This is a genomic window from Enterobacter cloacae complex sp. 2024EL-00214 (assembly GCF_043945575.1).
Classification (GTDB): Bacteria; Pseudomonadota; Gammaproteobacteria; order Enterobacterales; family Enterobacteriaceae; genus Enterobacter; species Enterobacter cloacae_P.
In genome coordinates, this window is the sequence record NZ_JBIMRC010000026.1 from 1 (window position 1) to 57,671 (window position 57,671).

The following is a 57,671-nucleotide window of genomic DNA, read 5'->3' on the forward strand; positions in this document are numbered from 1 at the left end:
ATGGTGGAAAAAATAGCCTAAATAGGCTGATTCGATGTGTTTGCGGGAAAAAAATCGGCCCAGATCCGCGAAATTTTAATCAGCGAGTCAGCTTGGGAAGAAATGACCTGCTTATTCGCACCTTCCCTAACAGAGCCGCAAGCAAAATATTTGTGTCTTCTATTCTTTCGATTTGAAGCATTTGTAATCTTAAATCAAGTGCCTGCATTCTTGCCTGCTCATGCGCAGTTTCTTTTTCATCAGCACTACTGATTTTTACCTGCCAAGCGTCAGCACCTGTTGTATCCGCATAGCGTGAATAGATCTCATATCTTAACATTTCCCACTCTGAAGGATTATCCGGGAATGTTGTGCCGGGAAATAAGGTCGCATACTTGTTTTTTACGGAAGCATCTGACCAAGCAAGGTTTGCTCCCTGCGTAGAACCTAATGCGGATCCTATTTTGGCTCCTCTGGAGTTCACTGATACATTACTTGCTTTTTTCATTGCCAGTACGGAATCAATGGCGTTTGTTCCAGCAGTGCTTCTGGAGACAAAGCTCGAAAAGGCAGATAAATATTCTCGACCTTCATTTGTGTCTTCTAATCCTTTGTTCTTCAATGGTTCAACGGGCAAGTTCCCTATAAGATTTCTTTTTGCTGCTTCAGCAACCTCAATCTGCTCAACAGAATAGGACTGATTCGAAACCTTATTAGACAATGCTTCGGATTTAGATAATGGTGGTGTAATTAGGCTTGATGCCGACTTATCTTTATCAGGATACTGACCTATAGTATTGCACCCACCTCTGTTATATTTCACATCATCTTCAGAGCAAACATTTATTGATACTCTGCCCATGATGTTTTTCTTGGCCTCATTTATTCCGGTATTTGCTTGTGTAAACATCTTAACGCTGTTTTCAGATAAAGCCTCTTTCGCTGAGCTTGTATTCGATCCTGCTGCACCACGACCACCTGCGCTCGTGACTTCTTCACAGGCGTTAGCATCAGGTATTCTCTTTAAGATATTTTTCATACGCTGTTCTTGGATTGCCTGACTGGCATTACTGACAACAGCATTCTTCTGATTCTCATTTGCTGTTATGGTTGATTGTGCCAGCTTGTCGTTCATTGAAACTAATGTTTCAATTATTCCATTGCCCATAGATTGGGGTGAAGCCCCCATAAGATACGGTGTCAAAACCTCTTCTGTGACGGGCCAGACAGCAAAAGCTGTATTTGTATACAACACAGAAAAACACAAAGCTGAAACCACTGTTATTCTCTTTAGTTTAAATTTATTATTCCTCATCACAACACTCCTATCAACTTATTACCTTCTTTATTATTTAACCAATTAAATATAAGCTGTCAATTTTGAAAAAAATAATTTATTGGCATTGGTGCGGAAAAGTAGTATAACCAGAGTGTTATAAATTAAACGGAGTGAGTGTCATGGTTGAGGAAGTTATTTTCCCGCAAGAAAAACAACAGATTCTGGATGAAATAAACGGATGGCTTACCACTGTCTATCCTTATAAAAAATCACCCGCATATCTTTGTGACCCGATTGATAGAGCCAGCAATTTTTTCCGTATTGATACTCACAGGAAAAAGTTCAGTATTTATCTCAGATTTGGGAAGACATGGGCATCCTCTCAGAATAAATCTATCGTCATCGCAAAAATCCGCTTTGAAAAGGAACGTTCAGGTCATGGTTCAACGTTGCTAAATTTATTGGCAGTTATAGCACAAAAATATAATTATGAAACGATTGCCATTGAATCAGTTAATGATAATAGTAGGAATTTTGCTTTGAAATTTGGTTTTTCAGAATATCAAACCGATAATGATTATATCATTACAACTGACAAACTTGCCACTGTACTTAAAAAATCACATGAATCAACGCTTACCTTGGGGTAGAATTCATGAGTCATACAGTGTTATGGCTGTTTCAAATTAGGGTCCTATCCCCCACACGAAATATGATAACATTTCTTATACAATATATTTCCCTGAAAAATAAGGAGTTGCTGATGCTAAGAATTGAAGTAGAAACAGCAAAGTTGACTGTTGGAAACAGTGAATTTTTAATCGAAATACCAAAATCATTATATGAAGTAATTTCAAGTCAAAATAAAAAGGACCAATTAACAACGATAAAAAATAATGAAGCAGAAAAAATAGAGTATTTTTTAAGAGATAGATTATATTTTGACATAAGGCCACCAAGTAAAAGACAAATGGATTACATAATAGCAATAGCAGAAAAATTAAAAATAAAAATTAATAAAAAAGTATTCGAAAGCACATCCATAGCAAGTTCCTTTATCGATAAGTATAAAGATGCTTTTGATAAAAAAGTAGAAGAAGAACAACAAGCATGGGTTGAGTATCAAAAAAGTGATGAATATAAAATTCTTCAGCAAGTTGAAAAAGCAATAAAACGACATTTTATAAGATATAACACAACAAGAAAAAAATTAATTGCAAAGCAGCTGGTTGAATCTGGTTTATCTATTAATGACGTCGCGGAAAAAATAGGTGTCACAACAACCACCATTAATAAATATTTGTCTGAGGTGGCAGATATAACTGATAAAGCTATCACCAATGTTAGTTCATGGATAACATTCCATTATTTATTATCAGGAATGGTATTCTCTAACAAAGAAAAATTAACCCCTAGCGAATGGAGAGACACTTTCATAAATTTATCAATGAAAAATAGATGGTATGAAGAAGCTTGGTTTTTTACAGAAGAATAAAACCATATCAGAGTAATATCTTTATTAAAACAGGCTGTGGCGATATTTTATTTTCGATGCAGCCATTTCAACTTTGTTTATAAGGGAAAATATAAAGTGAGTTTCATTGCAGATAATAATCAGTTAGAAAGAGGACCGAAGCCCTCTTAATATCACATTCCATCATTACCTTCTTTTGATGATGAACTACCACCGGAAGATCCACTACCGCTCCCTTTCTCTGGAGCCTTAAAGCTTTCAATTGGTGAAGCTTGGGCCTGAAGATTTATAGGCAACAACGGTCTGTTATGCTCACCAAATGATACTGCCCTGTTAGCAGCCTTTTGAGCTACATTCATATAACCCGCTGCACCTGCTGTATCACCAACAGCATCTGCTGCCTCAGCCGCATTGTAAGCCGAGTTAGCACTTTCAAGAGACTGATATTCATCCTGCTGATCCAGTGGGCCAGCATTACTCATATGAGTTCTGAATGCAGATCCCGTATCATTGGCTTTATTAGCTGCCTGTACTTTCCCCTGTTTAGCCTGTTGCTGTTGTTGAAGCTCACGTTGCTGTTCACGGTCTTTGTTGATTTGCGCATTCCTGAGCTGATTACCCATCGCATTTGAGGTATGAGAAACCTGATCCAACACGGTTTTGGTAAACATAGCACCTTCGACACCTTTTGATGCCGACTGTGCGTAACCCGACATGCTCTGACCACCATGAACACCAAGCCACTTCATAATTTCATCAGGGATGATGTGAATCAGTGAAAGTGATTTCTTCACTACCGTGAACATCATCGCAATATAAACAGCAATGAGAGCCAGTGACTCGATGATACCTATCCCTGCATTGGCTGACATCATGCCAAACGCGCCGGAGAATGTTTCATTGACGATCCCACCAAGGATAGGGAGCATCGTATAGGCTGCTATCAATCCTGTTATCATTAGCGCTGGTCGCATGGTTAACGATAAAACCAGACCATAACCAGCGCCACCACGACCCACTACGCCATCACCGTCTGGATGTAAATGTGTTATTACCCATAATGGTGCTGCGACCATTGCTTCAAGGCACAGGATCATCCAGCCGACGCAAACACCAAACCACATGACGTAAGGCAACATAGGAATAACGACGGCTAAAGTATCGCCAGCTATCCATAATGGGATAACCAGTGGCATAACAATCCCCATAGCGCCAAATGCACCTGATACCCAGCTTGCAGTCGCTGATGTCCATGCGCCAAGGCCTGCGCCAACAACCGCAGAACTTCCTAATAACGTCCAGCCAGCGGCACTGATTGTATCCCCAAGCCCTTTAACGGCTAATAACGGGTTTATCGCCTGTAAATTGGCAGCGGTTGTGTCGGTTGAAAATGAAACAATTTTCCCTTGCTTTCTTCCATTAATAACGCTGGAACTGAGAAAACCCGCCATTGCACCAGAAATACTCTTATTGGCTTCACTTTGAAGAGAAGAAACTATTTTTCCAGCATCATCTGTTTTAGGGCCAGCGCCACTTTTACCACTGGTATTGGCTTCCGTTCGGTTTTGCGCATCAATACCATTCGCATATCTTGAAGCTGTCGTTGATTTCGCCATATCCTGAGCCACTTTTGCCATAATCGCGTTCAGGCTGTTATCGAATATATCTCCGTATTCCATTGTCGCTTGCCCACCTACAGGAAGATTATGAGCTGCTCCATTAATCGCATCCTGCACACGGATCAGTTTCATACTCCATGCGCCAGCCATAAACCATCCGTCTTTCTGGACATTCTCTTTGAAATCATCCCACTGGTCGCCAGTGGAGAAAACTGTTCGTACTGCAGTATCAATAATGGATACATATGAGGCCGTTGCGCTGTTTATTCCGGTCTGAATATCAATATTATTATCGGCCACATACTTTTCAGCCAGCGTTTTCATACTATTATCAAGACCGATGAATGCGGCATTGTGTGCCTCAATAACATCTGAAATATTCGTCTTTATATCCTGTGGCATATAAGCCATATACATGCCGCCAGCAGCAATGGTAGCCTGAGCTTTAGCCTGTTCGTCATAAGAAGCTTTGGCCTTCGGGTCTGTAAGCGTGATGCTTCCACATGCAGCCTTGGATACCAGTAAATTCTTATTCATATCATTACCGGCATTGCTGGCTCCATAGCTGTATGTGTATAAATAGGCACCTTTCTCCGGTGTCATTTCAAACGCAGGCGTGACGTGTGGGAAGGGATCGGCTGCTGCTGATTTCTTCCATAATTCTCCCGCCTTTAACATACAGACGTTATTGATAAACGCAGTTTTCGCTATACGGTCAAGTTCCTGATAAGACGCTGATGTCGTGATAACTGCTCCATCTGAGGGGTTGGAGGCATACGTATTCCAGACGCTATCCGCCAGACCGACTCCCTGATTAATCATCCACAGCACCATAACCTGAGCGGCACAGAAACCACCTGCTGCCGGAAGTATCATTGCCGTGCCTAATGCAGTTCTTACGGGCAACCACATGGAAGACCATTTCTTACCCAACATTTCTCCATCATGTGCCGTTGACATGGTTCCGGCAATCAGCGTGTAGGCAGCTAAAATACCACCAACCAGCAAAACGGCGCTGTTAAGGATTGTCATAGTGCTGGCTAAGGGACTTTCCGCTAAATTGTCGGGGAATAAGATATCCAGAAACCACAGCTTTGATTTGTCTGTATCCGGGACAGTAAATAAATCGGCGGCATAAGCTGACTGAGTTAATAACAGGCAAAATAATATTGCTACTAATATCGACATTTCTTTTTTCTTTATATTTATCATCATTACATTCCTTTGCCTCTTACTTCATTGAATTACTGATGCTGCTCCAGACATCGTTTCCGCTTACTGTTACTCCCGATCCTGACGAAGAGCCTGTTCCTGTAGAAACACTTCCACTTGCGATATTCCCAATCACGGGCATATCAATAGAAATACTTTCGGATATACTTCCGGTCAGTTGACTGACTTTTTCTCTCGCAATCGAACAGGCTTTACTTATTGCTGCTTCCTTTGTTTTTTTAATTATTGAATCCACAGATGGCAGGCTGATGCCAAGGTTTCCCACAGGCCAAGCGTCCGTACAACCAATCGTCTCAAGCGACTGATTGATGTTATCCATGAAATTCTTCGCTACCGGCTCTAACTGAGCCGCATCCTGCTTCATGGCGTTATATTGCACTTGTTTTAATGATGAGCTGACATCCGGGCTACAGACTGCTGCGTTAGCCGTGGTTGCTGAAATTAATATTGTTGCAGGAAGGATTATTTTGAAAATGTGGACACAGACATTTGTTCGCCATTTCTTTTTATTAAGTTTATACATTTGATACTCCTTTGATTTATTACATTTTATTCACCATGTTTTCTTCTTGTGATTAAATAAAAATACAATGCCTTATTAATATATATTAAATAAAATGGAATTAATCAAGAGAATGATAATTTAATTTGACAATGACTTTATTTTTGATTACTGTTTAAAAGTAAATGAATGATTACTCCAAAAAATTTATTACAATACTCTGAAGAGGCCAGTTTATCTGGCTTCTTTTAATTTAATAATGATTTCACCTTCCACATCCCAATGTTTAAAATATGAATATATGTGTATAAAAAGTTCAGAGAAGTCGCGTTAATGGATCACTAAATATTATCCCAATCTAACGGTTCTTCTGGTGGCACAAGACTTGTGTTCTCTACAGAAGGGATTTCATTTATACTTTCACTCTTCACTAACCCTTGAGACTTTTTAGCCTGCAATCTTGCGATTAACAAATCTATGTCATCTTGGTTATTAACTTCTTGTATAACTGCTTCAATTGACCTGTTTTTATCTTTAAGTGTGCTATTGCCGCCGCCATTGACGACTATGCTTTCGGGTTGTTCTTCCATTGCTTCTTTCTTTTTTATAATCTCTGATACAAAGCGAGCACGATCACCATTGAAGACAATAGCAGGGTTTATGAAATACCAGTTTTTCTCATTGGTTTTAGCAATAATACGTTTTTCGATGAGTTCTTTGATCCCTCTGTAAAAGATAGATTCAGACAAGATAAAGTGATCTATCTTTTCCGCAAGAGACATTGCCTTTTTACAGCTCAGGTAGAAATGATCTTTGCCTATCGCATCCTGATATATTCGTAAAAATATGAAAAACACTTTGTATGCTGTTTTCGTGAGATCAAAGTATGCTTTTATCTGAGAGGTATAGAGTTTAATGAACTCTTCTTTATCGACCTCTTGTGTATGCACGATATTGGCAAAGTAGCTTTTACCTGTATCTTTCTTTTCGATAAGTTCTGTGCCTCTTGAAACGGTCAGATTTTTCTTTCGTGTTTCAATCTTTAGCTCTGTCTCAAAGCAAAAAGGATTTAATCCTAAATCTAAGTCAACGTCTATTTCATTCATTTCATTATTACCTCTTGTTATTTTATTTATAATAAATTAAATACCATGCACAAAAAAGATATCAAGTTTTTTGCATATTTTTTTGCGAAAATATTTTCAAAATCGCAACTATTCCAGTGACGATACTTTAAAGCACTGTCGTTTTTAAGCTAAAAATGACATAGAAACTGACTGCAAAGTCAGGAAAGCTCACCGTGCAGTCAGGAATACTGACTATAGAGTCAGGAACACTGACTGTACGGTCAGTCGTATATTTCCATTTTAAGCCTTATGCCGTAAGGTCTACAGACCGGTTTTTTCTTAATTTAATTTTGCAAGAAGTAAGAGATAATACTTAATAGGATTAAAAGAAACCGGGCGATTTTTATAATCGCCATACAGGGTTTCAACATTTTAAATGATTAGTTTTTTTGAGTGCAATATTTATTTTTATTGCGAAGCATTTCTTTCTATTTCACTAACATCTTTTTTTTGAAAATCACCACCATCTATGAGCTGAAGCTCATGTGCTGACGCACGGCTACGCCCTCACTCTGACATTGATATATTTTTTTTGATAAGGTCGTTTCAATATTTTCTAGTAACGATGAAAAGATCGGTTTAGATCGCTTTATCATCCAGTTATAAAATTGATCTTATGTTTTAACATAGCATTACCGCGATAAAATATAGCATTTGCTCTTAAATATAGAGAAAAACCATATTCAAAGAGGCAGCACTTAGTGATTGTTCAAGACAATCACATTGCTGGAACAGGGTTCATCCCTGTTTAAGATATGGATTCATCCATAAAAAATTGCGGCGTAGCCGCTAATCGCGTTAAAGAAAAAAATTATAGATTTACTAGTAAGTTGGCAGCGCTTCGTGATTGTTTAAAACAATCACGAAGCTGAAATATAAAATACAGAAAAATGAAAGCAACTTATAAAACAGGTTCATTGTAGAAAAGAAACCAATGCAATAAAAAGTAAAACTGTACCCCTAAAATACCTCTGCATAGTTATTCTAAGCTTCGCTAATTGAATAATTAAGAAGAAAAATGCTCACAGGCCAGTTATAGCTTTAAACCAAGTACCGACATCCGGGAGTTAAAGTCCCGATTCCCGGTACTTAAGTTGATAACTATTCTTAAATAAAAATGTTATAGTGTTATTTATATATATGCTGTCGCACTACAGTTTCATAAATAAAAACATTAAGTGTTAGTTATTTTAAAAAATATAAACTTTAAGTATTGACTTGCATGCAAAATATAGTATTTACTTAAATGTATAACTAAAAAAATAAAGGGGTAAATACCATGATAGAAAATAATATACAAACTGAAGTAAAAAAATCAAGAAGAGGTCTCCCTCGTCATACTAAGAACCCATTTCTTAATGATACAAGTCTACATACAAAAAACTGGCGTCAGACATATTACTACAGGAAAAGATCGATTAGCATTAGTTAATGAAAATACTGGAGAGCAAGTTGGTAATGGCGGTTTCTATCAGGCTATGGAGGTTGATAAGACACAGTTCGTGAAACTTTATGTTGATGGAGTATCTGCTATTGAAGGACTGTCTTCATCTGGTAAAAAAGTTTTCAAGACCCTTTATCTTGCTATCAGAGATAATAAGGATACTGATACTATTTTGATGTCATACGATATTGTTGATCAAGATGTCGTAAAAATATCAAGAACAACATATTTCAAAGGCATGAAGGAACTTGCTGACAAAAAGTTTATTGCAGAGACTATGATACAGAACTATTATTTTATTAACCCGGACTATATGTTTAATGGTGACCGTTTGACCTTTATGAAAACCTATTATTTAAAGGATGAAAAATCGAGAAAAGGATAATTACAGCCCATCAAAGACATGATAAATATAATAATTTATTGCAGCATATATACATTAATAAATACTCGATTTATTGATTATATAAAATATAATATTGATGATATGGATGTTCTTTAACCAAAAAGAAACAATGAGAAAATAAAACATACTTCATTTAGATAATTATAAGGACAGCGACCAAGGCTATGATTTAATTTAGACAACTGATTATTGATATCATATAAGATTGATGGTATTTTCTGGAAGATTTTTAAGTTTCTATTGAAAATATCTTTGAACAGCTTTCGGCTATCATATTATGTGTCATTAAATAAAACGAAACACATGTGTTTTTAAATTCACAAAGCAGATTTGTAAGGATATCACCTATTACGTTAAAACTCAAAGTTCAATCCTTTCTGAAAGGTCGCCCTAACTCATCTATGTTCCAAAATCATCTGATTGCACACTTTCCCTCATATGTTCTTGACCGAATAAACCTAATAGTAGACTATGTGTATAGTTAACTATTTAGGATCATATAGACTCTGCCTCCTCTTTAGTTGAATGAGGATTAGTCTGCTATAATAGATATTTAATAGCTAAATATCTACGTTTTCTTTAAAAACTATAGCGATAGTATCTGTTGAAATCCACAGCTATGCCCTAGGAGAGAAAGTGAAAACATTCAAAGATGTATTTATAAAAATTGATGATAAATCAATAAAAGATTTTATTTCAAAGGTTACTGATGCCACAAAAAACCACTGGAGTCGAGCATATGAAAGTGAGGAAAACTCAAAATATTTAGGCGAAATTGCTTTTAGCTTTAAACGGTCAGGTGATAACATTTTACCTGATGCTGGTCTAAGCATTTTCCAGAAAGAAAATAATATTTGGTATATTCCTAATGTTGTACCTTTAGAAAAAGGACAGCTAAACTACGAGGAATATAATACAATACTTACGGATTTCTATAACTCGTGCTTGAAACCAGTTGCACTAGAGTTAAAAATTGATGTTGAAATAACCTCGGATTCCTTAACTGCAGAAGATGTTGTAGGAGATGAAGCAGGAAAGCTATTAAAACAATTTTCATCTTTAGCGAATAAATCAACAGGAAGTTCACATCCTAGTGATCAAGAAAGATGGTTTGCATTTATTGTAGAAACATGTAAAAAAGATAAACATGTGAATACTTCTGATCTTGTACGTGTATTATGTGAACAAGGTTGGAGCGAAGATTCAGCACATAAGCTAGTTATAGAGTATGAGTTTGCTCGAGATCTAATCACGTACATGGAGCGATGATTCATGTATTTATCAATAAGCAAAGTCAAAGATGAATTGTTGAAAAATGAACAACCAGTGTTTTTCTTTGACACATGTTCAATATTAGATATATTAAATTCTATCCATTTATATGGATTGTCAGAATCTTATGCAAGCAACATGCTTGAACTCATCAAAATAAATGGAAAGTCTTGTTGGTTAGTATCCTGCCAAAACGTTAACGAGGAGTGGGTTGATAATATTGATGCTGTTCTTTCCACTATGGAAAAAGAAATAAAAAAGCTAGATCGTAGTATAAGTTCGACAATTAACGTGACTAACTTAGTTTTAAATACCAATTACTCTATGCTACCGAAATTTTCAGGTCTCAGTATATCTAGTAAAATAAAGTCCTTATCAGAATCATTTCTAAATTCTTGTCGGTGTATTGAAAGAACTAATGATCATACGCTAAAAGCAATGCAGAGAGTTCGCAAACTTGAAGCACCAGCTAGAAAAGGAAAACTTGAGCCAAAAGATTGTGAAATTGTTGAATGCTTTTTAGAGTTATGTCAAGAACTACGGGGGGCTGGTTTTAATGAGAAAATCATATTCGTTACTGCAAATAAAGATGATTTTGGGTCATACAATGATCTAAAACCACCACTTGATACTCAATTTTCGTCTAATCAGGCACTATTGATAAATAGTGTGGATCATATACTAGCAATAGCAAGAGGGCAAGCATAAAAAGATTTAAAGATTAAATTTACTTATCCTAATCTGGCAGAAACGTTAAAATTATTATTCTATACAGTTTCTGCCAAGAGGTGAGTTGCTTTGATTAAGTACAGATTGTCGCTACTGCTTACTTCCCTAATATTGTGAATATTAACTTTTACCCATTAGATATCCAGAAACAGCCTTTTCTCCCTCTCCAAACATTTTTCGCCTAAAAACCACACGCCCACCTTTTGATTTAGGCCAGAATTTCTGCATACGCTCATCTACACAAACTTCATTTCTTCCTGAAGACATTTTCGTCGCCCTAAATACACACTCACCAAATGCTTTAGGTTGCTTACTTGAGGGCAATCCAACTAACGAGACAATAGCTTTGCTCATTGCAAGTCCTACACCAATATCCAGCGCAGGTAATGAATATCGCTCTGAAAGAGCTATATTAATAATGTTACGCGTATCCTCTATTGAATCAATTGCTGCTCGTCTAGCACGATACATAGCATCGGCTCTGTTATCTTCGCTCACTTTAAAAAATGCAAGAATACCATCACCTAAATACTCTGTTACTTGCCCCTGTTCAAATTCTACTGTCTTTGCTAAAGCAGGTAAAAGCGCCGAGGTTTCATAAAATACCCGTTGCAGTTGCGATACTTTAGCTGTCTTTGCAGATATTGCGTTTAATAAGTGTTTTGTTGAGTCGCGCATATCGGCAACGAAAGCAACAAACTCACTAATGATTGTCTCATCTTCAGAGACCCAAGGGTGTCCGGGCAACATTGATGGAACAGCTGCATCTATCGCATATCCTTCCAATCCTAAATTAGCTTTTGCAAGGCTTTCATGAACGACTATTGTTTTCCCACCATTTTCCCAATGCAATTCAGCCCGGTCCAGAGCGGTATTAACAATATCTTTTATCTGATCTTTTTTTGCATTATCCATAATGTTTACTTGATAGTTAAGGAGTAAAGATACAATCCAATACTTAAGGATAGCCAGACATAAATAAACTTCGTGCAAATAGCGTATCGGCAGAACTTCATTTCCCTGATATAAGTTAACTTCATTTTTTCATAAATTAACTCATGCATTATCTGCGTTTCATCGGGTAACATATCAAAAACATCTTTTACCGTGTAGTTTGCCTTTGCTTTTATAAAAGATCCAATGAATGAATACTCAATTTTAAAAACTCCATCACCGTAAAATATTCCTTTCGGTTTCTGCCCATATATCCCAGAAGTAGGATTTGATATTGAAGTTAATGCTAAAAATAAATACAACACGGACACAATCCAAGAACATATCATTATAATGATGAGCAACTTACAGATATCATATTGTTTCCACAACAACAAAACAGCGTCAGATATATCTTTCACTAACGTTATTGGCATGAAAGCAACGACAAACAGAAAACCAATTTTAACATCAATCGCCCTAATTGTACTCTGAACATCACTGATAGATTGATAGAGAAATTCTATTTTTTTGTCCATTTTGATCACTATAAAAAATAATATACACTCGAATGTACTTGCACTATTTGCAAACAATCATTATACACTAACCTATCAAAAACAAAAGGGCGAAATAATTAAATCACTAGCGTAAGATGTCTGTTTTTTTATTCCGCCTATTTAGATATAGCATTTAAATACAACCGTTAATTTGCCTTATGTTATAACAATCAACTATTTTATGATGGGGAATATTATTTTATCTTAGAAATTAACCAGTGCCATAAAGATGTATTTTCAGTGGTAGATGATGTGTTCGCCCATGACGGATTCATCAGATCGCTTGGTAGTAAATATTTATGGTCATCCTCATCAACAACTACAGCATTTAACTTATCAGCTATCTGCAACATTTTACAATAAAGCGCCTCGTCTGGATGCTTAGTCGAAATCCTTCCATCATTCCAATCAAGCCAAGGTTCATCGTGTTCACTTTGACCACTCCATATAGCAAAAAACTCCCCATTCTTGCGATCTATTGATAGTTCGTTATCATCATCAACAAGCTGGAGCCATTCCTCACTACTGATTGGATTGCTTGCGCTATCGAACCAATTATCTGTTCTTATTATATGAAGTTCCCAGCCCATAGACACCTCCGTTGCTTGATGAAGATACAATATTATGACTGGCTATTGCCAGTCAATGAGATCCACCGGTGATACACGATCACGCCCCATTTTCTCAAGCAACTTTTGCAATCTCTTAGCCCTCAAATTCTGAGCCTTTTTCTCACCAATCTCCCGATAGTATTCTTCCCGGCGCTCCGCAACAACTTTACGGAACTTCTTCAAAAGCTGTTCCAGTGTTTTGATGTCGGCAGTAGCCGCTTCAGCTTGGATTTTTCTATACATATACATAACGTAGAATTCATCAATCATATTAAACCTCTTAGTTTTATCATTCATGTTATTTCCCTCTTTCGAGGGAATACTCATTACATCTAAATATCAAACAACTGTCATTTTTAGCTTCCAGTAAATCGGATCTTCATTTTCATCCTGATTTATATTTTTTGAAACAAGTTCAATGATGTGTTCTTGATGCCAATACAATATTGTGGCTTTTAAATCTCTTCTATTAATATCAGATACATCATTTTTGATAGAGTATTTCTTCATCTCACGAGTTATCAAAACATCATATATGATGCTTGAAAGGAACCCATCATTCAAAATATCGATTGCTGTTTCAGGATGTTTTTCATAAATGGCATATATTTCATCACAGTATCCTTGTAAGATGTTGGCAATAAGTTCGTTTTTTGTTTCCTCATTACTGTTCAATATAATCTCTTTCATCTTTAATCCTTTCATTATGTTAATAGTTAGTAAAAACAATTAGTTGTTGTAAACGATATTGATGATGACGGAACCATATTCCAGATCTAACTCATCAACTAAATCGTTATTGATATGTCGATTTAAAGCACCAATCAAGTTCTTATCCCCTATCATTTCTTCTACTGAATACCCACTAAGGGCAACAAACACATCAAAGCTTTCTTGAATAGTATTTATTACTTTCGGGGTTCCTTCGCACAACATACTTACGACTACAGATATTTTATTTGTCATAGAACTTTGTTCGTTGTTGTTTACCATTTATATTTACCTCTTATATTTTTGGTTAGCCCCTTGCGGGGCAAGATTAGTTCTTATTTCCTAAAGCTGTCTGAATACTCGACTAACATGGCAGCAACCTGTTCAAAGTTAACTTGATTGATATCACCGCTATTACCCTCTTGGGCAGTGAATCTTTCAAATTTGTTCTGGATATGGTCAATCACATGGATAATAAATGGACTCATAAAATCCGGATCATTCAAATAATCATTAGCATCCCCATCGCCATTAACTTCCATGAACATACTCCAGCTTGCGGAAAACGATCTACATGCAAGGTCATAGAATAGTTCGGTTGATTTATTAACACCTATCTTCTCTTTAGACATATTTATACCCTCATAGTTAAATGCTTATTTAATTCATTGTCTTTTTTATTAGCCCCTTTCGGGGCCGAATACGCTGTTGTTAACTCATACTAAAAAGTAATGCTTGAGTATGAACATATCTCATTTCACACATGACTTTATCCATATCAACATAGATAAGCCTTTCTCTTTTACCCGCTTCTTCCATATGTTCATCAAAGCGTTTTGCCAGATAATCTTTAACATGCGAAAGATATAACTCCGTTCTGTCGCTATCCAACATAATGGCTGCTAACACCTCAAGTTCTTCTTGTTCTTTATATATACGTATTCCTGTGATATAAAAATTCTTTGCCATAGCAGTAAAAATATTGGTAGATGACTCTTTGATACTTTTCATTTCATTACTATTCATTTTATTTCCTCTTGTTGTTATTAAAATATTTGTTATTCAGATACAGGACGTGAATCAGAAATGATTTTTTCAATCCATACATCAATCTCACTTTCTATAAAGGCAATAGACCTTAAACCCGTTTTAACCTGCGATGGAAAGCGACCAGCTTTAATAAGCGTATAAATCCATGTCTTTCCAAATCCTGTTCTTCTAATCACTTCTGGTAAACGGATAAGGCGTTGCTTTTTGTTTGCTACGATTTGAACCATATTTATCTCCTGTGTTAGTTGATGGAAATAATTGTATGGAGATCGCTTGTGAGAAAATAGGTTGGTTCACCAGCCCTGAACAGCCGGGAAGTTCAGGACCAGTGAATTTAGGGGATGTTTATGGGAGGTAAATACAGGGGACGTTCAGGCTTAGCGACTGTCCCTTGTTTTCTTTTTGTCTTCCGGTTTGTCATTCATGCCGATGACTTCAAGAATATCTGAGTTCTTCACATGCATGTTTTTGATGAAAAAATCGTTTAATGACTTGAAATAATTATCATTATTCAAGAACTCATAAGATAGAGGGTAATCAGTGTCTTTGATTTGCTCACTGCCTCTGGCATAACGTATATCAGGGTGTAGAAGGCCAGCCAATACAGGATACGGGATTTTCTGATTATTGAGTTGTTCCCATCCGATAAGATCCATCAACGGGATGATCTTGTAATCGAGTATCTTTTGGAATGTTTTATGACCAAAGCGGAAATCTTTTTCCGGTGGCTTGGATGCTTTCAGGTGCTTCTGCCACTGACTGATAAGCACTTTTAGGTGTTCAGCCAGATCGTCGCTGCTGGCTTCATCTAAATCAATCTCAATCAGTATCTTGTTAGCGGGGTTTAACCCGCCTTGTTTCAGGTATTCAGAGATGTATTCCGAACTCACTGAAACATCATCTTTAGGCACGTTGTTTTCTAGACGATACATCGCCCTTCCATAGTTAAACAGCGAAGTTCTTGTCATTGGCCTGACAGCATAACTGTGTGCCAGCATATGGCTGTCAGAGATCCATTTATCCTCGTGTAAGACCTTACCAGAACGGATCAGGGCATCATGGTAGATCGCCAGCATTTGGTTCTCTTCGCCTGCTGTTTCCCATTGCTGTCTGGTTTTATAGGCAAAGATCCGTCTTTCCAACTCAGCATAAATTTGTTCTAGCGTTAAGTCTTTCAGCACATCGTAACGGCTTACATCAAACCACTCGCTTAGTGCTTCAACTATCTCCGCTTTGGACATCTTTTTTGTCATTGTTTTCTCTATGAGTGTTTGTTTTGAGTTGTGATAAAGCTATCTCATTCAACAGCATGGAGAAAGTGAAAAAAATGTCAGTCAGCCTAAGATAGGGCATTGAAGAATTGAATGTGACTTGGCATCCACTTTGCTTATTATTTGACCAATGTTCGCAAATCACCGGATCATTTATACCTTCAAGGAATTTAGCCGTGACCTAAACTGTTCTTCTGCTAAGTGTTAGCAGCAGGCATACCTCGGACTTTCCTTACTGGATGGTAAAACGGCTCTATTCATACGAGCTGTAATGGCGTTAATTTTCTTTATTTTGGGTTGAAAATGAAAATTTCCCCCCCATGTCTACTTCCCCCATCCACAAGAAAATTGCACACTTAGAGGTTCGAGCAATGTCAGAACAGTTTGAAATGAAAAGAACACAGCACGTCTCTTTCAACCGTGAACAGTCAAAAACCATCGATGATGGCAGAAAAATCGCTGGTCGGTTCTCTGCAAAACCGATTTCTGTCAACCGCTTTGTTAAAGTTAATGCCATTGCGCGTGCAAAAGAAATCCTTGAGGCAGCAAAAAATGACTAAGAAGCTGGAAAAAACCATCCCTGATCATGAATACCGTGTCACTTTTGGGGTCAAGCAAGCGGAAATCATCAACAAGGCAGCCAACATTGTCAATGAAACTCCCCGTGATTTTCTGAGTAACAGCGCACTAGATGCAGCCAAGGCGCTGGTAGACGGTGACAACACCTCTAACAGCTAATAATCTATACATATCCTGACTGGGCAGAATTATTCCTCTGTCCAGTTTCTCGCTCGGCGCTTATTTATTTTCTTCATACCTTTCTGGATAAAAGATGTAAATGAACACTGACTTCTGCGGTGCTGACTAGCGTCGGTTTATACAGTGCCTACTCCTCACTCAAAGCAGCCATCACATGCATGTAGGTGTCTAAGCTTCAGCATCTATCAACTTCAATCAATGGCAATGTTAAAAATTAAGTTGTCAGTCAATAATCATCTGTTTCTAAAATAAAAAAACACAATAATGCTAACAACATAATGTTGATCATCAAACCTTTCCAGTGCATCAATAGACAACACGATATGACAACAACTAATTGTTTTTAATTGACATTTTATGGTTATGGATTAAGTATTGATGGTAAAAATGCTGGTAAAAAATCATAGTGCTTCAACAAAACCACTAAAAACAGGAGATATAGATGAAGTTCGAGTCCAGTCAGAGGAGCCAAATTTAAGAAGCCTGCTTAAGGAAACTTAAGCAGGCTTTTTGCTTTTCTGCGCAAGGTAAATGCAAAACGGAAATCTGGTTGCCGTGTTTCGTATTTACCCCCTCTCCCGCTTTTCCCTCTTATGCATTCCACTACTAAATATAATCACCAATACCAATAACACATAACTATCATTCAGCAACAATCGATCGACAAAAACTATTAATTGTATTCCGTGTGACATTCATCACAAAACAGAGTTACTCAACGTTTATTATTTACCGCATAGCAAAAGAATATTGTTCTGTCAGGAAAAACAACCTCATCATGAAGTAAATTTTTTTACTTATACGCCCTATGGAGGTAATTATTTTGCCATGGAAAGACCCATCATCAAATGCATTTTTTAGCTGGATTTACATAATATTATTCGGCGCATGGGGAGGACTTGTTAGATATCTACTTGACGTTAAGTCTGGCCAGTCTGGAAGAAATTTATTTTCGGCAATAACACAAATTATTGTGTCCGGATTTACCAGCGTGCTTTCTGGATTAATGTCACAAAGCATTGGGGCAGTATTTCATACCTCGCTTGCAGTCAGCAAGTATATCAGGTGCAATGGGCGTTGTTACCCTTAATTATTACTGAAAAAAAACTCTGGAGAAAGTAATGATAAATCATGAATTCAGTAAAACTGCTGAAAAAAATTCAAGGTGTACATAAAGACCGTTGTGAGGTAATGAGAAAAGCATTGAAATTAGCACCTGTTGATTTCGGTATCTCAGAAGAGTTAAGAAACCAAAAACAGCAGCTTGAGCTATTGGCATCAGGGAAATCACTAACCTCAAAAAGCAGGCATTTAACGGGACACGCCGTCGATATATTCGCAGTGATAAATGATACACCATCATGGGAGTTTAAACATCACCAGACAATTGCAAGTTGCTGTGTTTCAGGCTGCCAAGGAGCTATCTGTTGATGTTGAGTGGGGCGGCAACTGGATAGAAATAAATGATGGCGTCCATTTTCAGCCCTCACGAAATATGTACCCTTAAAAATATCTAAAAATGGTTATACGTTTAATTGTTTACATAGCCAGTATTGAAAAAGGAGAATTATAAAACAGGATCATATTTTATTTTTCGTAGAGAATAGAAGATAACCTATCTATCTGTACGATAAGGTTATTACCCACTGTAAAACAGTAACAACTCTTTAGGTATTAATATCTATCTATATTAATGGAGATTTACATATGTTGAACGAAACTACAAACGTGAACGATATTACGCTGACTGTAACTTTTTTCGCTGATGCAAAAGGGACTGGAGATACATATACAACCTCACAGGACAATCCTGATTTATCCACATTAGGGCTTGCTGGCACATTTTCATCTGTTACATTGCCACCTCAAACAAAAGTCGTTATGTATAGTGGCGCTAATTACACTGGCAAAACCTTAACTGTTGGGAATGGTTCTCTTGAAATTTTAAATGTTGATTTCAGTGGGACTATCGGTTGGATCGATCATGATACCCGGACGAATTTTGGTTGGGATGGAATTAATATGAATGACCAGTGTTGTTCATTTAAGCTTTATGGTGAAATCCAGGAAACCTGTCTGAGTTCATTTTTTGAATTCGATCTCGACTATACTGGCCAGGGCAATGAACCCTGCTATATCTTTGACTACCTCTACGGTGCTCAATACCTAACGTACTATAATGAAGATGACTCAAGCTTCGGTCCTGAACACAATGACAAAGCGGCTTCAGCATTAGTTTTCAGTGACCGATATGTTGATTTTTATGAGGACAAAGCCTGGGGTGGTCGGGTAACTGGATTTAATGGCTCCGGTGTGTCAGGTCGTGCCAGAATCTATAATTTTGATGGAAATATATCCTGGCTGAACAACATCGCCAGCTCAATAAAAATGGGCAATTTATCCTAAATCAGGATATTTCTCTACCTAATGGTGCGCCTCAGTTCCCTACAGAGGCCTACCGTGCAAGATTATTTAACGAAACAGAGCTATCTGCGCTAATCACTACAGCATCAGTTACTGTAAATTTGTAAAAGACGTCATTATAAAAAGCAGAAGCAATTGAACATCATGTTTTAATAACTTACTGTTCTGACTGTATATGTTAAAAGGGTTCATGTATCTGCATGAACCCTTGATGTTGGTCATGGCTTCACCACCGAAAAGGACTTGAACAGGCTTTTTGCTTTTATGACATCACTCACTACCCATCGCCTGCGCCTCGGCCTCACCTAAATCTGGTAATCAATTGCGGCTTCTTCTGGCTCCATGACCTGGCGTTTAATCTCATCCACCGACAACCCGGCATTGCACAACTCAATAAACCGCCACACGTAGTTGCGCTGCAACTGGCCCCGCTTGAGGCCCAGCCATACGGTATTAGCATCAAACAGGTGGCGGGTATCAAGACGCACCAGGTCCCCCACGTCATGCTCGCCACCGGACTGTTCCGCTACCAGGCCAATCCCCAGCCCTAACCCAACATATGTTTTGATAACGTCCGAATCCTGGGCGCTCAGCACCACATCCGGCGTTATCCCTTTGCGGTTGAAGGCCTCGTCAATGCGCGAACGTCCGGTAATACCCTGCCGGTAGGTAATCAGCGGCCATTTGCCGATCTCTTCCAGCGTCAGCGGTGAAACCTGATGAAGTGGATGATCTACGGGAAGTAATAAACTGTGGTGCCAGCGGAACCACGGGAATGCCACCAGCAGCGGATCGTTGCTCAGCCGCTCGCTGGCGATCCCGATATCTGCCCCACCGTTTTGCAACAGCACGTCAATTTCCTGCGGGGTGCCCTGAATCAACTCCAGACGCACATCCGGGAAGAGCTCACGAAACGCTTTAATCACTGGCGGCAGGCTGTAACGTGCCTGCGTGTGGGTCGTGGCGATGGTCAGTACGCCTGAAGCATCATTGGTAAAGAGATCCGCCAGGCGGCGCACATTACTGGCCTCGTTGAGGATCCTCTCCGCGATGGTCAGCAATGCCTTGCCAGGCTCCGTCATGCCAAGCAGGCGCTTACCACGGCGGATAAAAATCTCAATACCAAGCTCTTCTTCCAGCTCGCGGATATGGCGACTGACGCCCGACTGGGAGGTATAAAGCATATTGGCGACTTCAGTCAGGTTGTAATCCCGTCTGGCCGCCTCACGGATAATTTTAAGCTGCTGGAAATTCACGATTCACTCCGGCACATCTGACATAACACTATTGTTAAAGTCAGTTGAGCTGCAGAACAAATAATAAAAACCAGCATCTTATGCTTTTATGGAATATCAGCTCACGAGCTGCAGTTCACGATTTTCCAGCGATGGCTTGCTCACCAGAGACATCAAAATTTCTTTTACCGCCTGCGCCTGCGGTGACAACGAACCGCGGGCTGACATGTTCAGCGACAGCGGTAAGCTCATGGATGGTGTCGTGATCCGCGCCATCCAGCCATTTGCCGCACTGCACAGTGCACGCGCGGCAGATTCCGGCAGAACCGTGACGCCCATCCCGCTGGCAATAGCCGCGGTCAGCGTTGAGATAGAGTCAATTTCGCCAATGATTTTTGCCGTCAGACGTCGCAGCGAGAACGCTTCATCCACGCGCACACGCACGGCGCTGTAATCACGCGGCAGGAAGAGATTCATCTCTGCAACGGCAGTTAAATCAACGCTCTGCCCCGGGCAGTCACGCGTCCCTACCAGGTAAAGATCTTCTTTCAGCAGCGGCTGGCTGGTGATCCCGGCAACCGGAGAACGGTCGTAAAGCACGGCCATATCCAGCTGACCATTAAGCAGCTTGTCATTCAGTACAGACCCGCTGTTCTCGTGCAGATAAACCAGCACATCCGGCAGTTCGGCACGCACGGCCTGCAACAACGGCATGGTAATAGAGGAGGCCGCCGTTCCCGGAGCCAGCCCGATGGAAACATGTCCGCTCAGCGTATGACCCACACTGTTCACCGCCAGCTGAGCCTGTTCGCACTGGCGCAGAATGGTACGAGCATGGGTATAGAGAATTTTGCCTGCTTCTGTTGGGGTCACGCCGCGTTTTGTGCGGATAAGCAATTGCTGATCCATCTCACCTTCCAGAGTCGCCACTTGCTGGCTCAGCGCAGGCTGCGCGATATGCAGCACTTCCGCCGCTTGCGTCAGGCTGCCAATATCGACGATTTTTACGAAGTATTTCAGTCGTCTTAAGTTCATTTTGCCCCCTGTTCGAAATGCTGTGCCGGTACTGGCTGTCGTTGTTGAACAGGTTTTGCAATATGAATGCCAGTTTTTCAAAGAGGTCTGATTTGTTGCTAACCGCCTGAAAATAAGGAAACCTAATCATTGATGTTGGTTTTATTACTGAAACAGCAGTTTATGATCTGCCCCATAAGGGGTATACCCGCACCATAACGGTGCATTTCGTTGTCAAAAACGTCACTTTGCTGATTTTGTCAGCAAACGATCAAAAGGCATTGATCCACCCTTTGACAAGCACCGCTGACGTCGATAATATGCGCCCCGTTCACACGATTCCTCTGTAGTTCAGTCGGTAGAACGGCGGACTGTTAATCCGTATGTCACTGGTTCGAGTCCAGTCAGAGGAGCCAAATTTGAAAAGCCTGCTTTTAAAGCAGGCTTTTTGCTTTTCTGCGTTTCATCTCCATCGCATCTGACATAGCAATCTGCCTGCACGCGTATTGAGACCAACGTGTCAGCAGCCGAACGACATTGACCAGCTGTTGACATAAAGCACAGATCCCCTCAATCACTTACCGGTGCAGACGTAACGTACTGGCAAGAGACGATATAGCCGATATAGCACAGGCCACGCCAAACACATAGACGGCAAACTGCGCGCCCGCGTGCCCTGTTAATCCATTCAACAATGCAATTATCATCGCAACCAACGCTGCACCAATAGATTGCCCTGCAGTTCTGGCGGTTGACAGTACTCCCGAGGCCGTTACCGTTCGGTTTGCCGCGACATTTGAAAACATTTCCTTGTTGTTTGGCGGAAGGAAGAAACCATAACCAATGCCGCAAACCGCCACGCGCCACAGAAAATCCCCCACCGTCGCGGCTTCCGGCAACAAGGCCAGTGAGCCTAAACCAAGGCAAAAGACCATTACACCGACAGTAGATATCTGGGTCGGATTGAAACGGTTTGATAGCCTGCCCGCAAGCGGGGCGCAGAACGCCACGGCAACCGGCCACGGGGTAAAGATGTATGCAGATTCGAGCACGGAGTAGTGATAAGTATGCTGCAACACAAAGGGCAAGCCGACCAGTGCCATCCCCTGCGCGACAAACATGGAAACAGAAGAGAGCACCGCAAAGCTGTATTGCCTGGAACGAAATATATCAAGCGGCAATAATGGGTTCCTGGAACTCCTCTGGGCTTTTAAAAAGATGGCAAACAGCACGACAGACGCAACAGCGCAAAATATCAGCGTGCTATTCTCCCAGCGTCCAATTTGATCAACAGCAATAACCATCAAGCCTAATGCTGCCGCTGAGCTAATCGCCCCTCCCCAATCGAAACCCTTCTCTTTTTCGGTATCTTCCCCCAGGGAGATAAGCGAGAACACAACAGCAAGTCCTCCCAACGGGATATTGATATAGAACAGCCAGGGCCAGGACAGGTAAGAGATGATCAAACCACCCAACGCAGGACCAATGGCCGTGCCTACCGCGAATACCAGTGCATTCAGTCCAAATATCGTTCCCAGCGCATTGGGTGGAAAGATCACCCGATACAGACCTAATCCAACGCTTATCATCACCGCATAACTCACCCCCTGGAGTACGCGCATGGCAACCAGTACGCCAAAGGTCGGCGAAAGGCTACAGCCCAGCGAAGACAGAGTGAACAACACCATCCCGGCCGTGTAGAAACGTCGCTCCCCTATCCTTGTTCCCAGCGATGCGCAAATCAGCATCGTCGCAGCGCTGGCAACCTGATAGCCGTTGGTAATCCAGATACTGGAGGCCGAATCTACCTGTAATGCACTGGCAATAGAGGGCAAAGCAATATTGACAATGGAACTGTCCAACGACGCCATCAGAACGCCTATCAAAATAGCCGCAGCAGCCAAATAGCGTCCTGGAGTCCTATTATCAAAGGCTGGTTTTTCACAGGTATGAGCAACTTGCTCGATCATTATTTTTTCAAATTCCGCATGAGCCATGCTTTTTCCCATGTGCGAGAATAAATTTTCATAAACATAATTATGATGTTCTGTTGATCTAAAAATGCAAATAGATAATAAGACTTCACCGATAAAAATTGTGATTTGCATGACAATAAAAAGCCAGCGAATAAAATCGAGGTACTCATCGAAAAGATTGATGTCCCAGCAATATGCAGGTGAGAATAGTTGAGCAACAAGAGTGTACGATTGGCAACCTGGCAACAATCCACGCTCAATCGACAGTTCGTGGTCAAAACGTAGTTCTTACGCTGTAAGGTTCATTAACATTTGATAAAGCCATCATTTTTACTGGTTTTTTAGATAACTGAGGATGATTGCGCTCAAATTTCATACGCCCTCCCCCTGTTTTTATCATTCAATGCCAGAGATTCTAAACATAGTGACAAACTCATCGACATAAATTATAAATATTAGTGCAGTAATGAGTTAACTTTTAGCATGAGGTCCAAATGAAGATAAGTGAACTTCTTGCCTTCGTGACAGTCGTGGAGACAGGGAATATAACCCAGGCAGCAGAGCGCCTGAACCGAGTGCAATCCAGCATTTCTCACCGAATACGAAGTCTGGAGAATAACCTTGATGTCACACTTTTAGACAGAAAAACTGATGGATGCTCACCCACAGTGCAAGGTAAGATACTTTATGAGTATGCGCTTAAAATTCTGAACCTCGCAGACGATTGCAAAAAAAATATTTTCTACTCTAAAAAAAGCAAGCTGACCATAAGGGTTGGGATAATTGAATGCTTACCGCCCTATATTATTAGTTCATTGATCGATTTAGGTCAGGATCTAGGCTGGGATATCGATATTTCTATAGGAAACACCATTAGCTTACTCAGCGCCTTTGATAAAAATGAGTTCGATGCAGTAATCGTCGGTGCCGGTTTTTCCAATGCACAACATGCGCGAACCCTATTGCTCTCCAGCGAACTGGTGATTATTACTGAGAAAAATCATCCCCGCATCACTGATATATCCAGTCTGGATGGTGAAGTCTTTTTACTTAGTAGCAAAAAATGTGCGACTTCAACGCGTAATTTCAATGTACTCTTCGATGAAGGAAATATCACACCGAAACGTGTGGTTGAGTGTGGATCCTATCCTGTACTGTTTTCAGGTATTGCCTCAGGTAAAGGAGTGTCGCTCGTATTGCGTTGCTCGATCAGTCGTGAAGTACAGAACAAGATAAAAATTCATCCGTTATCCGGCCAGTTCAATGAGTTCAAAATAGAGCTTTTATCCCGTACAGACTGTGCCTACCTGGATAGCACCAGATTTACAGATATGGTAACTGCCGCCTTTCAGGATCCACGACTGTGCGATATCGGCTACTAACACGCTTATAGGGTTTCATGGTAAAACCTGTTCAAATACTATCGGTAAAGTCGCTAAACAGGGGTTGTACTGGTAATTATCCTGTAGCCATTGATTTTTCGGTTATTTCAAAATTCATTTGATAACTGATGTTCGCCCCACCTTTTATTATTCAACATCAACAATCCCGTACCCTGACTTACGTTTTTCTATATAACCGAATCCTTGTTCCCCAAAATGCATCCCACCAACAAGAATGCTGTCTGAACTGACCATATCAAGGAGCCGTACACGTGTCTCCGATGCCAATTGCGGGTCAAAATCAAAGGAGATCGATACATCCGGTTTTAACAATTGGATATGAGGAAAATGGACAATATCCCCCCAAATCAACAAACTTTCATTGCTACCCTCAACTCGGTATCCCGTATGGCCTGGAGTATGTCCTTTTAACGGAACCGAAAAAATGCCGGGAAAAAGTTCACCATCACCAATCAATCTAAGTTTATCCCGATACTTTTTGAATATACTCCGGGCTAAAATGAAATTACCTTTCACACGTTCGCTGGCAGTCTCAAAGTTTTTATCATCTTCTATATAATTAAATTCATCAGGGCTTATCAACAGTTCCGCACAAGGAAACATGGCCTCACCCTGAAAATTTATCAACCCACCGATATGGTCAGGGTGGGTATGTGTAATCATAATTGCATCAATATCATCTGGTCTGATCCCAATGTCGGCAAGATTGTTAACCAACCCGCCACCCCAGCCCTTAATACCACCAGCACCGCTATCGATTAGAATATTCCGCCCCTTTCCTTGTACCAGAAAGGTATTAATATGAACTGCATTATGCTCACGTATACAGGCATTGTCCTGAATTTTTCTACACTCAACCTCATCTACATTTGCAAGCAGTCCAAAATCAACCTGGAGGTAGCCATCGCTTACCGCAGTAACTGAAACATTACCAAGATCCCTCAATGGAAATTTTGCACTCATGATTTTCCCTTTCCTTAATTGATATATGAACCTGATGCAGAAATTCATCCAGCACTGCCCCACTACGAAAGACTTCTGACATGAATGGATATAACGTCCTCCACATTCTTGTTAGTATTATTAGAGCAATTGTCATCCCTGCTCTAATGGATAATTTCGATATCTCTATCGAAATTGTTGATGCGTGAAAGGGTCTAATGAGCAGAGGCCGCACCCGCGCACGGCCCTATACAGGGGGATTTTTCGGTATAAACAACGCGTGGAATTTGCCAGTCTTTTACGTTAGCTACACTCTGGCGGAAAAACCGGCAATATCTTCAGAGCCCAATCTTCACCGGCATACCTGACCGACGTTCCAGCACGGCACCAGCGCCTTCGGCGGTGAGTTGCGCCCGTAATGCAGGCGAGATCGGCAGTGGCACTTTATTCGTCGATTCAAATTCAGCGCGGTTACGTGACAGCGGCTCATGCACTTCTACCCAATGGCTACCATCCGGTTCAGTGGTCGTTTTGACGGGACGATCGATAAACTGCACACGCGTGCCTACCGGCACGTTATCGAACAGGTATTTAATATCATTGTTGCGCAGGCGGATGCAGCCCTGGCTGACGCGCAAGCCAATACCAAAGTTGGCATTAGTGCCATGAATAGCGTACAGCTTACCAATGTAGATCGCATACAACCCCATAGGGTTATCCTCACCCGGTGGCACGTAGGCCGGTAATGTTTTCCCCTCTTTCGCATACTCACGTCGGGTGTTCGGCGTTGGCGTCCAGCCTGGCGCTTCCTGCTTGCGCTCTACTCTCGTCACCCAGTTACGTGGCGTTTCGCGTCCTGCCTGACCAACACCAATTGGCAAAACATCCACGGTATTGCTCCCCTCCGGGTAGTAGTAGAGCCGCATTTCAGCCACGTTAATCACGATGCCCTGACGTGCGGTGTCCGGCAAAATCAGCTGCTGGGGAATGGTTAGCGAAGTACCGGCTTTCGGCAAAAAGGGATCCGCGCCAGGATTGGCTTCCAGCATGTTGCTCAGCCCTTGCCCGTACTGCGCAGCATAATACTCCAGCGGTTGGGTATTTCCTTTCGGAACGACCACCGTTAACGGGGCACCGACAAGACGGCTACCCTCAGGTGGAAGCGGATACGTAACGGCCAGAGCACAAGGGGCGACGGCGGCAAGCACCAGAGCAAGCGTGGATAAACGGATCATAATTTCCCTGTTATAAAACATGGTAGTGATAGGCTAACTATAACCTCTGGTTGAAGATTTTGTGAGGAAAGCCATACGAACAGACCATCTCTTCGCTGGCACATCATGCAGAAAAACCCGCATCCAGTAATCTATTCATGTTAAAAACCAGCACAATATGCTAAAGAAATCGTGCCAGAATAGAGAGGTTTGAACAGGTCAGGAGGACACGATGCTGGAAAATATGAAAGCATTCAGAATGGTGGTGGAGTGCCAGGGGTTCCGCGCTGCGGCGATCGCCATGAAACTCTCACCCGCCATGATAAGCCGCAGAATTGAAAAGCTGGAATGTGAAGTTAATGCGCAGCTTATCAAACGCAATTCTCGGCGCATTTCCCTGACGTCGGCAGGAGAACAGTTTTATCAGCGCTGTCAGCTGATTATCGATGAATATGAATCCTGCCTCAGGGATGTGAAAAGTCTCAGTAACGAGATCAGCGGTAGCCTCAAGGTGGGTATTCCCCACTCGATTAATAACCAGCACATCATCCCGCATCTGAAATCATTTTTTGAGCGTTATCCGAATATAAAGCTGGATATTGTGACCGGAAATCACTGCATGGAGTTGTTCAGCCACGGCTTTGATCTGGCGCTTCAGTGTGGACCGTTACCCGACAGCAACCTTTACTACACGTTGATTGGCTACTGGCGAAAACACACTTGTCTTTCGCGAGGCTATGCGCTGCAGCATGGCATTCCGCAGCATCCTGACGAACTGCACAAGCACACCTGTCTTCTGCACTTTGATAATCACCGCCGCAGCTGGAAGTTTGTTATTGAGGACGAACCCGTTGAGATCCGTCCTCATTACGTCTCCAGAGTCAGTAACAGCCTCGATCTCTGCAGTATGGTGCATCACGGGTTGGGAATATGTTACCTCCCGGACTTCACGCTGAAAGCGGGGATTGAGTCAGGCGACATCATCACCGCGCTTGATGCCTTTATGCCTGCACCGCTGCCGATGTATGTGGTGCACATCAATCCTCACCCGTCCCCCAAAGAACAGGCGTTTATTGATTTTATCCGAACCCTCAACCTTGCGACCGCCCCGGCTCCAGCATCCTGAGCGGGTTCAGGCGGGTGACAGCATCTCTTCGCTCTGCGTCAATCCCGGCGGCCTGAAACCAGCGGTGACTGTCTTCCAGCCAGTCACCGATGTCAGGCTGTCCTGGCTGACCCAAATCGGAGCTATAGACCACGTTATTCACTCCTGTCAGCACCTCATACAGATCGTCAAGTGGCTGATAGCCGAGGTAGACAGTCAACGCACATTGCTCAACATAAAGCCAGTCGTGTTCTCCCAGCGCCCGTAGCTCGCTGGCAGAGAACCCCGTCATGGGGTTCGCAGGCTGATTCAGCATAAGACGACAACCCCCTACCCGCTCGACGGCCTCAATAAGACGCAAGGTTTGATCTTTCGTGGCGTGCCCGGACGAGATCACAATGTCATGATGCCTGGCGAAATAGATTAATGCCTCTACCTCAGGGCGCAATTTACCGTCCTCATCCGCGATCGTGAGCGGTAGCCCGGCAAAATGTCGGGCATATTCGTTGCTGAAGGTTCGGGACAACGCACTCTTGTGCGCTGTGGGAATCACCGTTGGCAGATGCACCAGCAACCGGGGAGCACCGTCGAACTGATACTGACTCAACGCCTGGCGGACAACGTTGAGGTTGATCCCCCCGGCGGCTGCGTTCAGCACCACCGATCCAAACACCGGCAGTGCCATCTCCTGCATCGCGGCGGCCAGAGCGCTGACACTCCCCAGATGATTCTTTAACACCACGCCCCCCTGGTGCCGGGCGTACCGTTCTCCGGCCTCCGCTGCGGAATAACGCCGGTGATAGCTGTCCGGACGAGCATGATAGTGGACGTCAAGGAAACGCAACCGGGGGGCCCAGTAGTCAAAAAACTGACGGGTCATGCTTTCGCTTCCCAGGGAACATGGTAGCCAAGCTGTTGGCGGGCAACGTCAAGCGACGTGCCGCCATTAATGGCACCGATGATTTTCCGCTCCGTGTTCTCAACATTTTCAGCCCGGCGGATCACCTCTTCCAGATGTTCGCCAGGGATCACCAGAACACCGTTGTCATCCCCGAACACCCAGTCACCCGGGCAAACCGTCACGCCACCGATATCCAGCGCACACTGTACCGCACTGACCCGTGCCCGGTTTTTCCCGGAAACCATATAGATATTGCTGGAAAACAAGGAGTACCCCATCTGGCGGATATCCGCGATATCCCTGGCTGAGCCATAAATAACCGACCCGGCGATACCTTTTTGCAGCGCTTTGGTGGTCAGAATGTTGCCCCAGCTCGTGCAGTCTGTACGTCCGCCATTGTCCACGACAATGACCGCCCCAGCCGGTACCTCATCAATGTAATTTCCTGCATTCATAAACTGATTTTTCTCAGGCGTACAGGCTTCATACTTGACGGTAAAAGCTGGCCCCGCAATTTTTTTACCACCCGCCTGCGGCTTAATACCGGCCAGCCCACCCGCAATATACAAACTGTCCAGCGCATCCGAGATGGCAGCCGTATCCAGCGCCAGCAGGCGCGTCTGAAGGGTATGTTGAGTTGTCATGGTTGTTTTATCCATTTTGCGTTGTCAGCGTTTTCAATACGCACCAGGCGGCGTATTCCGGGAGGTTCTGCGCCAGAAGTGCTCTGTTCATCGGGAAAGTCATCTGATGCGTTTTGCCATCCTGATGGCGAACCGACATCGTCATCTGCCCCAGGCGTTCACCGCTACTCAGAAGATCGGTCAGCGAGGGGGCGACCGTAACGTCAATTTGCACCGGAGATTCACCCCGCCGGGAGCGGCACTCTGCAGGCAAGTATGTAGAGAGTTCGGCATCTGACGTTTGCCAGCGTACGCTGCACGCGTCCTGCAAAATTTCGCCTGCCGTTTTATTACGTTTGCTGACCAGATAAGGGCGCAAGGCGAGATCCAGGCTTTGCCTTACCGGCAACGGTAAAGGGCTATGCTCAGGCGTCTCAATCTGCACAATCACATAAGGGCTTTTCCATAAAAAATGCACATCCCAGGCGGAAGACGTGACTAAGGCATTGACGATGGAACCCACTTCGCTTTCACTGATCCCAATAAGCGTCCAGCTGTGTTTTTTCCTTTCAGGCTCACGTGTCCCTTTGTCTGATAACGCATCATCCAGCATCGGCAAGGCCTGAGAAGGCGGCCCCGGCAGAACAACCAGCCGGCTTCCCGCGACGTGGGCGCAAAATCCAGGTGCTGTCCCGGAGGCGTTATCCAGTACGGTCGTCCCTTCAGGGAAACGCGCCTGACGGCAGTTTGAAGGATCGTTTTTCACCCCAAACGCCCTGAGCTGTGTCTGAATGGTCTCCCACACCCCCTCGTCGTGAACAAGCGGTTTGCCGATGGCGTGTGCCACCGCTTCTCGGGTTTTATCGTCGGAAGTGGGACCAAGCCCACCACAAATAACAATCAGATCGTCCTGACCGATGCGTGAGGTAACGAGTGAGCTAATCTGCGAAAGATTATCTGCACAGGCCGCCTGAAATCTCACCTGATACCGTGATTTTTCAAGACGCTGGCTAATATGCTGCTGATTGCTGTTAACGTATTGCCCTGACAGGAGTTCATCGCCAATGGTGATAACGCTGGCGGTTTTACTAATGACTGGCTGGGTCAGTTCACGGAGGATCGCCTGCGCCATCTCGTCGGTCGTCGCCGTACCGCCTAAATCGTAGGTGGCAACCTTCCCGTCCCGAATAACGCGATCGACAACCTGCTGCAGTTTTTCCGCCTGCGGCCCAAAGCCCAGGTATTCCAGCATCAGAGCGATGGTGTAAAACATGGCGCACGGGTTGGCTTTCCCCTTCCCGGCCATCCCCGGCGCACTACCGTGTACGGGTTCAAAGTAAGCCACCTGACTACCGATATTGGCGCTGGGTGCCAGGCCAAGCCCTCCCATCACGCCTGCCGCCAGATCGGACAAAATATCACCGAACATATTTTCAGCGACAATCACACCAAACTCATGGGGCTTACGTACCAGCCAGAGGGCAATCGCATCCACATTGTGGATGTCCGCCGTGATATCCGGAAAACGGGCGGCTACCTGATGGAAAATCGTTGCCGCAAAATGGCCACTCTCACGCATCACATTCGGTTTATCCGCAAAAGTGACGCGGGTAAAATGGTGTTTGCGCGCATAGTCAAAGGCTGTCTGAAACAGGCGCTCCAGCCCATAGCGGGTTTGCAACCGCACGGACCAGGCCGCTTCTTCCGGGCCATACTTTTCAAGATTCGGGTGTTTAAGCCAGCCAGCAACCTCTGGCCCCACGCCTTTAAAATCCATCCCCGCGTACAACCCTTCGGTGTTTTCGCGGATCACGCAGCAGCGGAAGGGACGGCGATCGCCGGACACATATTTCACCGGGCGGATATTGGCATACAGCCCCAGCTTCTGACGCAGTTGAATCACCGGGGAAACATACTCAATCGCTTGCTGTTGCAGCGACAAAGGCAATGCCTGTTGAGCCTGTACTTTTCCCTTACTGGTGATTGCCCCCAGAAGCACCGCGTCCGCATGGGCAATCTGTTCCCAGGTTCGGGCAGGCACAGGGTTGCCTTCCCGCTCCCAGCACGTCCAGCCTATCTCGCCAAACGTCAGAGTAATGGGGAGCCCCATCGCGCTAATGACGGGTAACGCCGCTTCGCAGACTTCCTGACCAATGCCATCCCCCGGTAAAACCAGCACATTTTTTTTCATAAGGTTGCAATCCATTCGTTTAGCAGGCTGTTCATCGCGATGGGGTTATCATTCCACGGACGCATACCGGCCCCCGGAATACGTTTGTAAGTGTGCAGAGGACGGTGGCTATGGGTTTGGTTTTCCCATGAAGCCAGCTGGGATTTTTCACCCACAATCGCAAGGTATTTCCCGTCATAACGGGCGATGTCGGCACGGGCATCCATCTTCAGCAACAGTGAGAATCCCGTTAACATTCGCTGGATCGCGGACATTTTCCCGGCATCCGGCAGCGTAAATGTGGCCTCCGGGGCTGGCTGGCCTTCCGGTAAAACATAGTGATGCAGGACATCCACCGCGGGCCCAAGCTCACCTTTTTCGAGCATTGAAACCAGGCGCACCAGGCGTGTGGTTAATTTTTCGTCCGCAAAGCCTGGCGCACTGACGGTGACGACCCCGCTCACCCCACGCAAATGGGGTGCCAGCATCTGCGCTAATGTGCCCGCCATTGCAAACCCCACCAGCAGCCAGGGGCGTTGAGAGCGGGAGTTCAGCGTCTGACAAAGACTCTCTATTGCGCTCTGTGGATCATCACGTTCAATCAGGCTCAATGTGTCGATGACCGTAACCGAATATCCCTTTTGTTCCAGCAACGTCACCAGCGGGGCACAAAACGCACCACCGTCCCAGACGGGCATCACCGGTGCCAGAATGACTGCGTCCTGCGTTTTCATGCCGCCGTCTCCGTGATGACGCTATCGATGGCGCTGAATGTGTTCTCTCTGGCTTCCGACAGTTTCTCTTCAATCATTTTCCGGTGATCCACGCTCAGGTTTTTCACCCCCAGGATCATGTCGACCACGCTACGGTGCGAGGCGTTATAGCAGGCCTCAGACTCAAGCTGATGAACCTGGTTGAAGATCCATTCCGTTTGATAACGCTCTTGACCTTCATCGAAATTGCACAGCGACAGCCAGGTTTCCAGGGCCAGATTCCCCGCCCCTTTTCCCATACCGGTGAGTGAACTGTCGATAAAGGTCGCCCCGGCTTTAACAGCTTCAATGGAATTTGCCATTGCCAGACCCAGGTTATCGTGCGCGTGGAAACCCACCTCCAGACGGGTGGTACATTTAAGGATGTTCACCAGACGAGCCGTCTGTTCAGGCCGCAGGCTACCGTTAGAATCCGCAATATAGATAATATCGGCCCCGGCCTTCTCGCATTGCACCGCAACCTCGACAAGCGTTTTCGCGTTAATTTGACTGGCACGGGTAAAGTTCATGCTGACGCTCAGGCCATTTTTTTTCGCGAACTCACATAACGCCAGCGCGGGTTGGGGATTATCGGTTTTAATACAAATACGAAGCATCGCCACACCCAGCATTTTCATGCTGATGATATCTTCCTGGTCAATATTGTGTGGGTGCGCAATAACCACTAATTTGGCTTCAGGTACCGCATTGTGGATCTGCTGGATATAACTATCGCAAGACATTCCTGTCATCCCAATATCGGGAATAGGTTTAAATGAACCGTTCCGGTAACCAATTTCAATCCATTCCACACCGCTGTCTACCAGAGCCCGGACATGCTTAATGGCGTAATCTGTCGGGAAATGAAAGTTGTTCTGATAACCGCCATCCCGCAATGTGACATCTATATTATTAATCATTGATATTACTCTCTTTGTTGGAGACAAATTCCATAAATCCAGATTGACCAAAAACATAAACGAGGAAACCGAGCACGCAGACGCAGGCAATAATGAATGCCGTCATGCCAGGCGCATGAGCTGAAAGTTTCCCAATCAGGAAGGTTGCGATGGCTGCACTACCGAGCTGTAATGCGCCCATTACGCCAGAGGCGGTACCGGATGCCTGTGGGTGTGCAGCAATGGCCGAAGCCGTGCCCAATGGAAGCAGAAAACCGTTACCGAAGGTCAGAATTGAGATGGTGATAATACTGGTCAGCAGCGGTACAGGGCTCAGGTACATCTGCAGGGCAAAAATGATGCCGCCCACAACAAAAATGCGATATCCCTGGCGAATCGTTTCTTCAATACCCACGCTGCGGGAGCGTTTTTTGGCAGTAAGATTTCCGGCCACATAGCTCACGGAAAGTAAAATATAGGTGTAACCCACATAAACCGGCGAAAGCCCCAGTCTGCCAAGCATAAACGGTGACTCGACGATATAAGCAAAGTAGGCCGCATAGGCAAAACAAGGAATGGCTGCGTAAAAAAGAAATTGTTTATTTCGTAGCACGTTAACGGTACTTACGGCTGCCGCCAGTACGCTCAGCTTTTGCCTTTTTTCGACGGGTAATGTCTCGCGCAGTGCAGAGAAACACAGCACCAGAGTCATGATGATAAATAAGGTTAAAAAGATAAAACAGGCCCGCCAGCCGAAGTGTTGAGTCAAAATACCACCTATCATCGGGGCAATCGCCGGTGACATCCCCACGAACGGGAAGATCACCAGATACAGCTGTGCCGACGATTTTTTATCCATCATGTCATTGATGATGGCGCGGCTGATGGTAATACCGGCGCAGGAGCCAATCCCCTGGAAAAGACGCAAAATAAGCAATTCGTTGATATGCGTTGAGTAAATAACGCCAACCGTAGAAACCAGCCAGATCAATAGCCCTGCGATGAGCGTTTTCTTTCTGCCAAGACAGTCGCTTAGCGGGCCATAAACCAGTTGCGAAAATGCCACACCAAATAAAAACAGGGCGATGGCATCCTGTATTTGTGCCTCCGTAACTTTATAGAATAATTGCATTTCGCCAAGAGCGGGCAAAAATATATCAGTAGAAATTAACCCGCCAACAGAAAGGCACGCGATTAATACCACCAGGGGCATGGGCAAAGTTTTATTCATCATCGTTTTAACCATAAATCTGGGTTTCATAAATCTAGCGAAATAACATCACGATGAGAACAATGAATAGCTAAACAGACTGTTGCATATTAGTAAACGCACAACGCAAAGCCTTGCCACACCTGACAAATTTGCGAACACCCGGTCATAAAGCAGACTGATTATTGAATACGGGATATTTACCTCTTCGTTTTAAGAGAGTAATGTTTCTGCGTCGACATGAGAGGTAATGTGTCGACAAGTGCTATTTTCATCATTATTTGATTACTCATATTGAATAATCAATTTATTAACTCCGGCATGGCTGGTTTTATTTTTTGATGAATCAGGAGGGGGATCTACGTCATTTTCCTGAATGCTCCAGTAAAATGACCGATGTTCTGTATTAACCGGATTTACCGTGAACGGTTTGCCCGGTGAGCGTCAAAAACTCTATGTGGGTTGTCATTGACCGCCAGTTTTCAGGGTAATCAGGCAAACCACAGGAGTGTGTAAGCTCTGACATGTTTGCCTCTGCCCGACGCAGAGGCTTTTTTTTTATCTGCCATCAACACTATCTCTTCTTATTCAGGTGTTTTCTAACACCATTGGGAAATAAAATCATTTTCCTCTCACCGTCTGCCGCGGTAGTCTCATTGTTCCCGTCAAATTTGACGGGAGTAAGGTGAGCAACCTTTCCCAATACCAATAATTAAAAATCAGTACAGACAGGACAACTATGGAATCCACTCTCATCTCCGCACGATCCAACGAGGAGACACCTTCGCTCAATCGCGCCCGCCGCGCAGCACTCGGCAGTTTCGCGGGAGCCGTCGTCGACTGGTATGATTTTCTGCTCTACGGCATCACCGCCGCACTGGTGTTTAACCGTGAATTCTTCCCCCAGATCGGCCCCGCAATGGGTACCCTTGCCGCGTTCGCAACGTTTGGTGTAGGTTTCCTTTTTCGTCCGCTGGGTGGCGTGATATTCGGCCACTTTGGTGACCGCCTTGGCCGCAAACGCATGCTGATGCTGACCGTCTGGATGATGGGTATTGCTACCGCACTCATCGGCGTTTTGCCCTCGTTTGCCTCCATTGGCTGGTGGGCACCGGTACTACTGGTAACGCTGCGCGCTATTCAGGGCTTCGCCGTGGGCGGGGAATGGGGTGGCGCGGCACTGTTATCTGTCGAAAGCGCGCCGAAAAACAAGAAAGCATTTTATAGCAGCGGCGTGCAGGTGGGTTACGGTGTTGGCCTGCTGCTCTCCACCGGCCTGGTGTCACTCATCAGTCAACTCACCACCGACGAACAGTTCCTGAGCTGGGGCTGGCGTATTCCGTTTATCTTCAGCGTTGTGCTGGTCATCGCCGCGCTGTGGATCCGCAACGGAATGGAAGAGTCCACAGAATTTGAACAGCAGCGGGAAAAGCCGGTCGTCAAAAAACGGCTTCCGGTGATGGACGCGCTGGTTCAACACCCTGGTGCGTTCCTGAAAATCATTGCCCTGCGCCTGTGTGAACTGCTGACGATGTATATCGTGACCGCCTTTGCCCTGAACTATTCAACGCAAAATCTCGGTCTGCCGCGTGAGTTATTTCTGAATATTGGGCTCCTGGTTGGCGGGATTAGCTGCCTGACCATCCCCTGCTTCGCCTGGCTTGCGGACAGATATGGACGTCGCCGTATTTACATCACCGGGGCCCTGATTGGCACGCTCAGCGCCTGGCCGTTCTTTATGGCGCTGGAGGCGCAATCGGTCTTCTGGATTGTCTTCTTTGCGATCATGCTGGCAAACATCGCGCACGATATGGTGGTGTGTGTGCAGCAACCGATGTTTACCGAACTGTTCGGCGCACGTTATCGCTACAGTGGGGCGGGCGTGGGATATCAGGTGGCAAGCGTGGTCGGCGGTGGGTTTACGCCGTTTATTGCCGCCGCGCTGGTCACGTTCTCGGGCGGCAACTGGCACAGCGTGGCGCTGTATCTGCTCGCAGGCTGCCTGCTGTCTGCCGCCACCGCGCTCTGGATGAAAGAGACAACTCACTCCTGATCTCCTCACTTTTGTTTCACAGGCGTGTGACATACTATCGGGTATAGCCGCACACCTGTGGAACAAGGAGACAGACATGAATAATAAGGGCTCCAGCCTGACCCCTGCTCAGGCACTGGAAAAACTTAATGCGCTGTATGAACAGTCCGTCAACGCATTACGCTGTGCTATCAGCGAGTATATCGAAACCGGAAAACTCCCCGACGATAAGGCCAGAAACCGTGGCCTTTTTGTTTACCCTTCACTCTCTGTGACCTGGGACGGCAGCGCCAGCAACACCCCGAAAACCCGTGCCTATGCGCGCTTTACCCACTCCGGCTGCTACAGCACTACGGTGACCCGCCCTGCACTGTTTCGTCCTTATCTCGAAGAACAGCTCACGCTGCTGTACCAGGATTACGGCGCGCACATTTCCGTTGAACCGTCACAGCATGAGATCCCGTATCCGTACGTGATTGACGGTTCAGCACTGACGCTCGACCGCTCCATGAGCGCGGGACTGACGCGCCACTTCCCGACCACCGAGCTTTCGCAGATTGGTGATGAGACGGCTGACGGGGTTTATCACCCGGCAGAATTCTCCCCGTTGTCGCATTTTGATGCCCGCCGTGTGGATTTCTCCCTGGCACGTTTACGTCACTACACAGGCACGCCAGCCGAACATTTCCAGCCATTCGTGCTGTTCACCAACTACACCCGCTATGTTGACGAATTTGTCAGCTGGGGCTGTAGCCAAATCCTTGATCCGGACAGTCCTTATATTGCCCTCTCCTGCGCAGGCGGGATCTGGATCACTGCGGAAACGGAAGCCCCCGAGCAGGCCATTTCCGACCTCGCGTGGAAGAAACACCAGATGCCCGCCTGGCATCTGCTCACTGCCGATGGCCAGGGGATCACGCTGATTAACATCGGCGTTGGCCCGTCAAACGCCAAAACCATCTGCGACCATCTGGCGGTACTGCGCCCGGACGTCTGGCTGATGATTGGTCACTGTGGCGGCCTGCGTGAAAGCCAGCTGATTGGCGATTACGTGCTGGCCCACGCCTATCTGCGCGACGACCACGTACTGGATGCGGTACTTCCGCCAGATATCCCAATCCCGAGCATTGCGGAAGTGCAGCGTGCGCTGTACGACGCCACTAAAGAGGTAAGCGGCATGCAGGGTGTAGAGGTCAAACAGCGTCTGCGTACCGGAACCGTCGTCACCACCGATGACCGTAACTGGGAACTGCGCTACTCCGCCTCTGCGCTGCGTTTCAACCTGAGCCGCGCGGTCGCCATCGATATGGAAAGCGCCACTATCGCCGCGCAGGGTTATCGCTTCCGCGTGCCTTACGGTACGTTGCTGTGCGTTTCGGATAAACCGCTGCATGGCGAAATTAAGCTACCGGGTCAGGCCAATCGTTTCTACGAAGGCGCTATCTCCGAGCATCTGCAAATTGGTATTCGTGCCATTGATTTACTCCGGGCGGAGGGAGATAAGCTGCACTCCCGTAAGTTGCGTACCTTCAACGAGCCGCCATTCCGCTAATAATAAAAGGAAAAATAATGCACACCACATCACCGTTGTCCGCCCTGCGTCAGTGGCTGGAATCAAACCATCTTGACGGGATGATCGTCCCGCGCGCAGATGCCTGGCAGAGCGAGTACTGTGCACCGTACGACGAAAAACTGGCCTGGCTGACGGGCTTTGACGGTTCCGCCGGCCTGGCGCTGGTGTTGAAAGACAAAACCCTGCTTTTTGTCGATGGCCGCTACCAGGTTCAGGCGCGCGCTCAGGTCAATCTGGATGAGGTGGAGATCCACCATCTGCATAACGAACCGCTGGCCGGGTGGTTGCAAAACAACGTTGCAGCCGGTACGCGTATCGGTTTCGAAGCACTCCTGATGACCAATGCAGACTATACGCTGTTGACCGCAACGCCGTGCGAGTTGGTTCCTCTGAACCTGTCGCCGTTTGATCCATTATGGACTGACCGCCCTGCTGCACCCGCAGGGCTTATCCGCGAGATGCCGGTCGATATCAGCGGCGAAAGCAGTGCCGACAAGCGTCAGCGCGTCGCCGCCGTGCTGGCTGAGTACGACGCTGATTACCTGGCTGTCACCCTGCCGGACAACATCGCCTGGCTGTTGAACGTACGCGGTTCTGACATCCCCTGTAGCCCGGTTCCGCTCTCCTTTGCTCTTCTCAGCCGTGACGGTAACGTGGAGTGGTTTGTTAACGACAACAAGCTCGGTACGTTACCCGATACCATGCGAAACGCGTTGAAACTTGCGCCACAGGATATGTTTATCGAACGCTGCCAGCAGCTTGCGCGAGGCAAACGCGTGCTGGTCGACGCCGATTCTGCCCCGGTAGCCCTGCGCTTTGCCATTGAGCCGCAAGGGGAAATTATCTGGCAAACCGACCCCATCACGCTGATGAAAGCCAGCAAAAACCCGGTAGAGCTGGCGGGATACCGTGAATGCCATCACCAGGACGGTGCGGCATGGGTCAATTTCCTTGCCTGGCTGAGCCGTGAAGTACCGCAGCGTGTGGCTGCAGGACAACCGTTGACGGAGCTGGAGGTTCAGGCGCAGCAACTCAGATTCCGCGAGCAGCAACCCGGTTTTATTGAGCAGAGCTTTGCGACCATTTCAGCATCATCAAGCAATGCTGCGATGTGCCACTACCACTCAAGCGAAGCAAGCAATAAAACCCTTGGTCATGACCATTTTTATCTCAATGATTCCGGTGGCCAGTACCATAACGGTACCACCGACGCCACGCGTACGCTGGCATGGGGTAAGGTCGATCCGCAGCAGCGTTTGCACTATACCGCCGTGCTGAGAGGCTTTTTGTCACTGATGACCCTGCAGTTCCCGTCCGGCAGTCAGGGGCATCAGCTGGATGCCTTTGCGCGTCGTCCGCTGTGGGAAATGGGGCTGGATTACGATCACGGTACGGGGCACGGTGTGGGGCATCAGTTGTTGATCCACGAGAACCCACATCGGTTTGCCAAAAAGGTCAATCCGTGGCCTCTGGTGGCAGGCAATATCATGACCATCGAGCCGGGATACTACCAGGCGGAGAGTCATGGGATCCGTATTGAAAACCAGGTGGAAATTGTCGAATGCCGTCCGGGGTTCTGTAAGTTTGCGTCACTGACGCTGATCCCAATCGATTTGAGCCAGGTCGAGCTATCTCTTTTGAACGAGCAGGAAAAACAGTGGCTGGATGAGTATCACCTGCGGGTACGTGAAACATTGTCACCCCTGGTGGAGAGCGATGCCCGTCCGTGGCTGTTTGAGGCTACGGCACCGATTCATGTAAACCGGTAGGGATTGTGCTATCGGGTGGTGCCCTTTCCCACGGGAAAGAGTTATGGCCACCCTGCGGTGATGCCTGTCAGTTAAGCAGGGTATCCACCGCAATACCCCATTCACCATCTGTGAACGCGATAAGAGGGCCACTGCGCCCTCTTATCAATCCCCCGCAGTTCCACTGAAAGTTAAGCATGTCAGGCCAAATATTGGCGAATATCGGAAGGTGCATAGTTTTGTTCCCACAGTGCCCTCATCATCAACATATAGGGTTCAACATAAGTGAAAAAAGCTTGATAGCTTTCACAAAAATAATTGAGCTCCGGGACACCGCGTCGGGAAAGCACTATGCGATCTTTTGGGCAACCGCCGTGGCAGGCAAATTTCACTTTGCAACTTGCGCATTCTGCTACCAGTGGCAGCTTACTCTGCATAATCATTTGATTCGACACGCTTTCATGCAGCGTGGTTGTGATAGATTGATACTTATTACTTAGCGAAGATTGCGGATTAACAAAGCGATCGCACTGGCATAAATCATCATTTATTTTCGGCGAGAACACGCTACCAGCGAATGATGCAAAGGCACAGTTCGATGCCGGTAACCCACACCACGCAGCGAAAGCGTGCTCAAAAATGGGAATTTTAATCGTTCCAATATCCAGGCGAATCCAGGTATAAAAAATCGTTTTCAAAAAAGTCCCCAATGCGGCGGGCGCAAGGCTTCGCGCATTCACACCACCCTGTGCAAGCGGTTCAAGTAAGGGGATAAACTGCATATGGTTGCTGCCAAGACTTTTCAGATAATGGTAGATCTGCAGTGGCTGCTGGCTACTTCTGGCGCTAATGACCGTTAGAGTATGAAATTCCACATCATGTTTTTGCAATAATCTCACAGCCTTCTCGACTGGGTGATTCATCGATTTCCCAGAAATCGTTTTGCGGAAATTATTGTACAGCGAAACATCGCCATCCACTGAAATACCAATCAGAAACTGATTTTTCCTGAAGAATTCACACCAGTCATCATCCAACAGAATGCCATTGGTAAGCAATGTGTTGAAAATATTTTTACCTTGTGCAAATTGCTGTTGTAGCGCAATAACTCGTTTAAAGAAATTAAGCCTGTCTGGCGTTAATTCAACGCCCTGCCAGGTAAAAATCACATCGTGTGATTCCTGAGCCTCAATTTTCTGACGAATAAATAGCTGAAGCATCGTATCATCCATGCAATATGCTTTGCATTCAGGGAGAAACTGTTCTTTATTGAGATAAAAGCAATCTGTACCATGTACATTACAGGATGAAGTAGAGATCTTCGCCATCATATGGCAACTTTTCATTATCGTTTTTCCTTTAGTCAGCGGCGCTATGGCAAAAAGAGGCTGCTGTATATTAGCGGGCGAATAAAACAAATTGAATGATAAAGCAAACACGCAATTTTATAATTAACAGAAGTAAACCTCATAGACAAAACCTTTACCTGTATGTTTCACATTAAATACTCATGAAATATTGCACCACAATTTAGTTCCCGAGTTCATTATTTTATTTTCACAATGATCAGAAAAATGATGCAACCTATAAAATAGATTGCATCATCAAAATTAACACTAATTATTTAATTGCTTCAACCCGCATTTCATTAATCTGTGCAGGAACGATTTTGTGCCCTGATTTCAGATAATCAATCACGACATCGGACATATTATTACCGGCGCGAACTTGTACATTCTTCCCTTTTTTAAATGCCAGGAAACCATCTCCCCCTAAAGCAAGGAATGTCGTCGTTGCAACATGATAAGTCTCCGTATCTGCAATCTCTTTGCCATTAATTGTGAAAGAAACCATGCGCTGCCCTACTGGTTTCTGCGGCATATAGTGCATTTCAGCCCCCTTTGACATTTGCAGTATGCCATTCGTGAGTGATGCTCCATGTTCCATGAGATTACGCAGATCCTTACCACTGAGATCCATCTCCGTTAACTCATTTTTGAAGGGAAACGTACTGACAATGTCACCAAAGGTAATAGGGCCAGCATTGATATCAGCACGTAAACTGCCGGAATTAATCAGCGCAATTTGTGCATTCGGCGCAGCGACAAGCATTGCATCCGTAAACAGGTTGCCAAGTTGTGAGGATTCACCGTAGGCACGGGTTAACGTGGAAGGCGATACACCCACTGGCTGACGCACGATATCCGCGAGTTTTTGATTCCATCCATCGATAACTTTCTGTGTTACTGGATCAGGTTTCCACTCATCGGCGTAAAGCGTTTTCAGCTCGAAGTTTTTCACTTCATGTGTATGGGTTGCAGGGTTAACGTCGAGTACCAATTTACCCACGTCGATACCACCACTGTCAGTAGAAAGGATTAACGTATTCCCCACCTTGATTGGTTCTGGTGTTCCTACGTGAGCGTGCCCGGTGATGAGAATATCAAGCCCTTTGACCTGACTTGCGGTCTGAATATCTTTATCCAGCGCACGTCTGACATCTGTATTACCAATACTGGACTGGCGTGCCGGAACACCTTCATGAATGAGTGCGACCGTGATGTCAACTTTACCCCGCAGCTCATCCAGATAGTGTTGCAGATATTTCACCTCATCGCGTGCCTCAATCCCCTGATCCTTGAAGGCTGCGGCTGATTTATCGAAGCGGTTGTTATTATCATTATCGAGCCCCTGGAGCGAGAGCTCTGAAACCGTGTCATTAAACGCAAACACACCGTGTAACCCAATAACACCAATTTTTACGCCATCCTTTTCCAGAATGGTATACGGTTTGTTCCAGAACGGTATCTCACTGTCCTTATGGAACACATTCCCTAACAGAACAGGGAAATTTGCCTTACTTAACTGGCGTAAGAGATTATCCCAACCATGGTCGAACTCATGGTTACCGATTGATACAGCATCAAAGGGCATCGTGTTCATAATATCAATTATTGCCTGACCTTTTGTCAGACTGCTGATATATGGCCCGGTAAAATAATCACCGGCATCAAAATAAAACGTAGCTTTATTTTTGACTTTTTCCTGTTTTACTAATGTAGTTATATTAGCGAATCCACCAATCGCACGTTTCCCATCGGCGACATAGGGTAGTTTGTAAGTATCAACATGAGCATGGAGATCATTGGTATAAATAATCGTGACATCTTTGGCACAAACCCAAATCGGTAGCGTCAACAAAATACCCGCAGCAATTATTTTTATCTTCATAATCAATTCCTTTAAGTTAGATGAAATCTATCACATCCGTTTAAGGGCTCATCTGGAGGCATGACCCCTTTCAATGTTTGTAGTCTAATCAACTAATGCTCAAATAACCGATGACAAACCACGCAATATTATTTATTCAAAAAATGTAACCAACAGTTAGATAATAGGCCCACCCCGTTGAATCTATAGAGGTGATATCCCCGCTGCTGTCAAATGCTTTACTGCCTTCCTCAAATTGTCCGCCATGATAGAAATAACGAAGCGTCGCGCCGTAGTTCCAGTGAGCATAAACTAAGCTGAGCACATTGGTGGAAACTATCGAGTTGTTTGTGCGGGAGTAAAATTGTTGCTCACCACCCGATTGTTCCTTTAAGTCTGAACCAAAGTCAAAATTAGTGAAACCTACGTAACTTAGCTTCCCGCCAAATACTGTAGTAAGAGGAATCACATATTTTAATTTAAAGCGATATCCATCCCACTCGTTTTCGTTGGCAGCATTGTAATTGTTTCCCTGATATTTAGCATAGATGTTTGCAGATAACGACATCGGTAGCCCGGTCTCAATATCAGTCCCCAACCCCATATACCAGGTACTCTGACGCTGTCCTTCGTTAGTACCCGCATCATAGATGTAGTTGTTGGCAAAATACCATTCTTTAAATGGACCAAAGCTTAAGTCGAGTCCCGTTAATTTATCGATACTAAAACGTGGCTCGATTTCCATAAAAAATGGAGAGCCATTATCCCAAATACCTATATCGTTATCATTCCCTAAACCGAAAAACTTAGGCAAATCAGCATAACCGTAGAAATCAAACCAATCTACATGCGTCCATGCTCGATATTCCGGATATAAATCAGATCTTTTTAGCGGCCCAAAGCGAGTGGAGTTACTGCCTACGATATTAATACTTTGATGCCACCAGTCCGACAGATATTCATTACTTCCAGAGTCTGCAAGCGTTACCATAGGTAACAACATAAGCGCGCCTGATAAAAGATAATTTTGTTTTTTCATAAAAAAATCCCTTCCACTGAGGTTTGTCAAAAAAAATACTATTCCTGTACTAAAAAACCATACATCTTCGCCAAGATAAAATGACTATTGCATTTTCAATATGTTATTACGATATGATTGAGGGAAGTACCAACCACTCAATCATATCTGAAAGCATCTACTAATTTATTAAATCTATTTAGCCGCGCTTACATCAACGACTCTCATTTCAAGATCAGGTTTTAATGGGCTATGAGCCTTGACATAATCGATGATTGACTCAGCAGAACTGGTGCTGCTGATAGTTTTGACATTCGTTCCTTTTAAGAACGCGTCAAATCCATCCCCCCCCGTTGCACAAAATGAGTGTGTCGCAACCCGATATGTTTTTGCTGGATCTACAGGTTGGTTATTAATAGTGAATTTAATAATTCGTTCACCCAGAGGTTTGTTACTGTCATATTCAACATGAACGCTTTTTGACACTTGCAAAACCCCATTGGTGAGATTAGTTGCGTGAATCATTAAATTGGTGAGTTCCTTCCCGGTGAGATCCATTTCAACCAGTTCGTTATTAAATGGGAAGGCAGTGATTACATCACCATATTTTAAATTTCCTTTCGGAAAATCAGCACGCAATCCACCGCTGTTTTGTAATCCCACGACCGCGTCTGGCGCTTTAGCCATCATTGCGTCGATAACTAAATTACCAACAGGTGACGATTCACCATAGGAACGAGTAAATGACGTCGTTGTTGACCCAATAATCTGGTCAGTAATACTTTTCAGCTTAGCATTCCATTCATCAATTTTAGCCTGAACTTTTGGATCAGGTTTATATTCGTCAGCAAATACAGTGATTAGCTTACCGTTATAGCCATCAATTTTTTTAGTCTTAGGGTTAAAATCCAATACTAATTTACCGATATCAGTACCATACGCATCTGTTGAAACAACGAGTGTGTCATTGACTTTAATTGGATCTGGCGTACCCACATGAGCATGCCCTGTGATTAACACATCAATACCCTTAAATTTCTTTGCGGTATCGATATCAGCTTGCAGCATTCTGGCGACATCTTTATTTCCGTAGCTTGATTGACGCGCCGGTGTACCTTCGTGGATAAGTAGCACGGTGATATCAACTTTACCTTTTAATGCATCAAGCCCTTTTTGAATGTAAGGCACTTCATCACGAGCCTCTGAGCCAGCGTAAGCCTTAGCGGCAATAGTGTCATAAAATGCAAATTTGCCATGCACCCCAATTACGCCAATTTTTATGCCGTCTTTTTCGACAATCGTCCAGGGTTTATTCCAGACAGGTTTATCACTGCCAGTATAAAAAACGTTGCCCAGTAAAACCGGGAAGTTCGCTTTTGATAACTGCTTAACCATATTATCAACACCGTGATCAAATTCGTGGTTCCCCACCGACACAGCATCAAAAGGCATGGTATTCATTATATCAATGATTGCCTCACCTTTGGTCAGAGTGCTTAGATATGGGCCAGTAAAATAATCACCCGCATCGAAGAAAAATACATCTTTACTTTCTTTCCTGGCATCATTAACGATGGTCGCGATGTTAGCAAAACCGCCGACTGCGCGTTCTTTATCGACAGCTGGAATTTTCCCTGGAGAGACATGAGCATGTAAATCGTTGGTATAATAAATAGTCACATCCTTCGCACTAATTGGCGCAACTAACGCTGCGGACAAGCACAATGTAATCAGACTCAGTTTTGTCATTATTTTCATAACTAGTTTCCATTTGTTATATAAATTTTAATGATATTTCCCAAAGGGTTCATGTGAATACATGAACCCTTTTATCATTAACGGTTGAATCAATAACGCTCAAATGGCTAATGTTCTACCGCTTAATTTCAATTTTTTTATTAATTGACAGTCATTGATGCTGTTGTGATGAAGCCAGATGACTCTGTATCACTAAATAAAAGCCGGCCATTACTTTTTCACATCAGCAACACGCATACCTTTGATCTGTTCATCCGTAACGGAGTTACCTGCTTTGAAGTAATCGATCACAGCGTTAGAAACGTAGTAACCGCCTGTTGTATTACGCGCTTTACCCTCAGTAAACGTGGTGAACCCATCACCACCATCGGCAAGGAAGCTCTGGGTGGCAATATGGTAGACGGTCGCATCCTCAATCGGTTTACCATTCAGCGTAAATACGACGACACGCTGGCCGATGGGTTTACTGCTGTCGTACTTCATTTCCAGGCCTTTAGATACCTGCAAGACGCCATTCGTTAAACTTGCACCGTGTTCCATCAAACTGCGCAATTGTTTACCGGTGAGATCCATCGTAGCCAGTTCGTTAGGGAACGGGTACACGCTAATGACGCCACCCATGGTAATAGTGCCTGCCGGTATCTCAGTGCGGATACCACCTGAATTGGTTAAGGCCAGTTGTGTATTTTTACCTGCTGCCGCCAACAAAGCGTCTGCAGCCAGATTTCCCAGCGGAGCCGATTCGCCATAGGCGCGTGTCAATTCAACCGGCGATTGTCCTACTGTCTGTTGCACCACTTCATCAAGTTTCTTATTCCAGCTGTCGATCACCGACTTCGTATGTGGATCGGGTTTCCACTCATCGGCGTAAATGGTTTTCAGCTCAAAGTTTTTCACTGTGAAGTGATGCGGTTTCTCTTTATAGTCCAGTACCAGTTTCCCCACATCAATACCGCCGCTGTCGGTTGAGAGGATCAGCGTATTACCGACTTTAATCGGATCTGGTGTACCGACATGTGCATGTCCGGTAATCAGAATATCCAGCCCTTTAACCTGGCTTGCGGTCTTGATATCTTTATCCAGCGCACGACGGACATCGGTGCCCCCTATACTGGACTGACGGGCAGGCGTTCCTTCATGAACCAGCAGTACCGTCAAATCGACTTTACCTTTCAGTTCATCTAAATAGCGCTGTAACCACTCAATTTCGTCCCGTGCTTCAATACCTACACGTGTCGCCGCAGAAACGGTATCATTAAAGGCGAACTTGCCATGTAAACCAATAACACCAATTTTCACGCCATCTTTTTCAATGATGGTATAAGGCTTGTCCCAGAATGTTTTGTCACTGTTCTGATAGAATATATTACCCTGTACAATGGGGAATTTTGCCTGGCTAAGTTGTAATAATGTATTGTCCCAGCCATGATCGAATTCATGATTTCCTATTGTGGCAGCATCAAACTGCATAGTATTCATGATATCAATTATAGCCTTTCCTTTTGTCAGGCTACTGATATATGGGCCGGTAAAATAATCACCCGCATCAAAGAACCATGTTGCTTTGTTTTTCGCTTTCTCCTCTTTTACCAGGGTAGTGATATTCGCCCAGCCACCGATATCTCGTTTACCGTCTGCAATATAGGGAACTTTATAAGGTTCCACATGAGCATGGAGATCATTGGTATAAATAATGGTGACATCCCTGGCGCAGACCCAAAATGGCAACGTCAGCAAAATACCCGCTGTAATCATTTTTAATTTCATAACGTGTTCCTTTCAGCCATATAAAGATTTGTTACTTTACGTTCTGAAAGGCTTTATTATGTGCGTCCGTTCACACAACCAACCAAGAGTTATACGGCAAAATTAGCGACCTCTTAAAATCGTTGGTGACTCATGTCGACTCTGTTTACAATTAATACCTGCAAAACGTTTGGTTGTCGCAATTTAGGGCGACCAACATCTTCAGATTACAGTTGGCCAGACTACAGGCTGGGATATCCTGCATTGCACTGCCGGGCATGTGGGAGTTATCCACCTCTGTTTGATGAGCAAAAATATAGTGAATGGTTGTCTGCTCACTTAACCTCATATGCCGCTGAAAGAGGTCTTTTTTGTCCTGTATGTTATTGCAAAGAAACGATTTGCTATGGCCATAACCCGCAGGGAACACAGCGCATCCAGTGCCGCGCCTGCAAAAAAGTCTGGACGCCAAAACAACAATTACGAAGAGAAATGGTATCACCAGAACGGATTGAAACGGTTTCTCTGATTGTGCCGTTCCAGGGAAACAGTGCGGAACAGAAACTGTATGTTCTGCTCAGTTTCGATGCCACTCGCGGTAATATTCTTCATCTCTCCACTAATTTTACTCAGCATCAGATCGGTGAAACCCTGCATTATCGCTGGAGAGGGAATATTGAACCTGATTTGCATCATAGTGATATTGTAAAGCGCGTTGATATGCGCGAGACGCAGTTTTTACGCCGGAGTCAGTTCGATGAAATTCAGTATGGAAGTGCGGTACTCAAACGTAACGCCAAAGGTGCGATTCTACGCCCGGTTATTGCGGCTCATGGGCATTTTCGGGTACTGAACATCCTTTTCCCTGAGGTAAAGACACATGTTATTTCACACGAATGCTTTCTTAGGGGAGCAACTATTACTGCCTGGGCAGAGTTATTTCGCCAACGACAAAGTGAACTTTGGTTTATAGAGGAGGATATAAGTGACAGTGATGATAATAAGCCCTGGTCTTTTCAGGGAACAACATATCATGGATGGTGGAAAAATCAGTGGCAACTCTGGATACAGGAAAAAAACCGTAAGATGGTTTGCTCACTGACGGGTGGGGATAATAGCAATGCTCAAACACTCTCTTTAGCCGCCAGCAGGCTTTATATCCACTGGTTATACAAACAAACAACTTTTACCCACAGTGCCCAGTTATCAGCGGGGCGCGTAACACAAATACTCCATTCCCTGGCACAGAGCTACAATTATGAACGTACAGTAACTCATTCAGGTGATTAATATCCGGCTGACCCGCCTTATTTCTCAGCGAACCGTGAGATCCCCTAAGCACCCAAAAAACTATGGACGTCAAAAAACCCGGTTGTCCTTTTCAGGACAACCGGGTAAAAGATAAGTTCTTCTTTTTAATGTCTCCGGATCCACAGGGATATCCCGAAACTAAAATTTGGCTCCTCTGACTGGACTCGAACCAGTGACATACGGATTAACAGTCCGCCGTTCTACCGACTGAACTACAGAGGAATCGTGTGAACGGGGCGCATATTATCGATGCTACCCGATGATGTCAAAGGCAGAATGCAGATTTTCGATCGTTTGCCGATTTATTCTCCATTTCGCGCATTTGTCAGGCATTCTGTGGTTTCTGTCACCACAGGTTCCGGTTTGGTACGGGGATATTTCCATAACCAGCGCCCACTTACCATACGCCAGTAGAACAACACGCCGCGTACAGCCCAGTCGAGGAACATCCCCAGCCAGACGCCAATCACCCCCATTCCGAGTATCACCCCCAGCGTATACCCCGCTACAACGCGGCATCCCCACATACCGAGCATCGATACCCACATCGCAAAGCGGGCATCCCGCGCCCCTTTGAGCCCGGCAGGAAGCACCCAGGAGGCCGCCCAAATCGGCATAAACGCCGCGTTCATCCAGATCAGGATTTTAACAACCTCTTTGACATCCTCTTCGCGGGTGTAGAACGATGCCATCAACCCGGCAAAAGGTGCACTCCCCCAGGCGATCACCGTCAGGCCAATGGTCGACAACCAGAAAACATGCCGCAACTGGCGTTCCGCCTGACCAATCTGCCCTTTCCCGAGCCGTTTACCGGTGATAATGGTCGATGCGGAACCCAGTGCGTTACCCGGCAGGTTAATCAGTGAGGCGATGGAGAAAGCAATAAAGTTACCGGCGATGACGTCCGTCCCCATACCAGCCACAAACATCTGCGTGAGCAGCTTGCCCCCGTTAAACAGCACTGATTCAATGCTGGCAGGAATACCAATCCCCATCACTTCCCTGATAATGGCGAAATTGAGCGGGCGGAAATAACTTTTTAGCGTGAGACGCAGCGACGGTGTCATTCCGGTCATCAGCACACCAACAATGGCTGCAGCGCCAATATAACGTGAAATGGTTAGCCCCAACCCGGCTCCAGCGAACCCCAGCCCATTCCAGGAAAAAATGCCGTAAATCAGGATACTGCTGATGATAATGTTCAGGATGTTCATCCCGCCGTTAATCAACAGCGGAATTTTCGTGTTACCCGCCCCGCGCAGCGCGCCACTGCCAATTAACGCAATGGCGGCCGCCGGGTAACTGATTACCGTCATTTCCAGATAGGTCAGCGCCAGGTCTTTGACCTCTTTCGTCGCCTCACCGGCAACAATGTCGATAATCTCTTTACCGAAATAGTGGATCACCGCGGCCAGAATGATCGAAAAAAGGGTCATGATCATCAGCGACTGCCGGGCGGCCTCACGCGCACGTTTGGGATCAAGCTTGCCCAGACTGAAGGCAACAACGACCGTTGTCCCCAGATCAATGGCGGCAAAAAATGACATCACCACCATGTTAAAACTGTCCGCCAGCCCTACCCCGGCCATTGCTTCTTTGCCCAGCCAGCTGACCAGGAAAGTGCTCAGCACGCCCATCAGCAGGACACAGGTATTCTCCAGGAAGATGGGTACGGCAAGAGGGGTGATTTCACGCCAGAACAGAACACGGTAGCTTTTGCGTTTCGCATACCAGGGCGTGCGCATGATCGCGTGGCGTATGGGGGCAGTGACGTTCAAGATGAACCTTAACAAGAAAGTTGAAACTCCATTTCAAATGATGAGGGAGAAATGCGTATCCTGCAAAGTATTTTCCATAAAAATATGTTTGGATTTACAACAAACTGACGACAGAATCAGCAATCAATCGATATTCTCTCAGATCAGGTTTGACAAAACTTTTTTCGCCGCTAATATGTGCCTCCACAACGATTCCTCTGTAGTTCAGTCGGTAGAACGGCGGACTGTTAATCCGTATGTCACTGGTTCGAGTCCAGTCAGAGGAGCCACATTTGAAAAGCCTGCTTTTAAAGCAGGCTTTTTGCTTTTCTGCGTTCTGGTAAAATTACCGGGTGTCGGCTGCACCTTACCCGGCCTGCGGGGATCGAGACCGGCAAGCGTAGCCGCGACGAAGCAGTTGCAGGACCCACCGTTTCCCCTTATGTTGAAAAAAATCATTTTAATGGTGAGAAAAATGGACTCTTTGTTTGTCTATGGCACCCTGCGTCCAGGCCACGTTAATGCGTACATCCTCGAAGACATCGGAGGAGAATGGCTGGCAGGGTCTGTTAAAGGGACGTTTTACGAACGTGGCTGGGGAGCCGCCGCGGATTTTCCGGGGATTGTGCTGGATGAAGAAGGTACCAGCGTGGAAGGTTTCCTGTTTCTCTCCCCCCACCTGGACGCGCACTGGCCAATGCTGGATGAATTCGAAGACGGTTATGATCGGGTTGAGGTGAACGTGACCACGCAAGGCGGTAAACAGATACAAGCCTGGATTTACCAGCTCCAGCCGCGTTCTGAGTGATAAAAAAAGGCTCTCTGTCACCAGAGAGCCTTTTTCACCATTCGCTGCGATTACTCGCTTTTAGCTTCGCCGTTTTTGATTTCACCCATCACTTTCAGCTTCTTAGAGATGTCGCGGCGTTCTTTGGACAGCTCAGCGTTTTTGATGATGTAGTCATCAACGCGGTCTTCGTAGTCGCTCTTCATGCTGGCGATAATGCCCTGAATAGCTTCAACGCTCATACCTGGCTTGATGTAATCGCTCAGGTTGTCCAGCAGCAGTACACGTTTCTGGTTGTCACGGATCTTCTTCTCAACGTCCTGGATTTCACGCTGCAGTTTGTTTTTGCGGCGGAACAGGCGGACGAATTCCAGAACATCCTGGAACGAAGGCTTAGTAGTTTCCATTTTTACACCCCTGATAATGTGAGATTCGGATTCGTTAAAGCAACCGTTGTAACAGTACCTTACTGACAGCGGCTGCGAATGACAATGAGTATATCGTTTAAAGCTATCATAACCCCAATTGATGCTGAATCGAAGCAGCAGGCGTCACATCTGGAGATAGCTGCTTTTTATTTGCGCAATGCGCGGCAAATGAGATGCGATAGCAGCTCCAGCTGTCGTGCCAGCTCCATGCTCAGCCAGACATATCCATGAATCGGTGTTTCTGCCACGTTGTCGCTCTGACGCTCATTAATTAACTGTTTTAGTTCAGCAACGATTTCATTCAGCCGCTCGCTATTGGCAAGTATGGGTTGCGGATTCCCTTCATAGAGTGCGTGGGCGATGGTTAACAGCGTTTGCTGCGTCATCTTCTGCGTCTCTTTCAGCGTATGCGCGTTCAGCATCAACAGATGGCTGGGACGAGAAGCCCAGTGGGCGTTGATCTGCAGTTCAAGCATACACACCAGGTTGCGGCTCACCGTCTGGATAGCTTCGAAAATCGATTTCTGAATATGAGTCTCTTTGCTGGCTGGGGTAATCAGGCCACGCATTTTGACCACATCATTGAGGATCTTTTGTAAGTGCTTTTCCAGCCGGGGACGTTCAACCAGATTAGGGGAAAAACCAGCCTGATAGACACGGTTAAACGCGGTGACGTAGTTTGCCATCTGAATACGCCAGTGCAGGAAAGCACGCTGTGGCCAGATACCGGTGAAGAGCATGGCCAGCAATGAGCCGAAAATAACATCTCCGCTTCGCCACAGTGCAGTGGTCATATCACCCGCAGGTGCGCCGACAACCACAGAGAGGGTAATGCCAATCAGCAATGCCTGATAAGGTTTTTTGCCCAACGCCAGCCAGCCGCAGAGGAACATGGCCACCGCACACCATACCAGCATCACCGGGAGTGAGATCAGCTCCAGCTTCAGGGCAATCAACCCCAGTGCAGAGCCTAAAACCGTGCCACCAATGCGTTCAAAGGCACGGGGGACGACATTACCCCAAAACGAGATAGGCCCCATGATGACCACCAGCGTGATCAGCGGCCACGTCCCTTCAGGTACATTCAGTAAACGGACCAGCACAAACGTCAGAACGAACGCCAGTGCGATGCGACACCCATGCACCACGCGATAATGCTGGTACAACCGAATTTCAAAAGACGTTAATGATTTGTCGGGACGCACACCCGCTCTCCAGCAATACGGCAAATCACGATTGTACTGTGTTTTCAGCCGGGCGGATCACACCCGGCTTAAAAACCCTGTTTTTTCCAGGCTTAACCGGCTTTACGTTCTACTGCCACATACATCTCGATGTCCCAGTATCCATCCGCATTACCGTCATTGAGGTAACGCTCGAAGCAAGGTTTAGGGGCAATCTGGTATGTGTTGTCCTGCAAAAGAGAATCAAAGAACTGGTACCACGGAGTCGCGAAATCGTAGTTTTCAACGCGCGCCATCGCAACGGCATACTCCCCCGCGGCGATTTCCGTCATCATTACCCCTTCACTGTTATCAGGGATAACGAAATTGTCCGGAACCGTTACTGCAGTATCACAGCGCAGTTTTTCAGCCGGGACTTCATCCGGGTTATCGTAGTACACCGCAACCCACTCCAGCGGCTGAACGTGACATCCATCCACCCACATCACCAGCTGTTCAAAGCCCTGTTTTACCGTTTTGTCCCACGGCCCCACCAGATGGAAGCCCGCGATCTTACGTTTCTGCTGCTGCTTGATGCTGTAGTCCATGTTACCTCCATTTATTACTGTATATTTATACACTATAAAGCAGATATTGAATGTTCAGCAAACGAGGAGTGTTTATTATGTGAGCAGACTCGCAACCCTGCCAGTCTGCTCCGCGGGATTAACAAAAACCGTCAGATTTTGTGATGCAGATAATCACCAAGACGGGAGAAAAAGCCACCTTTATCAACCGCTTCCAGCGTTACCAGCGGCCAGTGCGCGACCACTTTGTCACGGTCGTACAGCTGGATCTCCCCTACCCGCTGATGGGCAGCAATCGGCGCTTCCAGCTCTTTTTTATCCAGAACGTATTTTGCCTTAATGTTTGGCACTTCCGCTTTAGGTAAGGCCAGCCAGAAGTCCTGGTCGGTTCCCAGCTTTATCTGCTCTTTGTTACCGTACCAGATACGCTCCGTCCCCACCTTTTTACCATTGTGCAGGATCTGCACGGTATCAAAGTTCTGTTGACCCCAGTGCAGTAATTTACGCGCCTGATCTTCACGCCCTTTCGGGCTGTCCGCCCCCATCACCACCGCAATTAAACGACGCTGGCCGTCAACCGCTGAAGCAATCAGGTTAAAACCGGCTCCCGACGTGTGACCCGTTTTCAGGCCGTCCACGTTCATGGTTTTTTCCCACAGCAGACCGTTACGGTTTTGCTGGGTGATCCCGTTCCAGGTGAGGCTCTTTTCGCTGTACATATGGTAGAACTCAGGTTCACCGTGAATGATGGCCCGGGACAGCACAGCCAGGTCATAAGCAGAACTGTGTTGTCCTGGTGCATCCAGACCGTGCACAGTTTCAAAGTGCGTATCGCGCAGGTTCAACTTTTGCACATAGTCATTCATCATGTTCACAAACTGCGGTTGACCACCCGCCACATGATCCGCCAGCGCCACGCAGGCATCGTTACCGGAGTCAACAATCAGGCCGCGGCTCAGGTCGCGTACGGAAACACGATCGCCAGGCTTCAGGAACATCAGCGATGAACCGTCAAAGACCGGATTACCTTTTGCCCACGCGTCATGGCCTACGGTGACGATGTCATCAGGACTAATACGATGACTATCAATGGCGCGGTCAACGACATAGCCCGTCATCAGCTTAGTGAGACTCGCCGGGTTGCGTTGTTGGTGTTCGTTGCCCGCCGTTAAGATCTGACCAGTGGTGTAATCCATCAGCACCCAGGATCCGGCCTGGATGGCCGGAGGCTGCGGAGCAAAATCCAGCGGTTCAGCAGCCAGCGCAGATGAGATACTCGAAGCGAGTAAAGAAACAGCAATAAACAGACGGCGTTTCAACGGTATATCCTCAGGTCATTAAAAATCGTTGACCTTTTTACGGGAGTTCTGATGTCGTTACCTGCCTTAATTGCAAAAAAATGTGACAGAGCGCGGATTTTTCTCTGAAGCAGCGCCGCAAATTTGAGAGCCGTCGGCGCTTTTTATTCGGCCTGGCTACCACAATCGTTTACCATGGTGGCGTCAATTTTTAACAGGATGGTATTACTGGTGTCTGATTCTGCCGCGCGCCCAACATTTTTATTCCACGACTACGAAACCTTTGGCACCCATCCGGCGCTGGACAGACCGGCGCAATTTGCCGCCATCCGTACTGACGACGAGTTCAACATCATTGGCGAGCCAGAGGTGTTTTACTGCAAACCCGCCGATGACTACCTGCCGCAACCCGGCGCGGTCATGGTCACCGGGATCACACCTCAGGAAGCGCGGGAAAAAGGGGTTAACGAGGCGGAGTTCGCCCGCCGTATCCACGACCTGTTTACCGTCCCGAATACCTGCGTCGTGGGATATAACAACATTCGTTTTGATGACGAAGTGACGAGGAATATTTTCTATCGCAACTTCTTCGATCCGTATGCGTGGAGCTGGCAGAACCGCAATTCACGCTGGGATTTGCTGGACATTATGCGAGCCTGTTACGCGCTGCGCCCGGAAGGGATCAACTGGCCAGAAAATGACGAGGGGCTGCCGAGCTTCAGGCTGGAACATCTGACGCGCGCCAACGGAATTGAGCACAGCAATGCCCACGATGCAATGGCAGACGTGTATGCCACCATTGCAATGGCGAAGCTGGTGAAAACCGCTCAGCCACGGCTGTTTGACTACCTGTTGAGCCACCGCAGCAAGCAGAAACTCACCACCCTGATCGACGTGCCGCAAATGAAACCGCTGGTGCATATTTCCGGCATGTTCGGCGCATGGCGCGGCAATACCAGTTGGGTGGCTCCGCTTGCCTGGCATCCTGACAACCGTAATGCCGTCATCATGGTGGATCTGGCCGGGGATATCTCACCCCTGCTGGAACTTGACAGCGATACGCTGCGCGAGCGGCTCTATACCCCGAAAAATGAGCTGGGTGACCTGCCCGCCGTACCGGTAAAACTGGTGCATATCAACAAATGTCCGGTGCTGGCGCAGGCCAATACGCTGCGTCCGGAAGATGCCGACCGGCTGGGTATCAACCGTCAGCACTGTCTCGATAACCTCAAAGTGCTGCGCGACAACCCGCAGGTACGGGAAAAAGTGGTGGCTATCTTCGCGGACGCAGAACCGTTTGTGCCGTCTGACAATATCGATGCGCAACTCTATAACGGTTTCTTCAGTGATGCCGACCGTGCGGCCATGAACATCGTACTGCAAACCGAGCCACGAAATTTACCGGCGCTCGATATCACCTTTGCCGATAAACGTATCGACAGACTGATGTTTAATTACCGGGCGCGTAATTACCCCGGTACGCTGGATGAAGTGGAGCAAGAGCGCTGGCTGCAGCATCGTCGTAACGTCTTTACCCCGGAATTTCTCAATCGCTATGCCCAGGAGCTGGAGATGCTGTACGGCCAGTACGAAGGGGATGCGGAAAAGCAGGCGCTGTTGAAAGCCCTGTTCCAGTACGCGCAGGAGATAGTCTGAATTGTCGATATAAAAAAACCGGAGGCGATGGTCTCCGGTTTTTTTGTCTGGTGACGTTATATTACGCGACGTCTTCGTACTGAGGTACCGGGTTACGGAAGCTTCTGGTTACGCATGCCAGGTAAACCAGACCAATGCCGCCCCAGATCAGACCCAGAATCATCGAACTTTCTTCCAGGTTAATCCACAACGCACCAACCGTCAGCGCACCACACACTGGCAGCACCAGATAGTTGAAGTGGTCCTTCAGCGTCTTGTTACGCTTCTCACGGATCCAGAACTGAGAGATCACGGAGAGGTTAACGAAGGTAAATGCCACCAGCGCACCAAAGTTAATCAGCGCCGTTGCGGTGACCAGGTCAAATTTAATCGCCAGCAGTGCAATTGCGCCAACCAGCAGCACGTTCCACGCAGGGGTACGCCATTTCGGATGAACATAACCGAAGAAGCGCGTCGGGAACACGCCGTCACGACCCATTACGTACATCAGGCGAGAAACACCCGCGTGTGCCGCCATGCCGGATGCCAGAACGGTCACGCTGGAGAAAATCAGCACGCCCCACTGGAAGGTTTTACCTGCAACATACAGCATGATTTCAGGCTGTGACGCATCCGGATCTTTAAAGCGTGAGATGTCCGGGAAGTACAGCTGCAGGAAGTAAGAAGCACCAATAAAGATCAGGCCGCCAATCAGCGCAGTCAGGAAAATCGCTTTCGGGATCACGCGCTCTGCATCTTTCGTCTCTTCAGACAGAGAAGAGATGCCGTCGAA

53 protein-coding genes, 3 tRNA genes and 1 pseudogene (1 of these 57 running past the window's edge) are annotated in these 57,671 nt (G+C 45.5%); 20 read left to right on the top strand and 37 right to left on the bottom strand.

Features of this window, described 5'->3' with window-relative positions; translation table 11 throughout:
• Nucleotides 1-79: 79 nt before the first annotated feature.
• The gene (locus tag ACHHZ6_RS21895) at nt 80-1,294 is read right to left on the bottom strand and encodes a hypothetical protein (RefSeq protein ID WP_395123000.1); all 1,215 of its coding nucleotides are present in this window, start codon (nt 1,292-1,294) and stop codon (nt 80-82) included.
• A 143-nt stretch (nt 1,295-1,437) separates the two neighbouring features.
• Here ACHHZ6_RS21895 and ACHHZ6_RS21900 point away from each other — a divergent pair, with 143 nt between their 5' ends.
• Both ACHHZ6_RS21900 and ACHHZ6_RS21905 read left to right on the top strand, forming a co-directional pair.
• Nucleotides 1,438-1,908 carry a GNAT family N-acetyltransferase gene (locus tag ACHHZ6_RS21900; protein ID WP_319165921.1) on the top strand — a complete coding sequence of 157 codons (471 nt, stop codon included), beginning with the start codon at nt 1,438-1,440 and terminating at the stop codon, nt 1,906-1,908.
• A 113-nt stretch (nt 1,909-2,021) separates the two neighbouring features.
• Nucleotides 2,022-2,753 carry a helix-turn-helix transcriptional regulator gene (locus tag ACHHZ6_RS21905; protein WP_047740110.1) on the top strand — a complete coding sequence of 244 codons (732 nt, stop codon included), beginning with the start codon at nt 2,022-2,024 and terminating at the stop codon, nt 2,751-2,753.
• A 152-nt stretch (nt 2,754-2,905) separates the two neighbouring features.
• Here ACHHZ6_RS21905 and ACHHZ6_RS21910 read toward each other — a convergent pair whose 3' ends face one another.
• From ACHHZ6_RS21910 to ACHHZ6_RS21920, 3 genes are all read right to left on the bottom strand, one after another.
• A complete protein-coding gene (locus tag ACHHZ6_RS21910; RefSeq protein WP_395123001.1) occupies nt 2,906-5,566 on the bottom strand; it encodes a DotA/TraY family protein in 2,661 nt (886 codons plus the stop codon).
• A 16-nt stretch (nt 5,567-5,582) separates the two neighbouring features.
• Entirely contained in the window at nt 5,583-6,107 is a 525-nt protein-coding gene (locus tag ACHHZ6_RS21915) for a hypothetical protein (RefSeq protein WP_395123002.1), read from the bottom strand.
• A gap of 320 nt (nt 6,108-6,427) precedes the next feature.
• The gene (locus ACHHZ6_RS21920) at nt 6,428-7,192 is read right to left on the bottom strand and encodes a hypothetical protein (RefSeq protein WP_395123003.1); all 765 of its coding nucleotides are present in this window, start codon (nt 7,190-7,192) and stop codon (nt 6,428-6,430) included.
• Nucleotides 7,193-8,492: 1,300 nt separating this feature from the next.
• On the opposite strand from ACHHZ6_RS21920, the pseudogene ACHHZ6_RS21925 reads away from it, so the two are divergent.
• The 3 genes and pseudogenes from ACHHZ6_RS21925 to ACHHZ6_RS21935 all read left to right on the top strand — a co-directional run bounded on the left by ACHHZ6_RS21925 (nt 8,493) and on the right by ACHHZ6_RS21935 (nt 11,043).
• A pseudogene (locus ACHHZ6_RS21925) lies at nt 8,493-9,042 on the top strand (replication/maintenance protein RepL).
• Nucleotides 9,043-9,699: 657 nt separating this feature from the next.
• Nucleotides 9,700-10,332 carry a hypothetical protein gene (locus tag ACHHZ6_RS21930; RefSeq protein WP_395123004.1) on the top strand — a complete coding sequence of 211 codons (633 nt, stop codon included), beginning with the start codon at nt 9,700-9,702 and terminating at the stop codon, nt 10,330-10,332.
• Between the two features lie 3 nt (nt 10,333-10,335).
• A complete protein-coding gene (locus ACHHZ6_RS21935) occupies nt 10,336-11,043 on the top strand; it encodes a PIN domain-containing protein (protein ID WP_395123005.1) in 708 nt (235 codons plus the stop codon).
• Between the two features lie 141 nt (nt 11,044-11,184).
• Here the strand turns inward: ACHHZ6_RS21935 and ACHHZ6_RS21940 are convergent, their stop codons facing one another.
• The 10 genes from ACHHZ6_RS21940 to ACHHZ6_RS21985 form a co-directional block, all read right to left on the bottom strand.
• Nucleotides 11,185-11,979 carry an adenylate/guanylate cyclase gene (locus tag ACHHZ6_RS21940; RefSeq protein WP_395123006.1) on the bottom strand — a complete coding sequence of 265 codons (795 nt, stop codon included), beginning with the start codon at nt 11,977-11,979 and terminating at the stop codon, nt 11,185-11,187.
• A 5-nt stretch (nt 11,980-11,984) separates the two neighbouring features.
• Nucleotides 11,985-12,536, bottom strand: a complete 552-nt coding sequence (locus tag ACHHZ6_RS21945; RefSeq protein ID WP_395123007.1) for a hypothetical protein — start codon at nt 12,534-12,536, stop codon at nt 11,985-11,987.
• A 215-nt stretch (nt 12,537-12,751) separates the two neighbouring features.
• Nucleotides 12,752-13,147, bottom strand: a complete 396-nt coding sequence (locus ACHHZ6_RS21950; RefSeq protein ID WP_395123008.1) for a hypothetical protein — start codon at nt 13,145-13,147, stop codon at nt 12,752-12,754.
• Nucleotides 13,148-13,189: 42 nt separating this feature from the next.
• On the bottom strand, nt 13,190-13,438 hold the full coding sequence (locus ACHHZ6_RS21955; RefSeq protein WP_367642571.1) for a DNA-binding protein: 249 nt from the start codon (nt 13,436-13,438) through the stop codon (nt 13,190-13,192).
• Nucleotides 13,439-13,507: 69 nt separating this feature from the next.
• Nucleotides 13,508-13,858 carry a hypothetical protein gene (locus ACHHZ6_RS21960; RefSeq protein WP_395123009.1) on the bottom strand — a complete coding sequence of 117 codons (351 nt, stop codon included), beginning with the start codon at nt 13,856-13,858 and terminating at the stop codon, nt 13,508-13,510.
• Between the two features lie 39 nt (nt 13,859-13,897).
• A complete protein-coding gene (locus ACHHZ6_RS21965; protein ID WP_395123048.1) occupies nt 13,898-14,134 on the bottom strand; it encodes a hypothetical protein in 237 nt (78 codons plus the stop codon).
• A gap of 80 nt (nt 14,135-14,214) precedes the next feature.
• Nucleotides 14,215-14,511, bottom strand: a complete 297-nt coding sequence (locus tag ACHHZ6_RS21970) for a hypothetical protein (protein WP_040198519.1) — start codon at nt 14,509-14,511, stop codon at nt 14,215-14,217.
• Between the two features lie 79 nt (nt 14,512-14,590).
• Nucleotides 14,591-14,905, bottom strand: coding sequence for a hypothetical protein (locus ACHHZ6_RS21975; RefSeq protein ID WP_395123010.1), 315 nt, complete (start codon nt 14,903-14,905; stop codon nt 14,591-14,593).
• Between the two features lie 32 nt (nt 14,906-14,937).
• Complete coding sequence (locus tag ACHHZ6_RS21980) at nt 14,938-15,156, bottom strand: helix-turn-helix transcriptional regulator (protein WP_395123012.1); 219 nt, start codon at nt 15,154-15,156, stop codon at nt 14,938-14,940.
• 150 nt (nt 15,157-15,306) lie between these two features.
• Entirely contained in the window at nt 15,307-16,182 is an 876-nt protein-coding gene (locus ACHHZ6_RS21985; RefSeq protein WP_395123014.1) for a DUF6387 family protein, read from the bottom strand.
• A gap of 389 nt (nt 16,183-16,571) precedes the next feature.
• On the opposite strand from ACHHZ6_RS21985, the gene ACHHZ6_RS21990 reads away from it, so the two are divergent.
• From ACHHZ6_RS21990 to ACHHZ6_RS22010, 5 genes are all read left to right on the top strand, one after another.
• Nucleotides 16,572-16,760 carry a hypothetical protein gene (locus tag ACHHZ6_RS21990; RefSeq protein ID WP_103158169.1) on the top strand — a complete coding sequence of 63 codons (189 nt, stop codon included), beginning with the start codon at nt 16,572-16,574 and terminating at the stop codon, nt 16,758-16,760.
• A complete protein-coding gene (locus ACHHZ6_RS21995) occupies nt 16,753-16,938 on the top strand; it encodes a hypothetical protein (RefSeq protein ID WP_216365306.1) in 186 nt (61 codons plus the stop codon). Before ACHHZ6_RS21990 ends, ACHHZ6_RS21995 begins: the two co-directional genes overlap by 8 nt.
• Nucleotides 16,939-17,767: 829 nt before the next feature.
• Nucleotides 17,768-18,049 carry a phage holin family protein gene (locus ACHHZ6_RS22000; protein ID WP_395123016.1) on the top strand — a complete coding sequence of 94 codons (282 nt, stop codon included), beginning with the start codon at nt 17,768-17,770 and terminating at the stop codon, nt 18,047-18,049.
• Nucleotides 18,050-18,090: 41 nt separating this feature from the next.
• Nucleotides 18,091-18,390 carry a hypothetical protein gene (locus ACHHZ6_RS22005; protein WP_395123017.1) on the top strand — a complete coding sequence of 100 codons (300 nt, stop codon included), beginning with the start codon at nt 18,091-18,093 and terminating at the stop codon, nt 18,388-18,390.
• Nucleotides 18,391-18,666: 276 nt separating this feature from the next.
• Nucleotides 18,667-19,365, top strand: coding sequence for a hypothetical protein (locus tag ACHHZ6_RS22010; RefSeq protein WP_395123018.1), 699 nt, complete (start codon nt 18,667-18,669; stop codon nt 19,363-19,365).
• Between the two features lie 323 nt (nt 19,366-19,688).
• Here ACHHZ6_RS22010 and cbl read toward each other — a convergent pair whose 3' ends face one another.
• Together cbl and nac are read right to left on the bottom strand one after the other, a co-directional pair.
• The gene (cbl, locus tag ACHHZ6_RS22015) at nt 19,689-20,639 is read right to left on the bottom strand and encodes an HTH-type transcriptional regulator Cbl (protein ID WP_196390180.1); all 951 of its coding nucleotides are present in this window, start codon (nt 20,637-20,639) and stop codon (nt 19,689-19,691) included.
• Nucleotides 20,640-20,735: 96 nt separating this feature from the next.
• A complete protein-coding gene (gene nac / locus ACHHZ6_RS22020) occupies nt 20,736-21,653 on the bottom strand; it encodes a nitrogen assimilation transcriptional regulator NAC (RefSeq protein ID WP_182271915.1) in 918 nt (305 codons plus the stop codon).
• Nucleotides 21,654-21,972: 319 nt separating this feature from the next.
• On the opposite strand from nac, the gene ACHHZ6_RS22025 reads away from it, so the two are divergent.
• Nucleotides 21,973-22,048 (top strand) — tRNA-Asn (locus ACHHZ6_RS22025).
• Nucleotides 22,049-22,210: 162 nt separating this feature from the next.
• Here the strand turns inward: ACHHZ6_RS22025 and ACHHZ6_RS22030 are convergent.
• Complete coding sequence (locus tag ACHHZ6_RS22030) at nt 22,211-23,602, bottom strand: MFS transporter (protein ID WP_395123049.1); 1,392 nt, start codon at nt 23,600-23,602, stop codon at nt 22,211-22,213.
• 500 nt (nt 23,603-24,102) lie between these two features.
• Here ACHHZ6_RS22030 and ACHHZ6_RS22035 point away from each other — a divergent pair, with 500 nt between their 5' ends.
• Nucleotides 24,103-24,990, top strand: coding sequence for a LysR family transcriptional regulator (locus tag ACHHZ6_RS22035; RefSeq protein WP_395123020.1), 888 nt, complete (start codon nt 24,103-24,105; stop codon nt 24,988-24,990).
• Between the two features lie 147 nt (nt 24,991-25,137).
• Here ACHHZ6_RS22035 and ACHHZ6_RS22040 read toward each other — a convergent pair whose 3' ends face one another.
• The gene (locus ACHHZ6_RS22040; protein WP_395123022.1) at nt 25,138-25,974 is read right to left on the bottom strand and encodes an MBL fold metallo-hydrolase; all 837 of its coding nucleotides are present in this window, start codon (nt 25,972-25,974) and stop codon (nt 25,138-25,140) included.
• A gap of 317 nt (nt 25,975-26,291) precedes the next feature.
• On the bottom strand, nt 26,292-27,188 hold the full coding sequence (ldtA, locus tag ACHHZ6_RS22045; RefSeq protein ID WP_182919832.1) for a L,D-transpeptidase: 897 nt from the start codon (nt 27,186-27,188) through the stop codon (nt 26,292-26,294).
• Nucleotides 27,189-27,399: 211 nt separating this feature from the next.
• Here ldtA and ACHHZ6_RS22050 point away from each other — a divergent pair, with 211 nt between their 5' ends.
• Nucleotides 27,400-28,293: a LysR family transcriptional regulator gene (locus ACHHZ6_RS22050; protein ID WP_196390184.1), complete on the top strand. Its 894-nt coding sequence runs from the start codon at nt 27,400-27,402 to the stop codon at nt 28,291-28,293.
• Here ACHHZ6_RS22050 and ACHHZ6_RS22055 read toward each other — a convergent pair.
• From ACHHZ6_RS22055 to ACHHZ6_RS22080, 6 genes are read right to left on the bottom strand one after another with little or no spacing between them, the layout of a single operon-like run.
• Nucleotides 28,259-29,152, bottom strand: a complete 894-nt coding sequence (locus ACHHZ6_RS22055; protein WP_395123024.1) for a DUF6282 family protein — start codon at nt 29,150-29,152, stop codon at nt 28,259-28,261. The genes ACHHZ6_RS22050 and ACHHZ6_RS22055 overlap by 35 nt on opposite strands.
• Nucleotides 29,149-29,817 (bottom strand): RraA family protein, encoded by a 669-nt coding sequence (locus ACHHZ6_RS22060; protein ID WP_182271929.1) that lies wholly within the window; start codon nt 29,815-29,817, stop codon nt 29,149-29,151. The genes ACHHZ6_RS22055 and ACHHZ6_RS22060 overlap by 4 nt, the downstream gene beginning before the upstream one ends.
• Before the next feature lie 7 nt (nt 29,818-29,824).
• The gene (locus ACHHZ6_RS22065) at nt 29,825-31,987 is read right to left on the bottom strand and encodes an isocitrate/isopropylmalate family dehydrogenase (RefSeq protein ID WP_395123026.1); all 2,163 of its coding nucleotides are present in this window, start codon (nt 31,985-31,987) and stop codon (nt 29,825-29,827) included.
• Nucleotides 31,984-32,700 carry an alpha/beta fold hydrolase gene (locus ACHHZ6_RS22070; protein ID WP_182271931.1) on the bottom strand — a complete coding sequence of 239 codons (717 nt, stop codon included), beginning with the start codon at nt 32,698-32,700 and terminating at the stop codon, nt 31,984-31,986. Before ACHHZ6_RS22070 ends, ACHHZ6_RS22065 begins: the two co-directional genes overlap by 4 nt.
• Nucleotides 32,697-33,638: a 3-hydroxy-3-methylglutaryl-CoA lyase gene (locus tag ACHHZ6_RS22075; protein WP_395123028.1), complete on the bottom strand. Its 942-nt coding sequence runs from the start codon at nt 33,636-33,638 to the stop codon at nt 32,697-32,699. Before ACHHZ6_RS22075 ends, ACHHZ6_RS22070 begins: the two co-directional genes overlap by 4 nt.
• Complete coding sequence (locus ACHHZ6_RS22080) at nt 33,631-34,851, bottom strand: multidrug effflux MFS transporter (protein WP_230857805.1); 1,221 nt, start codon at nt 34,849-34,851, stop codon at nt 33,631-33,633. Before ACHHZ6_RS22080 ends, ACHHZ6_RS22075 begins: the two co-directional genes overlap by 8 nt.
• Before the next feature lie 715 nt (nt 34,852-35,566).
• Between ACHHZ6_RS22080 and shiA the strand changes: the two genes are divergently transcribed.
• From shiA to ACHHZ6_RS22095, 3 genes are all read left to right on the top strand, one after another.
• The gene (shiA, locus tag ACHHZ6_RS22085) at nt 35,567-36,880 is read left to right on the top strand and encodes a shikimate transporter (protein ID WP_395123029.1); all 1,314 of its coding nucleotides are present in this window, start codon (nt 35,567-35,569) and stop codon (nt 36,878-36,880) included.
• A gap of 76 nt (nt 36,881-36,956) precedes the next feature.
• Nucleotides 36,957-38,411 (top strand): AMP nucleosidase, encoded by a 1,455-nt coding sequence (locus ACHHZ6_RS22090; protein ID WP_182271934.1) that lies wholly within the window; start codon nt 36,957-36,959, stop codon nt 38,409-38,411.
• A gap of 17 nt (nt 38,412-38,428) precedes the next feature.
• Entirely contained in the window at nt 38,429-40,201 is a 1,773-nt protein-coding gene (locus ACHHZ6_RS22095; protein WP_196390189.1) for an aminopeptidase P family protein, read from the top strand.
• A gap of 179 nt (nt 40,202-40,380) precedes the next feature.
• Here ACHHZ6_RS22095 and ACHHZ6_RS22100 read toward each other — a convergent pair whose 3' ends face one another.
• From ACHHZ6_RS22100 to ACHHZ6_RS22120, 5 genes are all read right to left on the bottom strand, one after another.
• Nucleotides 40,381-41,526 (bottom strand): anaerobic sulfatase maturase, encoded by a 1,146-nt coding sequence (locus tag ACHHZ6_RS22100; RefSeq protein ID WP_395123032.1) that lies wholly within the window; start codon nt 41,524-41,526, stop codon nt 40,381-40,383.
• Between the two features lie 274 nt (nt 41,527-41,800).
• Nucleotides 41,801-43,411, bottom strand: a complete 1,611-nt coding sequence (locus tag ACHHZ6_RS22105) for a bifunctional metallophosphatase/5'-nucleotidase (RefSeq protein WP_395123034.1) — start codon at nt 43,409-43,411, stop codon at nt 41,801-41,803.
• A 136-nt stretch (nt 43,412-43,547) separates the two neighbouring features.
• Entirely contained in the window at nt 43,548-44,429 is an 882-nt protein-coding gene (locus ACHHZ6_RS22110; RefSeq protein WP_182271937.1) for a nucleoside-specific channel-forming protein Tsx, read from the bottom strand.
• A 174-nt stretch (nt 44,430-44,603) separates the two neighbouring features.
• Nucleotides 44,604-46,157 (bottom strand): bifunctional UDP-sugar hydrolase/5'-nucleotidase, encoded by a 1,554-nt coding sequence (locus ACHHZ6_RS22115; RefSeq protein ID WP_230857871.1) that lies wholly within the window; start codon nt 46,155-46,157, stop codon nt 44,604-44,606.
• 219 nt (nt 46,158-46,376) lie between these two features.
• On the bottom strand, nt 46,377-47,933 hold the full coding sequence (locus ACHHZ6_RS22120) for a bifunctional metallophosphatase/5'-nucleotidase (protein ID WP_395123036.1): 1,557 nt from the start codon (nt 47,931-47,933) through the stop codon (nt 46,377-46,379).
• A 132-nt stretch (nt 47,934-48,065) separates the two neighbouring features.
• Here ACHHZ6_RS22120 and ACHHZ6_RS22125 point away from each other — a divergent pair, with 132 nt between their 5' ends.
• Complete coding sequence (locus tag ACHHZ6_RS22125) at nt 48,066-49,202, top strand: cytoplasmic protein (protein ID WP_182271940.1); 1,137 nt, start codon at nt 48,066-48,068, stop codon at nt 49,200-49,202.
• A 167-nt stretch (nt 49,203-49,369) separates the two neighbouring features.
• On the opposite strand, the gene ACHHZ6_RS22130 is transcribed toward ACHHZ6_RS22125, so the two are convergent.
• Both ACHHZ6_RS22130 and emmdR read right to left on the bottom strand, forming a co-directional pair.
• Nucleotides 49,370-49,445 (bottom strand) — tRNA-Asn (locus tag ACHHZ6_RS22130).
• Nucleotides 49,446-49,525: 80 nt separating this feature from the next.
• A complete protein-coding gene (emmdR, locus tag ACHHZ6_RS22135; RefSeq protein WP_395123051.1) occupies nt 49,526-51,001 on the bottom strand; it encodes a multidrug efflux MATE transporter EmmdR in 1,476 nt (491 codons plus the stop codon).
• 193 nt (nt 51,002-51,194) lie between these two features.
• On the opposite strand from emmdR, the gene ACHHZ6_RS22140 reads away from it, so the two are divergent.
• A tRNA-Asn gene (locus ACHHZ6_RS22140) sits at nt 51,195-51,270 on the top strand.
• 185 nt (nt 51,271-51,455) lie between these two features.
• Nucleotides 51,456-51,788 (top strand): gamma-glutamylcyclotransferase family protein, encoded by a 333-nt coding sequence (locus ACHHZ6_RS22145; RefSeq protein WP_182919820.1) that lies wholly within the window; start codon nt 51,456-51,458, stop codon nt 51,786-51,788.
• 50 nt (nt 51,789-51,838) lie between these two features.
• Here the strand turns inward: ACHHZ6_RS22145 and ACHHZ6_RS22150 are convergent, their stop codons facing one another.
• The 4 genes from ACHHZ6_RS22150 to dacD all read right to left on the bottom strand — a co-directional run bounded on the left by ACHHZ6_RS22150 (nt 51,839) and on the right by dacD (nt 55,270).
• Nucleotides 51,839-52,174, bottom strand: a complete 336-nt coding sequence (locus tag ACHHZ6_RS22150) for a DUF496 family protein (RefSeq protein WP_008499467.1) — start codon at nt 52,172-52,174, stop codon at nt 51,839-51,841.
• Between the two features lie 167 nt (nt 52,175-52,341).
• Complete coding sequence (locus tag ACHHZ6_RS22155; protein WP_395123039.1) at nt 52,342-53,400, bottom strand: FUSC family protein; 1,059 nt, start codon at nt 53,398-53,400, stop codon at nt 52,342-52,344.
• A gap of 92 nt (nt 53,401-53,492) precedes the next feature.
• Nucleotides 53,493-53,966: a DNA gyrase inhibitor SbmC gene (sbmC, locus tag ACHHZ6_RS22160; protein ID WP_395123040.1), complete on the bottom strand. Its 474-nt coding sequence runs from the start codon at nt 53,964-53,966 to the stop codon at nt 53,493-53,495.
• A 131-nt stretch (nt 53,967-54,097) separates the two neighbouring features.
• Nucleotides 54,098-55,270, bottom strand: a complete 1,173-nt coding sequence (gene dacD / locus ACHHZ6_RS22165) for a serine-type D-Ala-D-Ala carboxypeptidase DacD (protein WP_182274541.1) — start codon at nt 55,268-55,270, stop codon at nt 54,098-54,100.
• A 192-nt stretch (nt 55,271-55,462) separates the two neighbouring features.
• On the opposite strand from dacD, the gene sbcB reads away from it, so the two are divergent.
• Nucleotides 55,463-56,899 carry an exodeoxyribonuclease I gene (gene sbcB, locus ACHHZ6_RS22170; protein ID WP_395123052.1) on the top strand — a complete coding sequence of 479 codons (1,437 nt, stop codon included), beginning with the start codon at nt 55,463-55,465 and terminating at the stop codon, nt 56,897-56,899.
• 61 nt (nt 56,900-56,960) lie between these two features.
• Here sbcB and ACHHZ6_RS22175 read toward each other — a convergent pair whose 3' ends face one another.
• Nucleotides 56,961-57,671, bottom strand: partial view of an APC family permease gene (locus tag ACHHZ6_RS22175; protein ID WP_182271945.1) — the 3' portion only. The gene runs 648 nt beyond the window's last position; 711 of the gene's 1,359 nt are visible here — the last part of the coding sequence; its start codon lies beyond the right edge, outside the window; the stop codon is at nt 56,961-56,963.

What these genes read in the sequence shown, in the direction of transcription:
- ACHHZ6_RS21895 (WP_395123000.1), bottom strand. Translation starts at nt 1,294, where the DNA reads ATGAGGAATAATAAATTTAAACTAAAGAGAATAACAGTGGTTTCAGCT.
- ACHHZ6_RS21900 (WP_319165921.1), top strand. Translation starts at nt 1,438, where the DNA reads ATGGTTGAGGAAGTTATTTTCCCGCAAGAAAAACAACAGATTCTGGAT.
- ACHHZ6_RS21905 (WP_047740110.1), top strand. Translation starts at nt 2,022, where the DNA reads ATGCTAAGAATTGAAGTAGAAACAGCAAAGTTGACTGTTGGAAACAGT.
- ACHHZ6_RS21910 (WP_395123001.1), bottom strand. Translation starts at nt 5,566, where the DNA reads ATGATGATAAATATAAAGAAAAAAGAAATGTCGATATTAGTAGCAATA.
- ACHHZ6_RS21915 (WP_395123002.1), bottom strand. Translation starts at nt 6,107, where the DNA reads ATGTATAAACTTAATAAAAAGAAATGGCGAACAAATGTCTGTGTCCAC.
- ACHHZ6_RS21920 (WP_395123003.1), bottom strand. Translation starts at nt 7,192, where the DNA reads ATGAATGAAATAGACGTTGACTTAGATTTAGGATTAAATCCTTTTTGC.
- ACHHZ6_RS21935 (WP_395123005.1), top strand. Translation starts at nt 10,336, where the DNA reads ATGTATTTATCAATAAGCAAAGTCAAAGATGAATTGTTGAAAAATGAA.
- ACHHZ6_RS21940 (WP_395123006.1), bottom strand. Translation starts at nt 11,979, where the DNA reads ATGGATAATGCAAAAAAAGATCAGATAAAAGATATTGTTAATACCGCT.
- ACHHZ6_RS21945 (WP_395123007.1), bottom strand. Translation starts at nt 12,536, where the DNA reads ATGGACAAAAAAATAGAATTTCTCTATCAATCTATCAGTGATGTTCAG.
- ACHHZ6_RS21950 (WP_395123008.1), bottom strand. Translation starts at nt 13,147, where the DNA reads ATGGGCTGGGAACTTCATATAATAAGAACAGATAATTGGTTCGATAGC.
- ACHHZ6_RS21955 (WP_367642571.1), bottom strand. Translation starts at nt 13,438, where the DNA reads ATGATTGATGAATTCTACGTTATGTATATGTATAGAAAAATCCAAGCT.
- ACHHZ6_RS21960 (WP_395123009.1), bottom strand. Translation starts at nt 13,858, where the DNA reads ATGAAAGAGATTATATTGAACAGTAATGAGGAAACAAAAAACGAACTT.
- ACHHZ6_RS21965 (WP_395123048.1), bottom strand. Translation starts at nt 14,134, where the DNA reads ATGACAAATAAAATATCTGTAGTCGTAAGTATGTTGTGCGAAGGAACC.
- ACHHZ6_RS21970 (WP_040198519.1), bottom strand. Translation starts at nt 14,511, where the DNA reads ATGTCTAAAGAGAAGATAGGTGTTAATAAATCAACCGAACTATTCTAT.
- ACHHZ6_RS21975 (WP_395123010.1), bottom strand. Translation starts at nt 14,905, where the DNA reads ATGAATAGTAATGAAATGAAAAGTATCAAAGAGTCATCTACCAATATT.
- ACHHZ6_RS21980 (WP_395123012.1), bottom strand. Translation starts at nt 15,156, where the DNA reads ATGGTTCAAATCGTAGCAAACAAAAAGCAACGCCTTATCCGTTTACCA.
- ACHHZ6_RS21985 (WP_395123014.1), bottom strand. Translation starts at nt 16,182, where the DNA reads ATGACAAAAAAGATGTCCAAAGCGGAGATAGTTGAAGCACTAAGCGAG.
- ACHHZ6_RS21990 (WP_103158169.1), top strand. Translation starts at nt 16,572, where the DNA reads ATGTCAGAACAGTTTGAAATGAAAAGAACACAGCACGTCTCTTTCAAC.
- ACHHZ6_RS21995 (WP_216365306.1), top strand. Translation starts at nt 16,753, where the DNA reads ATGACTAAGAAGCTGGAAAAAACCATCCCTGATCATGAATACCGTGTC.
- ACHHZ6_RS22000 (WP_395123016.1), top strand. Translation starts at nt 17,768, where the DNA reads ATGGAGGTAATTATTTTGCCATGGAAAGACCCATCATCAAATGCATTT.
- ACHHZ6_RS22005 (WP_395123017.1), top strand. Translation starts at nt 18,091, where the DNA reads ATGAATTCAGTAAAACTGCTGAAAAAAATTCAAGGTGTACATAAAGAC.
- ACHHZ6_RS22010 (WP_395123018.1), top strand. Translation starts at nt 18,667, where the DNA reads ATGTTGAACGAAACTACAAACGTGAACGATATTACGCTGACTGTAACT.
- nac (WP_182271915.1), bottom strand. Translation starts at nt 21,653, where the DNA reads ATGAACTTAAGACGACTGAAATACTTCGTAAAAATCGTCGATATTGGC.
- ACHHZ6_RS22030 (WP_395123049.1), bottom strand. Translation starts at nt 23,602, where the DNA reads ATGATCGAGCAAGTTGCTCATACCTGTGAAAAACCAGCCTTTGATAAT.
- ACHHZ6_RS22035 (WP_395123020.1), top strand. Translation starts at nt 24,103, where the DNA reads ATGAAGATAAGTGAACTTCTTGCCTTCGTGACAGTCGTGGAGACAGGG.
- ACHHZ6_RS22040 (WP_395123022.1), bottom strand. Translation starts at nt 25,974, where the DNA reads ATGAGTGCAAAATTTCCATTGAGGGATCTTGGTAATGTTTCAGTTACT.
- ldtA (WP_182919832.1), bottom strand. Translation starts at nt 27,188, where the DNA reads ATGATCCGTTTATCCACGCTTGCTCTGGTGCTTGCCGCCGTCGCCCCT.
- ACHHZ6_RS22050 (WP_196390184.1), top strand. Translation starts at nt 27,400, where the DNA reads ATGCTGGAAAATATGAAAGCATTCAGAATGGTGGTGGAGTGCCAGGGG.
- ACHHZ6_RS22055 (WP_395123024.1), bottom strand. Translation starts at nt 29,152, where the DNA reads ATGACCCGTCAGTTTTTTGACTACTGGGCCCCCCGGTTGCGTTTCCTT.
- ACHHZ6_RS22060 (WP_182271929.1), bottom strand. Translation starts at nt 29,817, where the DNA reads ATGACAACTCAACATACCCTTCAGACGCGCCTGCTGGCGCTGGATACG.
- ACHHZ6_RS22065 (WP_395123026.1), bottom strand. Translation starts at nt 31,987, where the DNA reads ATGAAAAAAAATGTGCTGGTTTTACCGGGGGATGGCATTGGTCAGGAA.
- ACHHZ6_RS22070 (WP_182271931.1), bottom strand. Translation starts at nt 32,700, where the DNA reads ATGAAAACGCAGGACGCAGTCATTCTGGCACCGGTGATGCCCGTCTGG.
- ACHHZ6_RS22075 (WP_395123028.1), bottom strand. Translation starts at nt 33,638, where the DNA reads ATGATTAATAATATAGATGTCACATTGCGGGATGGCGGTTATCAGAAC.
- ACHHZ6_RS22080 (WP_230857805.1), bottom strand. Translation starts at nt 34,851, where the DNA reads ATGATGAATAAAACTTTGCCCATGCCCCTGGTGGTATTAATCGCGTGC.
- shiA (WP_395123029.1), top strand. Translation starts at nt 35,567, where the DNA reads ATGGAATCCACTCTCATCTCCGCACGATCCAACGAGGAGACACCTTCG.
- ACHHZ6_RS22090 (WP_182271934.1), top strand. Translation starts at nt 36,957, where the DNA reads ATGAATAATAAGGGCTCCAGCCTGACCCCTGCTCAGGCACTGGAAAAA.
- ACHHZ6_RS22095 (WP_196390189.1), top strand. Translation starts at nt 38,429, where the DNA reads ATGCACACCACATCACCGTTGTCCGCCCTGCGTCAGTGGCTGGAATCA.
- ACHHZ6_RS22100 (WP_395123032.1), bottom strand. Translation starts at nt 41,526, where the DNA reads ATGAAAAGTTGCCATATGATGGCGAAGATCTCTACTTCATCCTGTAAT.
- ACHHZ6_RS22105 (WP_395123034.1), bottom strand. Translation starts at nt 43,411, where the DNA reads ATGAAGATAAAAATAATTGCTGCGGGTATTTTGTTGACGCTACCGATT.
- ACHHZ6_RS22110 (WP_182271937.1), bottom strand. Translation starts at nt 44,429, where the DNA reads ATGAAAAAACAAAATTATCTTTTATCAGGCGCGCTTATGTTGTTACCT.
- ACHHZ6_RS22115 (WP_230857871.1), bottom strand. Translation starts at nt 46,157, where the DNA reads ATGACAAAACTGAGTCTGATTACATTGTGCTTGTCCGCAGCGTTAGTT.
- ACHHZ6_RS22120 (WP_395123036.1), bottom strand. Translation starts at nt 47,933, where the DNA reads ATGAAATTAAAAATGATTACAGCGGGTATTTTGCTGACGTTGCCATTT.
- ACHHZ6_RS22125 (WP_182271940.1), top strand. Translation starts at nt 48,066, where the DNA reads ATGTCGACTCTGTTTACAATTAATACCTGCAAAACGTTTGGTTGTCGC.
- ACHHZ6_RS22145 (WP_182919820.1), top strand. Translation starts at nt 51,456, where the DNA reads ATGGACTCTTTGTTTGTCTATGGCACCCTGCGTCCAGGCCACGTTAAT.
- ACHHZ6_RS22150 (WP_008499467.1), bottom strand. Translation starts at nt 52,174, where the DNA reads ATGGAAACTACTAAGCCTTCGTTCCAGGATGTTCTGGAATTCGTCCGC.
- sbmC (WP_395123040.1), bottom strand. Translation starts at nt 53,966, where the DNA reads ATGGACTACAGCATCAAGCAGCAGCAGAAACGTAAGATCGCGGGCTTC.
- sbcB (WP_395123052.1), top strand. Translation starts at nt 55,463, where the DNA reads ATGGTATTACTGGTGTCTGATTCTGCCGCGCGCCCAACATTTTTATTC.